We start from the raw sequence: 54545 nt of genomic DNA on the forward strand, positions 1-54545 counted from the left end.
GCCCACCGGGTAGCAGGCGATGACCAGGAGCGCGACCATCGCCGGGCCGTTGTGCCACCAGACCAGGTTAGCCGATTCGGCGGCAAGCGCCATCATGGTGACGGCGGCGAGCGCCGGCAGCGACCAGTTCTTGAGGCCGTCGTGCATGAACAGGGCGGCGACGGTGGTGCTGAGGCTGGCGGCCACGCCGACCACCGCGATGGTGGTGGCGAAGCTGCCAAACCAAAGCGCCGGGGTGTTGGCCAAAAGCACGGTGAGCAGGCCGTCAAGCCCGGTGCCCAGCGCGTTGACGCCAAGCGCCAGGCCGATGATGCCGAACAAGAAGCGGTCTCGGGTGATGAAGGTCAGGGCGCGGCCGATGCCCTGGCCCATCGACTCGGGGGCGGTTGGCGCCTGAACCTGCGCGGCCTGCGCCGCGCGGTCGGCGGCCCTGAAGACGGCGCGGTCGTGCACCAGCACCAGGGCGGCAAGGGCGAAGCTGGCCGCGTTGATCAGGCCGAACAGGAAGTAGTTGTGGTGCAGCAGGACGATCAGGCTGGCCCCGAGCGCCTGGAACACCAGGCTGATGATGTTGCCGACGCCGCTGAGCAGGCCAAAACCCTGCTGGTACTCGTCCTGGTTGGCCAGCACGTGCTTTTGGTAGTGCAGCACCAGGCTGCCGGTGAAGTCAGCCAAGAGGTCCGAGCCGAGGTTGATGGCCAACAGCACCGCGAACAGGCCGAGGCTGCCCGGCGCCTGAATGGCGAAGGCGAGGACCACGTAGGCGGCGGCCTGCACCAGGCGCAGCCCGATCATCGCCGTCAGCCGGCGGCGCGGGGCGAGGTGGTCGGCGAGGTAGCCGCTGGGCACGGCCAACAGCTGCGGCACCAGGTTGATCGCGGTGACCAGCGATAGCGCGAGCGTTTTGAACGGCAGGGTCTGGGCGTAGACGAGAAAAACAAAGTTGAACAGCACCGAGCCGATGCTGGACAGGAAGCTGGCGTTGGCCAGGGCGCGAAACGGGCGATTGTGCAGGTAGATGTTCATGATGAGACCTCCGTGGGTGGGTAACTTGATGTGATGGCCTCATGATAGTTGACGGGCGCCGACCGCTGGCGCAAAATGTCATATATGACAAATGAAGTGGGGTAAGGCCATGACAACCGGTGCACTGTACCGCCAGATGCGGCAAAGCCGCGGCATCACGCTGCAGGACATTGAACTTGAGACTGGGCTGACCGCGTCGTTCGTCTCGCGCTTCGAGCGGGGGCGAACCGATGTGTCGCAGACCAACTTTGGCAAGCTGTTGACCGCCATCAACGTGGCGCAGGCCGAGTTTGCGTTCGAAGCCGCGCGCGCCGGCATGCCACCGGCGCTGACTGGGGATGCGGCGCAGCTGTGGCTGGCCAAGCGGGAGCTGCCGTTTCTTCAACCTTTTTTGGCGCAGGGGACGTACGGCACGGCCAACCTCGCCGAGATCCGCCGGGCCAGGGATGCGGCTGAGGCGACCTTTCGCGCCGCCCCGACGCGCAACCACCACTTCGCCTACCTGTTCTACCGGGGGATGGTTGCGGCCAGCGCGGCGACCACCATCACCGCAGACCCCGATGCGGCCAGACCGGTGATCCGCTACCTGCAGCAGGTCGACAGCTGGGGCGTGTACGAGGTGCAGCTCTTTCAGCTGTTCATGGTGATGATGCCGACCGCGGACAACCTGCGCCTTTTGACCACTGGGGTGAAGCTCAGCCGCCGCCTCAAGGCCAACGCGCGCTACCGAACGCTGCCCTTTGACCTGTTGGTGGGGGACTTCACGGTGTTTCTGGCGCGGCGGGAGTTCGACGCCGCGGCCGCGGTGCTGGGGCTGCTTCGCAAGGAACCGAACTTCGGCGGCACGGCGCTGGTGCGGCGCTTCCTCGCCGGCTGGCTGGCGATCCGCCAGGGCGACGTGGCCGGCGGCACCGCCACGTGCCGCGCCGCGATCGCGCTGATGGCCGCCATCGAGCTGCCCCAAGACGCGGCGATGTGGCAGTCCCGATTGGACGAGATTCTTGGGCCCAACCAGCGCGACATGGTGCTGATCAACCTCGGCGGCAGCCAGTGAACGGCGTCGCGCCGCGCTTTTGGCCGCGGCCCTGTTAAGTTGGGCCAAGTGATGATAAAATTGAAGACAAACTATGGCGAAAGACAGGTGGACCCGATGGTAGAAAGTGTTTCAGTGCGCCAGCTGGTGACCGATACGAACCTCACCGTGTACAGCGGCGAGGCGTACCTCGACGAGCGCAAGGTCGTGGTATCCGATATTTCACGGCCGGGCTTGGAGCTGACCGGGTACTTCAATTACTACCCGCACGAACGCGTGCAGTTGTTCGGCCGCACGGAAAGCGCCTTTGCGCGCAACATGACCTCCGAGGAGCGGCTGGTGATTTACAAGCGGATGGCGGCCGAGGACACGCCGGCGTTCCTGGTGTCGCGCGGCATCGACCCGCTGGACGAGATGCTGATGGCGGCGGCCGCCGCCCACGTCCCGGTGCTCGGCTCCAAGCTGCCGACCACGCGCCTGTCCAGTCTGCTGACGGATTACCTCGAAAGCCAGCTGGCCGAGCGGCGCAGCATGCACGGCGTTTTGGTTGACCTCTACGGCCTGGGCGTGATGATCACCGGCGATTCCGGAGTCGGCAAGTCCGAAACCGCGCTTGAGCTGATTCAGCGCGGCCACCGGCTGATCGCCGACGACCGCGTCGACGTCTACCAAAAAGACGAGCAGACCATCATCGGCGAGGCGCCGGCAATCTTGGCGCACCTGCTGGAGATTCGCGGACTCGGCATCATCGATGTGATGAGCCTGTTCGGCGCCGGTGCCGTGCGCACCAACGCCTCCGTCGACCTGATCGTGCACCTGGAGAACTGGACGCCGGACAAGCAGTTCGACCGCCTGGGCTCCGGCGAGCAGAGCCAGCAGATCTTCGACGTTGCGGTGCCGAAGATCACGATTCCGGTCAAGGTCGGCCGCAACCTGGCCTCGATCATCGAGGTCGCCGCGATGAACTTCCGCGCCAAGTCCATGGGCTTTGACGCGACCAAGACCTTCGAGCGGAACCTGAACAACCTGATCAAGACGAATTCGGAGGACTAGCGATGTTAGGAGCACTGAACCCGATCGCGCTTAGGCTGGGTGGGCTCGAGGTCCACTGGTACGGCGTGATCATCGCCTGCGGGGTCCTGCTGGCCGCGTACCTGGCGATGCAGGAGGCCAAGCGGCGCAACGTCGCCGAGGACCACATCCTGAACCTGGTGCTGTGGGCGCTGCCCTTCGCGCTGATTGGCGCGCGGCTGTACTACGTCGCCTTCGAGTGGCCGTACTACGCGGCGCACCCCGGCGAGATCATCGCCATCTGGCACGGTGGGATCGCCATCTACGGGGCGCTGATCGCCAGCGTGATTGTTTTTCTCATCTACTGCCACGCCAAATGGCTGCCGGCCTGGCTGATCCTCGACATCGCCGCGCCGACCGTGATGATCGCGCAGGCGATCGGGCGCTGGGGCAACTTCATGAACCAGGAGGCGTTCGGCGCCAAGACGACGCTGTCCTTCCTGCAGGGGCTGCACCTGCCGAACTTCATCGTCCAGCAGATGCTGATCGACGGCGCGTACCGCCAGCCGACCTTCCTGTACGAATCTGCCTGGAACGTCGCGGGCTTCATCCTGATCATGAGCGTGCGGCACCATAAGGGCTGGTTCAAGCAGGGCGAGATCTTCCTGAGCTACGTGATGTGGTACAGCTTCGGGCGCTTCTTCGTGGAGGGGATGCGCACCGACAGCCTGTACATGCTGCCAGGGCTGCGCGTGTCGCAGCTTTTGTCCATCGTGCTGTTCGCCGCCGCGGCCTTCATGTGGTGGTACCGGCGCCGACAGGACCTGCCGTGGTACCTGGACGGCAACAAGTTGAACAACCTTTAGTCAATCAATAGGAGTGATCTTTTGAGTAAAAAAGTGGCCGTACTCGGCGCCGGTTCCTGGGGCACCGTCCTTGCAAACCTGTTAGTGGAAAATGGGCATGACGTCGCGCTGTGGACCAACAATCCCAAGCAAATCCCCGAAATCAACGCGCAGCACACCAACAAGCACTACCTGCCGGAGTTCCACCTGGATCCTGCCCTGCAGGCGACCACGGACCTCGCGGCGGCCGTCCAGGGCGCCGACGTGATCCTGTTCGTCGTGCCGACCAACGCGATTCGCAGCGTGGCCACGCAGGTGCGGCCGCTGCTGGAGGGCGCGGCCAAGCGCCCGATTATCGCGCACGCCGCCAAGGGTCTCGAGGTCGGCTCCAAGCTGCGCGTGTCGCAGGTCATCGAGTCCGTGCTGCCGGCCGCAAGTTACGCCGGGCTGGTGGTGATCTCCGGGCCGAGCCACGCCGAGGACGTGTCGACCAAGGACATCACCACGCTGACCGCCGCGTCCAAGGACCTGGCGGCCGCAACGGCGATCCAGACGATTTTCATGAACGATTACTTCCGCCTGTACACCAACCAGGACGTGATCGGCGTCGAGTGCGGCGCGGCCCTGAAGAACGTCATCGCCATCGGCGCCGGTGCGCTGCACGGCCTGGGCTACGGCGACAACACCAAGGCGGCCCTGATGACCCGCGGGCTGGCCGAGATCACCCGGCTGGGCGTCAAGATGGGCGCCAACCCCTTGACCTTCATCGGCCTGTCCGGCGTCGGCGACCTGATTGTCACCTGCACCAGCGTCCACAGCCGCAACTGGCGCGCCGGCAACGCGCTGGGCCAGGGCGAGAAGCTGGCGGATGTGCTCGAGAACATGGGCATGGTGGTCGAGGGCGTCTCCACCGCCAAGGTTGTGCACGAGCTGGCGGCGGAGCTTGGCGTCGAGATGCCGATCTCCGAGGCCATCTACCGGGTGCTCTACCAGGACGCGCCGATCGCCACGGTGATCACCGATCTGATGGCGCGCGACGGCAAGCCGGAGTTCGATTTCGACACGGCTTTACATCGGGACTAAAAGCGCGTATACTTACATTTCGTAAGCAAACCAACCAAAAGGAGTTTTTGCCCATGTCTAAGCTTTATGATGTGATCGTGATCGGGGCGGGCCCCGGCGGCATGACCGCCGCGCTTTACGCCTCCCGGGCGAACCTGTCCGTTCTGATGCTGGACCGCGGCATCTACGGCGGCCAGATGAACAACACGGCGGCCGTCGAGAACTACCCGGGCTTCAGCTCGATTCTCGGCCCGGAACTCGGTCAAAAGATGTACGACGGGGCGACCCAGTTTGGCGCGGAGTACGCGTACGGCAACGTGACCGACGTTCAGGATGAGGGCGGCGTCAAGACCGTCACCACCGACGAGGATACCTATAGAGCCTTGGCCGTGATCATCGCCACCGGCGCCGAGCACCGCAAGCTGGGCATCCCCGGCGAGGAGTCCTACGGCGGCCGCGGTGTGTCCTACTGCGCGGTCTGCGACGGCGCGTTCTTCAAGAACCGCGAAGTCGTGGTGATCGGCGGCGGTGACTCCGCCGTCGAGGAGGGCCTTTACCTGACGGGGCTGGCGTCCAAGGTCACGGTGATCCACCGCCGCGACCAGCTGCGCGCCCAGAAGATTATCCAGCAGCGCGCCTTTGCCAACGAGAAGATGAGCTTCATCTGGAACGCTCAGGTCGAAGAGGTCGTCGGCGATGACAACAAGGTGACCGGCGTTCGCTACCGCGACAAGGTGACCGGTGAGGAAACCACCGTCCCGGCGGCCGGGGTCTTCATCTACGTCGGCATCAAGCCGTTAACCGACAGCTTCAAGCACCTCGGCGTCCTCGACGACGCGGGCTGGATTCCGACCGACGAGCTGATGGCGACCAAGGTGCCCGGCATCTTCGCCATCGGTGACGTGCGCGCAAAGACCTTGCGCCAGATCACCACGGCGGTCGGCGAGGGCGGCCAGGCCGGCCAGAGTGCCTTCAACTACCTGCAGGGCCTGCAGGACGCGACGCTGCAGGACGGCGCCGTGCCGGCGGCTCAATAAACGTCAACATCTGTGGGAAGCACCCGAGTCTTGTGATTCGGGTGTTTTTTTGGCGCCGATCAGGGTGTCTGGGTAAGGCCTGGTACGGTGCTTAGACATGATTGGTCTACCTGGCGCTGGAGGGGGCACTCGGCCCGAAAGCGCGCGCAAGTTCGCGCTTATTAGTTGACTGGTCTTTCTCATGTGAGATAATCTAGGCGAGACGACCGGTGGCTGCACCGGCACAACAATGAATAGGAGTTGAGCTTATGGGTTACAAGGAAAACTACGCCGTCTGGGCAAAGGCGACGGACATCGACCCGACAATGCGGCAAGAGGTGCTGGCGATGGCCAACGACCCGGAGACGCAGGAGGCGGCCTTCTCCGCCCCAATGGCCTTCGGGACCGCGGGCATGCGCGGCATCATCGGCGCCGGCATCGGGCGGATCAACATCTATACGGTGCGGCAGGCGACCGAGGGGCTGGCGCGCTTCATGGACACGCTGGATGCAAAGACGCGTCAGGCCGGCGTGGCGATCAGCTACGACTCGCGCTACATGAGCACCGAGTTCGCCCAGGAGGCCGCCGGGGTGCTCGGCGCCCACGGCATTCCGAGCTTCGTCTTCGACAGCCTGCGCCCGACGCCGGAGCTGTCCTTTGCGGTGCGCTACCTCAAGACCTACGCCGGCATCATGATCACCGCCAGCCACAACCCGAAGGCGTACAACGGCTACAAGATCTACGGCCCGGACGGCGGCCAGATGCCACCGGCCGAGTCCGACCGCATCACCGCTTACGTGCGCGAGGCCGCGGACCTTTTTGCCATCAAGGCGCTTGATGTGCACGAGCTGCGCCGCCAGAACCTGCTGACGCCGATCGGTGAGGACGTCGACGAGGCGTACTACACGCAGGTCGCCACGGTCACCATCAACCACGACCTGATTGAAAAAACGGGCAAGGACATGAGCCTCGTGTACACGCCGCTGCACGGCACCGGGCGCATCCCGGCCCAGATGGTGCTGCGCAACGCCGGCTTCGCCAACTTCCAGCTGGTCGCCAAGCAGGCGGTGGCCGATCCCGAGTTCGCCACCGTGCCGTTCCCGAACCCCGAGTTCGCGCAGGCCTTCGACATGGCGATTGAGCTGGGCCAAAAGAGCCACGCGGACGTGCTGATCGCCACGGACCCGGACGCCGATCGCCTGGGCACCGCGGTGTGGGCCGGCGACCACTACCAGCTTTTGACCGGCAACCAGATCGCCAGCCTGCTGCTGCACTACATCCTCGAGGCGCGGCGCTCGGCGGGCACGCTGCCGGCCAACGGCGCGGTGGTGAAGTCCATCGTGTCCACCGAGCTGGCCACCGCGATTGCCAAGGACTACGGGGTCGAGATGATCAACGTCGAGACCGGCTTCAAGTTCATCGGCGACCAGATCAAGCAGTACGAGGAAACCGGCAGCCACGAGTTCCTGTTCGGCTTCGAGGAGAGCTACGGCTACCTGATCAAGCCGTTCGTGCGCGACAAGGACGCGATTCAGTCCACCGTGCTGCTCGCCGAGGTCGCGGCCTACTACAAGAGCCTTAACATGACCCTGTGGGACGGCATCCAGGCCCTTTACGCCAAGTACGGCTACTTCGCGGAGAAGACCGTCGGCGTCGACTTCGAGGGCGTGGACGGCACGGCGCAGATGGCCGCGTTGATGACCAAGTTCCGCGAGCACCAACCGCAGGACTTCGACGGCGTCGCCGTCGCGGAGGTCCAGGACTACAAGGCCCAGCGCATCACCCGCGCGGACGGCAGCCAGACGGCCATCGACATGCCGGTGTCAGACGTCTTGAAGTACGTGCTGGCAGACGGCACCTGGATCGCGATTCGCCCGTCCGGCACCGAGCCGAAGGTCAAGTTCTACGTCGGCACCTCGGCCGAGCACAAGGCCGCCGCGGAGCAAAAGCTTGACGACTTCGAGGCCGCTTTGACCGCGTTCCGGCAGGAGTAGCCTAGGCACGCAAAAACACCACCCCGCGGGGTGGTGTTTTTTTTAGGCGTCGAAGTGCCGGCCCAGGATGTCCAGGTCACGCCGGGTGGTGTCCATCAGGGCGACCTGCGGCAGGTGCCCCCAGGTGGCGAAGCCATTCCTGGCGAACAGGCCCTGGCTGGCCCGGTTGTGGTGAAACACGAAGGCGACGATGGTGTCGAGGTCCAGCCGCTTGAGCTGGGTGAAGACAAAATCGAGCGCCGCCTGGCCGAGGTGGCGGTGCTGAAACGCCGGATCCAGGTAGATGCTGATCTCGGCCGTGTGATCGTAGGCGGGGCGGCCGTAGAAATTCTCGAGGCTGACCCAGCCGGCCAGGGCGCCGTCGACCTGAATCAGCCAGATCGGCCGGTGGTCGGGGCTGAACTGGGCGAACCAGGCGGTCTTGGCCGCGACGGTCACCGGCTCGAGGTCGGCGGTGGCGAGGCGGCCGGGGATGGCGGCGTTGTAGATGGCGACGATGGCCGGCAGATCGGCCGCGGTGGCGAGGGTGAAAACTGGCATACGAGGACTTCCTTTGCAGTGATTACGTCGAGCTTACCCAAGGCCGCCGCGCGATGCAAGACATTTTGTCAGCAAATCTCCCTTGCAATGGCGCCCGGTTGGTGATAGCATAGTAAAAATTTACCTAGGAGGCGGACAACACATGGGGATGCACCAGTTCATTCAGGGACTTAACAACTTAGAGACGCTGCGGCGCGCGCCGGGCTTTTTCAAGTACGCGGAGCACAGCGTGGCGGCCCACAGCTTCAAGGTGGCCGAGATCGCGCAGCTGCTCGGCGACATCGAGGAGAACGCGGGCAACACCATCAACTGGCTGCGGCTGTACGAGAAGGCCCTGAACCACGACTACACCGAGCGCTTCATCGGCGACATCAAGACGCCGGTCAAGTACGCGACCCCGGCCTTGCGCGAGATGCTGGCCGACGTCGAGGAGTCGATGACGGAGAACTTCATCCAAAACGAGATTCCGGCCGAGTTCCAGGCCGCGTACCGGCGACGGCTGTCCGAGGGCAAGGACGACACGCTGGAGGGCGTCATCCTGAGCATCGCCGACAAGGTGGACCTGCTGTACGAGTCCTTCGGCGAGATCGAAAAGGGCAACCCGGAGCGCGTCTTCGTCAGCATCTACACCGAAAGCCTGGCGGTGATCATGTCCTTTGAGGAGCGGCCGTCCGTCCAGTACTTCCTCAAGGACATCCTGCCCGACATGCTCAACGAGGAGTTCGCCGACCGCGACATGCTGACCAAGCTGACCCGCGCCATCATGACCAAGAAGTAGGCGCGCCGCGGGCCGCGCGCAGGCGCCGGCGTCGAGGCAAGGCCCGGGATCGGCGGCGGTCGGCAGCCCGCCGCAAACGGCTATCGCGAAAGTATGTTCGCTATGCTATAATAAGCACCAGTCAGAAGTTGGAATTTCGGTTCCGACTTTTTTGTCGCTGTGAGGCGGCAATGGAAATCTTGGGTACGGGAGGAATCGCAATGATTGAACGCATGGCTAACCGCAAGTTCGACCTCGTCTCGCCTTACGGGCCGGCCGGGGACCAGCCCGAGGCGATCGCGAAGCTGACCGCCGGCTTTGAGGCCGGGGAGAAGGAGCAGATTCTGCTCGGGGCCACCGGCACGGGCAAAACCTTCACGATGGCGCAGGTGATTGCCAAGCTCAACCGGCCGACTTTGATCTTGTCGCACAACAAGACGCTCGCCGGCCAGCTGTACGGCGAGTTCAAGGAGTTCTTCCCGCACAACGCGGTCGAGTACTTCGTGTCCTACTACGACTACTACCAGCCCGAGGCCTACGTGCCAAGCTCGGACACCTACATCGAAAAGGATTCGGCGATCAACGACGAGATCGACAAGCTGCGCCACAGCGCGACCTCGGCTCTGCTTGAGCGCAACGACGTGATCGTAGTCGCATCGGTGTCCTCCATCTTTGGGCTGGGCAGCCCGGATGAGTACCGCGACCACGTGCTGTCTTTGCGCACCGGGATGGAGATCGACCGCAACACACTGTTGCGCCAGCTGGTGGACATCCAGTTCGACCGCAACGACATCGACTTTCAGCGCGGGCGCTTCCGCGTGCGCGGCGACGTGGTCGAGATCTTCCCGGCCAGCCGCGACGACCACGCGATTCGCGTCGAGTTCTTCGGCGACGAGATCGACCGCATCGTCGAGGTCGACGCGCTGACCGGCGAGGTGGTCGGCGAGCGCGAGCACGTGGCGATTTTCCCGGCCACGCACTTCATGACCTCCGACGACCAGCTGGAGCACGGGATCGAAAGCATCTCCAAGGAGCTGGAGGGCCGGCTCAAGGAGCTGACCGACGCCGGCAAGCTGCTGGAAGCCCAGCGGCTGGACCAGCGCACGACCTACGACATCGAGATGCTGCGGGAGATGGGCTACACCAACGGCATCGAGAACTACTCGCGCCACATGGAAGGGCGCAAGGCCGGCGAGCCGCCGTACACGCTGTTGGACTTTTTCCCCAAGGACTTCATGATCATGGTCGACGAGAGCCACGTCACCATGTCGCAGGTGCGGGGGATGTACAACGGCGACCGCGCGCGCAAGCAGACGCTGATCGACTACGGCTTCCGCCTGCCCAGCGCCCTGGACAACCGGCCGCTGAAGCTGCCGGAGTTCGAGGCGCACGTCAACCAGATTCTCTACGTCTCGGCGACCCCGGGCCCTTACGAGATGGACCGGGTGCCGAAGTCCCAGATTGCCGAGCAGATCATCCGCCCGACCGGCCTGCTGGACCCGACCATCGAGGTGCGGCCGATCATGGGCCAGATCGATGACCTGGTGTCCGAGATCAACATCCGCGTCGAAAAGCACGAGCGCGTGTTCATCACGACCTTGACCAAGAAAATGGCCGAGGACCTGACGGACTACCTCAAGGAGCTGGGCATCAAGGTCAAGTACCTGCACTCGGACATCAAGACGCTGGAGCGCACGGAGATTATCCGTGACCTGCGGCTGGGCAAGTTCGACGTGCTGATCGGCATCAACCTGCTGCGCGAGGGGATCGACGTGCCCGAGGTGTCCCTGATTGCGATCCTCGACGCCGACAAGGAAGGCTTCCTGCGCGCCGAGCGCTCGCTGATCCAGACCATCGGCCGCGCCAGCCGCAACGCGCACGGCAAGGTGATCATGTACGCCGACAAGATCACCGACTCCATGGACGCGGCGATCAAGGAGACCAGGCGGCGCCGCGAGATTCAGGAGGCCTTCAACGAGGCCCACCACATCACGCCGAAGACCATCATCAAGCCGATCCGCGACTCGATCCACAGCCTGGACACCAGCTCCAAGGATGAGACGGACAAGGACAAGAGCTTCGCGGAGGTCGACCTGCACGACATGACCAAGGCGGAGAAGAAACAGCTGGTCGCCAACCTGCGCAGCCAGATGCAGGCGGCCGCCAAGAAGCTCGACTTCGAGCAGGCGGCGACCCTGCGCGACACGATTCTAGAATTGGAAGCAGAGTGAACTCATGGCAAACGATAAAATTGTGATTCACGGCGCCCGCGCGCACAACCTGAAGAACATCGACGTGACGATTCCGCGCAACAAGCTGGTCGTGATGACCGGCCTGTCCGGCTCGGGCAAGTCCAGCCTGGCGTTCGACACGCTGTACGCGGAGGGCCAGCGCCGCTACGTGGAGAGCCTGTCCGCGTACGCCCGCCAGTTTCTGGGCCAGATGGACAAGCCGGACGTCGACTCGATCGATGGGCTGAGCCCCGCCATCTCCATCGACCAGAAGACCACCAGCAAGAACCCGCGCAGTACGGTCGGCACGGTCACCGAGATCAACGACTACCTGCGCCTGCTGTGGGCCCGCATCGGCCACCCCATCTGCCCCAACGACGGCACCCCGATCGTGTCGCAAAGCGTCGAGCAGATGGTCGACCGGGTCCAAAAGCTCCCGGACAAGACCCGCATCCAGATCCTGAGCCCGATCGTCCGCCACAAGAAGGGCGGCCACAAGAAGGTGCTGGAGAAAATCGTGCGCGAGGGCTACGTGCGCATGCGCGTCGACGGTGAGGTGATGGACGCGACCGCCGACCTCGAGCTGGACAAGAACAAGTTCCACGACATCGACATCGTGATCGACCGCATCGTGACCAAGCCGGAGGTGCGCTCGCGCCTGTTCGACTCCTTCGAGGCCGCGCTGCGCCTCGCCGAGGGGTACGCCACCGTCGACGTGATCGGGTCCGACCCGCTGGTGTTCTCCGAGCACTTCGCCTGTCCCTTGTGCGGGTTCACCATCGGGGTGCTTGAGCCGCGCCTGTTCTCCTTCAACGCGCCGTTCGGGGCCTGCCCGGAGTGCGACGGCCTGGGCCAGAAGCTGACGGTCGACGTCGACCTCGTGGTGCCGGACCGCAGCAAGACGCTGGCCGAGGGCGCGATCGCCCCGTGGTCCAGCGCGACGTCGGTGTACTACCCGTCGATGCTGGAACAGGCGGCCAAGGCCTTCAAGGTGCCGATGGACAAGCCGTTTGAGAAGCTGACCGCCCGCCAGCAGGACCTGATCCTGCGCGGCAGCAACGGGAAGGTGTTCCATTTTCACAGCCACAGCGACTTCGGCGGCGTCAAGGACCAGGACGTGCCGTTCGAGGGCGTGCTGAACAACGTCGAGCGCCGCTACCGCTCCAACAACTACGCGTTCGGCTCCGACCAGATGCGCCAGTACATGACCGCCCTGGTCTGCCCGGTCTGCCACGGCAAGCGGCTGAACCGCCAGGCCCTGGCCGTCAAGGTCGAGGGCCGCGACATCGCCGAGGCCTCCGACATGTCGATCAAGGACGCGCTACCGTTCTACCAGGGCATCACCCTGACCGAAAACGAGAAGGTGATCGCCCAGCCAATCGTCAAGGAGGTCGCCGACCGCCTGACCTTCCTCAAAAACGTCGGGCTGGACTACCTGACCCTGAGCCGCGCCGCGGGCACCCTGTCCGGCGGGGAGGCCCAGCGCATCCGCCTGGCCACCCAGATCGGATCGAACCTCTCCGGCGTGATGTACATCCTGGACGAGCCGTCGATCGGCCTGCACCAGCGCGACAACGACCGCCTGATCCGCTCGCTGAAGAAGATGCGCGACCTGGGCAACACCCTGATCGTGGTCGAGCACGACGAGGACACGATGCTTGCGGCCGACTACCTGGTCGACGTCGGCCCCGGCGCCGGCGACAACGGCGGGCGCATCATGGCCGCCGGCACCCCCAAGCAGGTGATGCGCTCGGCCAAGTCTTTGACCGGGCAGTACCTGTCCGGCAAGAAGTTCATCCCGGTGCCGACCACGCGCCGGCCGGGCAACGGCCAGTCGATCCGGCTGTTCGGTGCCGCGGCCAACAACCTCAAGCACATCGACGTGGAGTTTCCCCTCGGCAAGTTCGTGGCGGTGACCGGCGTCTCCGGCTCCGGCAAGTCCACCCTGGTCAACGCGATTCTCAAGCGGGTGCTGGCGCAAAAGCTGTACCACAACTCGGAAAAGCCCGGCGCCTATGACCGCATCGAGGGCTTTGAGAACATCGAGAAGCTCGTGGACATCGACCAAAGCCCAATCGGCCGCACCCCGCGCAGCAACCCGGCGACCTACACCGGCGTGTTCAACGACATCCGCGCGCTGTTCGCCCAGACCCAGGAGGCCAAGCTGCGCGGCTACAGCCAGGGCCGCTTCTCCTTCAACGTCAAGGGCGGCCGCTGCGAGAACTGCAAGGGCGACGGCATCATCAAGATCGAGATGAACTTCCTGCCCGACGTCTACGTGCCTTGCGAGGTCTGCCACGGCAACCGCTACAACTCCGAGACCCTAGAGGTGACCTACAAGGGCAAAAACATCGCCGAGGTCCTCAACATGACCGTCGACGAGGCGGTGAAGTTCTTCGCGCCGATCCCCAAGATCGCGCGCAAGCTTCAGACCATTGTCGACGTCGGCCTGGGCTACGTCACCATGGGCCAAAGCGCGACGACCCTGTCCGGCGGCGAGGCGCAGCGCATGAAGCTGGCCTCGGAGCTGCAGAAGCTCTCCACCGGCCGCAACTTCTACATCCTCGACGAGCCGACCACCGGCCTGCACACCGACGACATCCGCCGGCTGCTGGAGGTGCTTCAGCGGCTGGTCGACGAGGGCAACACGGTGCTCGTGATCGAGCACAACCTCGACGTGATCAAGACCGCCGACTGGCTGATCGACCTCGGCCCGGAAGGCGGGGACGGCGGCGGCACCGTGATTGCCACCGGCACGCCGGAGACCATCGCGGCCAACCCCAAGAGCTACACCGGCATCTACCTCCAGCCGATCCTGACGCGCGACAAGGCGCGCGCCGCGGCGCTGGCGGACAAGGCGTAGCCACGCACCACAAAAGGCGGTTGTCCCGCCTCCCATTCGGGGGCGGGGCAACCGCCTTTGGCGTGGGCTGCGGGGAAAAGCAAGAGGCAACGGGAAGGCGCCGTCAGCGCCGCGCCCGGCCGGCGCGCAGCGGAGGCAGGAAGCGGGGCCGCTTTTGCTTGTGCAAGTTGGCGCAAGCCCGTACAATAGGGGCAAGAAAGCGGTGAGAAAATGTTCAATCGACAAGCACATTTCGGCTTCGACTGGGGCGAGTTCATCACAGGGGTCGCCCTGATCGTCGCGGCCATCGTGATGCTGCGCAACCCGGGCGCCACGATCCTGACTTTGACCTTCATTTTCGCAATCGTTGCGATCATTCGCGGGATTGCCACCCTGGCCGGCTTCTCCAAGCTGCGCGAGTACACGGGCAAGAAGTCCTGGCTCTCGCTTCTGGCTGGGCTCCTGGACCTCGGCCTGGGGATCGTCTTCCTGTTCAACCTGGTGACGGCGGCCATGACTTTATCCTACCTGTTTGCGGCGTGGTTTTTGATCGACGCGATCGCCAACCTGTTCAACGTCGGCCACCTGCGCCGCGCCGGCATCGGCTGGGTGATCCTCGACCTGTTGCTGGACCTGTTCACCGTGGTGGTCGGGGTGCTGCTGTTGATGCAGCCGGTGGTCGCCGCGGTCGGCATGGTGTCGCTGCTGGCGATTGCCTTCGTCCTGCTGGGCCTGACCGCCATCATCACGGCGATTGCCCGGCGCCAGCTGTAGCCAAAAACGCGGAGCGCGAGCCTGCCTCGCCCCACGAAAGGCGGTTGTCGCGTGTCTTCCCGAGCTCGGGAAGGGCGTGGCGACCGCCTTTTGCGTGCGTGCGGGCGCGGCGCGCCGCGCTCGAACCGGCGGCCGCGCACTCCCGCTGGGAATGACACGCCCGGCATGTTATAATTAACTTATTAAGTCTCAGGCGAGTGCCTGACGAAAGAAGGAATAGCGATGAGCGATAGCTTGAACCTAGTGGTGATCACCGGGATGTCCGGGGCCGGCAAGACCGTGGCGATGCAGTCCTTTGAGGACCTCGGCTACTTTTGCGTCGACAACATGCCCCCGGCGCTTTTGCCCAAGTTCTGGGAGCTGGTGAAGGAAAGCGGCAAGATCGACAAGGTCGCGCTGGTCGTGGACCTGCGCTCGCACGCCTTTTACGACCAGATCCTCGACATGCTGACGGGGCTGGACAAGGCCGAAAAAGTCGCGACCAAGATCCTGTTTCTCGACGCGACGGACGCTGAGCTGGTCTCGCGCTACAAGGAGACGCGCCGCAGTCACCCGCTGGCCATGGAGGGCCGGCTGATGGACGGCATCCGAAAGGAGCGCAACCTGCTGACCGAGCTGCGCAACCGCGCCCAGGTCGTGATCGACACCACCAACCTCAGCCCGCGCCAGCTGCGCGAGAAGCTGTTTTTGACCTTCAAGAACACCGAACACCCGACCTTCCACGTTGAGGTGATGAGCTTCGGCTTCAAGTACGGGCTGCCGATCGATGCCGACATCGTGATGGACGTGCGCTTCTTGCCCAACCCGTATTACGTGCCGGAGTTCCGCAGCCAGACCGGCAAGGACCAGCCGGTGTACGACTACGTGATGAAGCAGCCCGCGGCGGAAAAATTCTACCAGGAGTTCTACGCGCTGCTTGAGGACGTGATGCCCCAGTACCAAAAGGAGGGCAAGTCCAGCGTCACCATCGCCATCGGCTGCACCGGCGGCCAGCACCGCAGCGTCGCCTTCGCCGAGCGCATCGGCAAGGCCTTCGCCAGCGCGTACCCGGTCGACATCACGCATCGAGACGTCAACAAGCGCAAAGCGACGGTGAACCGCTCATGACCACAGAAAATGATCGCACCATCCGCGTGATCCGCGGGCGCCGGCCCAAGGTCGTCGTCATCGGCGGCGGCACCGGCCTACCGGTCATCGTCAAGAGCCTGCACGAGCAAAACGCCGACGTCACCGCCATCGTGACGGTGGCCGACGACGGCGGCTCCAGCGGCATCATCCGAAACTACATCAACGTCGTGCCGCCCGGTGACATCCGCAACGTCCTGGTGGCCCTGTCCGATCTGCCGCAGCTGTACTTGGACATCTTCCAGTACCGCTTCTGCTCGGGCGACGCGTTCTTTGCCGGCCACGCGATCGGCAACCTGATCATCGCGGCCCTGTCGGAGATGCGCAGCGGCATTTTCGATGCCGTCCAGCAGCTGTCCTCGATGATGAAGGTGGACGGCCACATCTACCCGGCAGCCGACCGCCCGCTGACGCTGCACGCCGACTTCGACGACGGCACAAGCCTCGCCGGGGAGGCCGAGATCACCGCCGCGGAGAAGAACATCACCCACGTGTACGTCACCGACACCGCCACCGGGGAGGCCCCGCAGGCCGTGCCGGAGGTGATCGACGCGATCATGGCGGCCGACGTCGTGGTGCTCGGGCCCGGGAGCCTGTTCACCAGCATCCTGCCCAACCTGATGATCAAAAACCTCGGGGAGGCGGTGCTGAAGACGCAGGCCGAGGTGATCTACATCGTCAACATCATGACCCAAAAGGGCGAGACCGAGCACTTCAGCGACGCCGACCACGTCAAGGTGCTGCACCACCACCTCGGCGCGAACTTCGTCGACACGGTGCTGGTCAACATCGCCCCGGTGCCGGCGCACTACCTCAACCACCAGAAGTACGACGAGATCCTCGGTCCGGTGCGCTCGGACTACCAGGCCCTGCGCGACATGGGCTGCCGGGTGATCTCGGCGGACTTCCTGCGCCTGCGCGACGAGGGCGTGTTCCACGACGGCGACAAGGTCGCGTCGGAGATTATGAACCTCGCCTTTCAGGTGGGGACAATGAAGAAACGGAGGCGGTGAGATGGCCAGTTTTGCCAGTCTCGTCAAAAAAGAGCTGACCGGCCTCGAGGTGCACCCCGAGCACGCGCGGGCGGAGCTGTCCGCGCTGATTCGCATGAACGGCAGCCTCGGCATCCAAAACCACCAGTTCGTTCTGAACATCCAGACCGAAAACCCGGCGATCGCCCGCCGCATCTACAGCCTGATCCGCCAGGTCTACCACCACGAGGCGAACCTGATCGTGCGGCGCAAGATGAAGCTCAAGAAGAACAACCAGTACGTGGTGCGCCTGACCACCGGCGTCAACGCGCTCCTGGAGGACCTCGAGATCCTCGACAACGACACCATGGCGATTCAGACTGCCGTCTCGGCCAAGGTGCTCAACGAGGACCAGCGCGAGCGCTCCTACCTGCGCGGCGCCTTCCTGGCCGGCGGCTCGGTGAACAACCCCGAGACGTCCCGCTACCACCTGGAGATCTACTCCCTGTACCAGGACCACAACGAGGGGATCCTCAAGATGATGAACGACTTCGACCTCAACGCGCGCACCGTCGAGCGCCGCAGCGGCTACATCGTCTACCTCAAGGAGGCGGAAAAAATCGCCGACTTCCTGCAGCTGATCGGCGCGACCAACGCGATGCTGAAGTTCGAGGACGTCCGCATCGTCCGCGACATGCGCAACTCGGTCAACCGCCTGGTCAACTGCGAGAACGCGAACCTGAACAAGACCATCGACGCCGCCCAGCGCGCGATTGAAAACATTCAGTACCTGCAGGATCACGGCATCCTGGACACGCTGCCGGACAAGCTGCGCGAGATTTCGGTGCTGCGGCTTGCCCATCCGGAGGTGTCGCTCAAGGAGCTGGGGGAGATGGTCCCAAGCGGCGCGATTTCCAAGTCCGGCATCAACCACCGGCTGCGCAAGCTCAACCAGATTGCCGAGGGGACGCAGACCCCGACGCTTTAACCCGTGACGGCCACTTGTGGCCGTCTTTTTTTTGGCCTTCGTGTTGCAAATGCAATACCATGTGCTATACTGGTGGGCATGGAGGTGAGGACATGCTGGATGCGTTGCGTGCCATCGGCGTGGTTGCCCGCGCCCTGGACGGCATCTCAAACATCGAATTTCGCGAGCAGGACCTGACGCGCGGTCAGTACCTGTACCTGGTGCGGATCGCCGAGCAGCCGGGCATCATCGCCGAGCAGCTGGTCAACCAGCTGAAGGTCGACCGTGCCACCGTCGCGCGCAGCGTCGCCAAGCTCTGCGCCCAGGGGCTGGTGGTCAAACGCGCGGACCCGGCCAACGCCAAGGCCAACCGGCTGTACGTCACCGCGGCCGGGCAGCGCGCCTACGAGCCGATCCACCGCGAGAACCAGTACTCGCTGAACCAGGCGCTGGCGGGGATGAGCGAACAAGAGGTCGCCACCCTGACGCGCCTGTTGAACCAGATGTGTGACAACGTCGACCGTGACTGGCAGCTGGTCAAGGGCGGCGGCAAGCGGCACTACTGAGATAAGGACAGGGCGCGCTTTCGGGCGCCACAGGAGGACTCATGAACACAATTCAACCCGTTACCGAACAAGACATTCCGACGTTGGTCGCGATGTCTCGCACCACCTTCGCCGACACTTTTGCTGCCAACACGGCACCGGCGGACATGGCCGAGTTTCTGGCCACCGCCTACGCGCCGGCGAAGCTGCTGGCCGAGCTGCGCACCCCGGGCACCACCTTCTGGTTCGCCATGCAGGACGGCGTGCCGGCCGGCTACCTCAAGCTCAACGTCGACGCCGCGGTCACCGCGGACGTTCACACCCCGAACGCCCTGGAGCTCGAGCGCATCTACATCCTGCCCGAGCACAAGCACCAGGGCCTGGGCAGCCTGCTGTACGCCCACGCCCTCAAGCAGGCGCAGGCGCTGCACAAGTCCGCCATCGCACTTGGGGTGTGGGAGCACAACGAGACGGCCAAGGCGTTCTACACCAAGCGCGGCTTCCGCAAGGTGGGGGAGCACGCCTTCGTGGTCGGTGGCGACCCGCAGCACGACTGGCTGATGGCGGCGAAGGTGTCGGCCCCCGCCGCGGGAATTCGTGATTAGGCTTGCATTTTTGCCCCGCTTCCCTTAATATAATTAGGTACTTGCGCGGTTAGTGTAATGGATCGCACGTGAGATTCCGGTTCTCGAAATCCGGGTTCGACTCCCGGGCTGCGCAGAAATGCCGCTTTTGGGGCAAACAGGGACCAATTGAACGCCCAGAGATGGGCGTTTTTTTTGTCATCAAAGGTCCAGGAGCTGGTGCTTCTTGGCCGTGAATTCCTCTTGGGTGATGGCGCCTGAGTCCAGCAGGGCCTTGAGCTTAGCAATCTGGTCGAGGTTCGAATCGGGTGCGGCCTGCACACTGGGCCGCGGCCTGCTGTAGTCTTGAATCTTGGCCTCAATCAGCGCCTTGATGGCCAGCATCTCGGCGTAGTGGTCGCGGCCGCTGAAGAGAACGGTGTTCTCGTCCTTCGTCGCGGCCAGGACGCCGCCTGGGGACTCGCGGCCGCCCAAGATGGTGAATTGGATGTAGCCGGCGGTCATGCCGGGCTTCTTCAGCTGCACCGCGGTGATGGACGCGTAGGGAATCGTCTTGGCGCCCTTGAAGCCCTGATTCAGGGCGTTGAGCATGCCTTGTCGACGAATCGTCACCCCGCGGTCGTCGACGGTGAGGAAAGTGTGGCCGTTCGAGCGGATCTCCACGGTTTTTGGTTCCATGATGGGTCCTCCTTGGTGAGTAGGTGGTGACCAACTAGTCGTTCAGGTGGGCGATGGCGTAGTCTGCCTCCGCTTGGGTGAACTTCTCCCCGTAGCTGGAGGTCAGCTGATCGCGAATGGCGGCGGGGGACATGTTCATGTCGGTCTGATAGGCCTTGGCGGTTGCCAGCGCGTTCAGCGCGAAATTCGCCTTGACGTGCGCGATGGCGTAGTTCCCGGCAGCGACGGAAAACTGCTCGCCGTATGCGGAAGTCAGCTGATCGAAAAGGCCGGCCTTGGACATGTGCATGTCGTCCGAGTATTGCTGTGCGGTGATCAGGGCGTTCGTGTACTCCACCGGCACCGCGGCGCTTGAGGACTTGCTGGCGGCAGCGGCACTGGCGGCCGCTGCATCGGAGGAGGCGGCCGCTTTTTCGGCGCTCTCGGAAGCGGCGGCTTCACTCGATGCGGCTGCTTCGCGACTTGAGGCGGCCTCACGCGACTCCGCCTCGGCGGATTCAGACGCGGCCGCTTCCGCGTCCGAGTCGGTGGCGTCCGAGTCTGCGGGCGCGTTCAGCGCGGTGTCCGGTGCCTGGCGGGTTGACAGCTCGGGGGCAATGGCAATCAGGCCGACCAGCAGTAGGCCGGCCAGCGCCAGCCAGAACCAGGCCTTGCGGTAAATGGGTTTCTTCAACGGACTCACTCCTTTGTGGTTATCACTTGGCTCAACGATAGACATTACGCAAAGGGTGCCGGTTTACCCCCAACCAGCGGCAAAATTCTCCGCCCGGCCGGATGCGTGGCCCAGCAGAGGTGTGCTATGCTAGGGGCACGCAAAAAAGTGCGCGCAAACTATTTGACCTTTTTTGACTTTTGACGTATGCTTAGCACTGTATTCAAATGAGTGCTAATACGCACGTAACCTAGGAGGAATACCCATGCTAGTTCCTACAGTCGTTGAACAGACCAGCCGCGGCGAACGCGCCTACGACATTTACTCACGCCTACTCAAAGACCGGATCATCATGCTGTCCGGGGAAATCAATGATCAGGTGGCCAACTCGATCATTGCCCAACTGCTTTTCCTGGACGCCCAAGATCCGGATAAAGACATCTACCTCTACATCAACTCCCCGGGTGGTGTGATCACCTCCGGGCTTGCGATCCTCGACACGATGAACCTCATCCACGCCGACGTGCAGACCATCGCCATCGGGATGGCGGCCTCCATGGCCTCCGTTCTGCTGGCCGGCGGCAAGAAGGGCAAGCGCTTTGCCCTGCCGCACTCCGAGGTCCTGATTCACCAGCCGCTGGGCGGTGCACAGGGCCAGCAGACCGAAATCGAGATTGCGGCCGAGCAGATCCTGAAGGCGCGTGTCAGCCTGAACCAGATTCTCTCCGACGCGACCGGCAAGTCCGTCGACGAGATCAAGGCCGACACCGAGCGCGACCACTACCTGACCGCGCAGCAGGCCAAGGATTACGGCCTGATCGACGCCATCCTGACCACCAAGGCCGACCAGAAGTAAGCCCAACAAAATACCGCCCGCCTCGCATTGCGAGGCGGGCGGTATTTGCGTTGACGCTTAGTTAAGGGCCTGGTCTTGAATGGCGGCCAGGTGCGCGTCGACCTGGTCGACCTGCGCCTTGATCGCGTCGTAGGTGGCCTGGTCCAGCTGCATCAGCTGGGTGCAGTCGCCGACGTGCGCGAAGATGTCGTCTCTGGCATCCTCGGCCTTTTGGGTCAGGCTGACGTCGACTCGGCGCTCGTCGTCGGTCGCGCGGGTGCGGGTGATCCACCCGCCCTTTTCCAGCCGCTTCATCAAGGGGGTCAGGGTGCCGGAGTCAAGCTCGAGCGTCTTGCCCACTTCCTTGACCGACATGGTCCCGTGCTCGTAAAGAGACAGCAGGGTGATGTACTGCGGGTAGGTCAGGCCGAAGCGGGAGAGGGCCTGCGTGTAGAAGTGATTGTACTGCTTCTGCGCCCGGTAGATCGAGAAGCACAGCTGCTCGTTCAACAAAATCGGTTTTACCATATAGTTCGCCTCCAGATGTGTCGAGATTATTGTACACGATATGGTGGTGCAAGGGAAGCCGCCGGTGCAACTTCCGAGATGAAAAATCGATGAGCGGGTAGCCGAACGCTTTCACGCCGCAAGACGCCGGTGTCGCGGGTAAAACGGTTACAGTCCGAAAGACGTTCGCCGGGGAAACCACATGCTTTTCAGTTTTCCTGAATGGGGTGACAACTCCCGGGAAGGACTTGCACGGGCAAAATATCATTGTTATAATTGCGATGTTGGTTAGGGAAGATCAGGTTCACTGGGGCGCCCAAATTTTTTTTGCCCGAGCGGGTCGGCAAACGACACGGTTGGACACAAAATGACCCACCGAGAAGGAAAGCGTTCATGCACTCAGAATTTGCCTGGATCGAATCTATCGCCCCGGACATGATGGGCGTCATTACCAAGCGGTACCAGATCCTTCAATTCATCAGCTGGATGGCCCCGGTCGGGCGGCGCAACCTCGCCGAGCAGATGAAGGTTTCCGAGCGCGTCTTGCGCACCGAGACCGAATTTCTCCGCAAGCAGGGGCTGATCGAAAGCTCCAAGTCCGGCATGGTCCTGACCTCCAAGGGCATCGAGACCTTCCAGGGCCTCGAGCAGCTGATGAACCAGCTTCTCGGCGTCAAGGACGACGAGAAGCGCCTGGCCGACAAGCTCGGCATCGCGCACTGCCTGATTGTCAACGGCGACGCCGATCAGAGCAGCCGCGTGATGGACGAGATGGGCAAGCTGCTGAACCAGACCCTGCAGGTGGTGCTGCCGGCCGGCCGCTCGACGGTCGCCGTCATGGGCGGCACCACGATGGCCCGGGTGGCCACGCAGCTGAACTACAAGCTGTCCGCCGGCCGGGAGCTGACCTTCGTGCCGGCCCGCGGTGGGGTGGGCGAGGCCGTCTCGATCCAAGCCAACTCGGTGGCCGCCGCCATGGCGGAAGCCACCGACTCCAACTACCGGGTGCTGTACATTCCAGAAAACGTCAGCGCCAAGACCTACCAGCCGCTTTTGCGCGAGCCGGCGGTCCAAGAAGTGTTGCAAATGATTGACAACGCTCAGGTAGTGATTCATAGTATAGGTGATGCCTTGATCATGGCGAAACGGCGCTCCATGCCGGTTTCGACCATCCGCGAGCTGGTCAACCACCGCGCGGTTTCAGAAACTTTCGGCACGTTCTTCGATGCCGAGGGGCAAGTCATCTACAAGATACCGCGGATCGGACTTCAGATTCCGGATCTTGATCACATCCCGTATGTGTTCGCCGTCGCCGGTGGCCGAAGCAAGGCCAAGGCGATCGCCGCATACATGAAGAATGCGCCGGCCCACACGTGGCTGATCACGGACGTCGGCGCCTCAACTGCGATTTTAACTGGGGAGACCCGTTAGAATAAAACTCTTATTTCCTAAAGGAGGAAATTTTAGCATGACTGTTAAAATTGGTATCAATGGTTTTGGCCGCATTGGTCGCCTGGCTTTCCGCCGGATTTTCGAACTTGGTGCAAAGAGCAACGACATCGAAGTTGTTGCGATCAACGACCTGACCAGCCCAGCAATGTTGGCACACCTGCTGAAGTACGATTCCACTCACGGCACCTTCCCTGGTGAAGTTAGTGCAACCGACAACGGCATCGTTGTCAACGGCAAGGAATACCGCGTTTATGCTGAACCACAAGCTCAGAACATTCCGTGGGTTAAGAACGACGGCGTTCAGTACGTCCTCGAATGCACGGGCTTCTACACCTCCGCTGAAAAGGCCCAGGCTCACCTGGATGCCGGTGCAGAGCGTGTTCTGATCTCCGCTCCTGCCGGCAAGATCCGTACCATCGTTTACAACGTTAACGATGACACGCTGACCTCCGACGACAAGATCGTTTCTGCCGGCTCCTGCACGACCAACTGCCTGGCACCAATGGCTTACTTCCTGAACAAGGAATTCGGCATCGAAGTTGGTACCATGACCACGGTTCACGCTTACACCTCCACCCAGATGCTGCTTGACGGCCCTGTTCGCGGTGGTAACCTGCGCGCTGCCCGCTCTGCTGCGGTTAACACGATTCCTCACAGCACCGGTGCTGCTAAGGCTATCGGCATCGTTATCCCAGAACTGAACGGCAAGCTCCAGGGTCACGCTCAGCGTGTCTCCGTTGTTGACGGCTCCCTGACCGAACTGGTTTCCATCCTGAAGACCAAGAACGTTACGGCTGACCAGATCAACGAAGCCATCAAGAAGCACACGGAGAACAACCCATCCTTCGGCTACAACGCTGACCAGGTTGTTTCCTCCGACATCATCGGCACCACCTTCGGCTCCATCTTCGATCCTACCCAGACCGAAGTTACGACCGCCGGTGACTACCAACTTGTTAAGACGGTTGCTTGGTACGACAACGAATACGGCTTCACCTGCCAGATGATCCGTACCCTGCTGAAGTTCGCTACTCTGTAGTCTAGAGTAACTACTTTCAACCGCAAAAAAGGGCGGAGGGAGTTACTCCCTCCGCTCTTTTTCTAGGGGCGGGTGACCGCCCCGCACCGCGCTTCGCCGCGGTGTTTGGATCAGGGGCCGCCTTGATCCAAGCACCGCGACGGCGCGCACACTGCACAACCTACAATAGGAGGGTTTTATCTAATGGCTAAATTGATCGTCTCCGACTTAGACGTCAAAGATAAAAAAGTCCTGATCCGCGTTGACTTCAACGTGCCGATCAAGGACGGTGTCATTGGCGATGACAACCGCATCGTGGCCGCACTGCCAACCATCCAGTACGTCATCGACAACGGCGGCAAGGCAATCCTTTTGTCCCACTTGGGCCGCATCAAGACCGAAGAAGACAAGGCTAAGCTGTCCCTGCGTCCCGTCGCAGAGCGCCTGTCCGAGCTTCTGAAGAAGCCGGTCACCTTCGTTCCCGCAACCCGCGGCAAGGAACTGGAAGACGCCATCGCCAACCTCAAGGACGGCGACGTTCTTGTGATGGAGAACACGCGCTTCGAGGACCTCGACGGCAAGAAGGAAAGCAAGAACGATCCTGAGCTTGGCAAGTACTGGGCATCCTTGGGCGACCTGTTCGTCAACGACGCCTTCGGTACCGCGCACCGCGCCCACGCCTCCAACGTCGGCATTTCCTCCAACATGCCTCAGGCGGCTGCTGGCTTCCTGATGGAAAAGGAAATCAAGTTCTTGGGCGACGCGGTTGAAAACCCGAGGCACCCATTCGTTGCCATCCTCGGCGGCGCGAAGGTTTCCGACAAGATCGGCGTGATCTCCAACCTGATCAAGAGGGCGGACAAGATCATCGTCGGCGGCGGCATGACCTACACCTTCTACGCAGCTAAGGGCCTGACCACCGGCAAGTCCCTGGTTGAAACCGACAAGATCGACCTGGCCAAGCAGATCATGGCCGAGGCCGGCGACAAGCTGGTGCTGCCAGTCGACAACGTGGTTGCCACCGAATTCGCCAACGACGCCCCGCACAAGGTCGTTGAGGGCAACATTCCTGACGGCTACATGGCGCTTGATATCGGCCCTAAGGCGATTGCGGACTTCAAGGCCGTTTTGGCTGACGCGAAGACCGTGGTATGGAACGGCCCAATGGGTGTGTTCGAAATGCCGAACTACGCCGAAGGCACGCTTGAAATCGGCAAGGCGCTGGGCGAATTGACCGACGCCACGACGATCATCGGCGGCGGCGATTCCACCGCGGCTGCTAAGCAGCTGGGCATCGCTCCTAAGATCACCCACATCTCCACTGGTGGTGGCGCTTCGCTTGAATACCTTGAAGGCAAGGAATTGCCTGGTATCGCTGCTATTACCAACAAGTAATCGGACTTGGCGCGCGCATCCGGATGCGTGCGGCGAGCTCTAAAAAGGAGATTTATTCATGCGTACACCTATCATGGCCGGTAACTGGAAGATGAACAAGAACCCTAAGGAAACTCAGGCGTTCTTGGACGGCGTTAAGGGCAAGCTCCCTGAAGCCTCCAAGGTGGAAACCGTCATTGCCGCACCGGCAATCGACCTGACCACCCTGGTTGCAGGCGCCGAGGGCACCCCGCTGAAGACCGCGGCTGAAAACAGCTACTTCGAAAACGAAGGCGCGTTCACCGGCGAGACCAGCCCGAAGGCACTGAGTGAAATGGGCGTTGACTACGTGGTCATCGGCCACTCCGAGCGTCGCGGCTACTTCCACGAAACCGACGAAGACATCAACAAGAAGGCCAAGGCCATTCTTGCCAACGGCATGCTGCCGATCATCTGCTGTGGCGAAAGCCTCGAGCAGCGTGAGGCCGGCCAGACCAACGACTGGGTTGCCTACCAGGTAGCCGGTGCGCTGGTTGGCCTGTCCGCTGACGACGTCAAGAAGAGCGTTGTGGCTTACGAACCGATCTGGGCGATCGGCACCGGCAAGACCGCGACCGCTGATCAGGCGCAGGAAGTGGTTGCCCACATCCGCGCGACGATCAAGAAGCTTTACGACGCAGAAACCGGCGACGCCATCCGCATTCTCTACGGTGGTTCCGTCAAGCCTGCGAACGTCAAGGAACTGATGGCCAAGGAAGACATCGACGGCGGGCTCGTCGGCGGCGCCTCCATGGACCCAGAATCCTTCATCGCTCTGGCCAACTACCAGGACTAAGCACTAGGACCAGGGCCCGGTCCGGCGCTTACCATTTAGTCAAACTCACATCATAAAGGAGAAAACCCACATGTCTATTATTACAGACGTTCTGGCACGCGAAGTCCTTGACTCCCGTGGCAACCCTACTGTTGAAGTTGAGCTTTACACCGAAGACGGCGGCTTTGGCCGCGCGCTTGTTCCATCAGGCGCTTCCACCGGTGAACACGAAGCCGTTGAACTGCGTGACGGCGACAAGTCCCGCTTCGGCGGCAAGGGCGTTTTGAAGGCCGTTGCCAACGTGAACGACGCCATCGCCAAGGCCGTTATCGGCCTCGACGTGACCGAGCAGCGCCTGATCGATCAGACCATGATCGACCTTGACGGCACCCCGAACAAGGGCAAGCTCGGCGCCAACGCCATCCTCGGCGTTTCCCTGGCCGCAGCCCGCGCCGCTGCCTCCGAAGTTGGCCTGCCACTGTACCAGTACCTTGGCGGCCCGAACGCGCACGTTCTGCCAACCCCGATGATGAACGTCATCAACGGTGGCGCGCACTCTACCAACACGATTGACTTCCAGGAATTCATGATCATGCCTGTCGGCGGCAAGACCATCCGCGAAGCCATCCGCATGGGTGCCGAAACCTTCCACGCCCTGCAGGCGCTGCTGAAGGAAAAGGGCGACATCACCTCCGTCGGCGACGAAGGCGGCTTTGCGCCTAACCTGAAGGACAACGAGGAAGCGTTCGAATTCCTTGTTGAAGCGATCCAAAAGGCCGGCTACAAGCCGGGCGAAGACGTTGCCATCGCCTTCGACGTTGCTTCCTCCGAGTTCTACGATCCGGAGACCCAGAAGTACACCCTCAAGTGGTCCGATCCTGACACCAGCTACACCACCGACGAATTCATCGACCTGATCGCTGGCTTCGTTGACAAGTACCCGATCGTTTCGATCGAAGACCCAATCGACGAAAACGACTGGGAAGGTTGGCAGAAGATCACGGCCAAGCTGGGCGACAAGGTTCAGCTGGTCGGCGACGACCTGTTCGTAACCAACACCGATTACCTGAAGAAGGGGATCGACATGGGCGTTGCGAACTCCATCCTGATCAAGCTCAACCAGATCGGGACCCTGACCGAAACCTTCGAAGCCATCGAAATGGCCAAGGAAGCCGGCTACACCGCCGTTGTTTCCCACCGTTCCGGTGAAACCGAAGACACCACCATCGCTGACCTGGTTGTCGCAACCAACGCCGGCGAAATCAAGACCGGTTCCATGAGCCGTACCGACCGTATCGCGAAGTACAACCAGCTTATGCGCATCGAAGACGAACTCGGTGCTTCCGCACTGTACAAGGGCCGCAAGTCCTTCTACAACGTTAAGGCCATCGACTAGTCCTAAGCTTTACGAAGACGCCACCAGGCTTGCCTGGTGGCGTCTTTGCGTCCCAGAGCGGAGAAGCGCGGGCTTAGGCCGCCGCCTAGCGTAAGGAAAGCGGTTGGGGCGGGCTGTGTCTCGAGTTTGAAGGCCGCGGGCTCCGGGCCGATGGGCGGGTCGGCTGTGCGGCCGGTCTCCGCCCGCAGCGGGCTCCGACCTAAAAGTTTCGCCAAGCGTCGCCTGCGGCTCCCTTGCTTGTCGCAACTTTTGCCGGGAGTGGCCACGCGCAAGCCGCGCCAAGCCCGCGCGTCTTGCGGGCGGTCACTCCTTTCACTGCCGACCCGCCCATCGGCCCTCCGCCCGCTACATGGCGGTGCTGTGATACCGAGACTTGCATTTCGGCCTCGTCGATGAAATGCGGTGCGGTATCGGCGCCACTCTGATGACTGAAGCACGTGAGGCCAGTGCTTGTGGCGTGCATGGTCTTGAGTTAGGTGGGCCGTGCGATGAAATCGGAGAGAAGGGGGCTCGGGTTCATCCGACCGGCTGGCGTCGGCTGTTGAGCAGGCAGGACTAGGGCTGTTCTGCGACCTGTGTCGGGCTGGCTGGTGACGCACCAGCAATTTGTTTTGACAACCGTCCTGCACTTGGCTAACGTAGATTCCAACACTGACTGGACCGGGCCTTTTCCGGTCGGGGATTCTAGGGGGATTACACATGGCAGTCTATTTGCGGGGCATGCTGATCAGCATCGCGCTGGTCAGCTCGATTGGGATGCAGAACCTGTTCGTCTTCAACAACGTGATGACCAACCGGCTGCGGCGGGCGCTTCTGATCACGGGCTTCGTCTGGATTGCGGACACAACGCTGACCGCGATTGCATTTCTCGGCATCGGGGCGCTGATCACGCGCTATGCCTGGCTGAAGCTGTTGATCCTACTGCTGGGTGGCGGCATCGTCGTCTGGATGGGCTGGGGGATTTTCCGCGGCGCCAAGGGGGCGACGTTGGCCGGTTCGGACCAGGCGATGCCGTTGAGTTCGGCCTTCACCGGCGCCTGGGTGGTCGCCTTCGCCAACCCGCAGGCAATCATCGACACCAGTGTCTCCTTTGGCGCGATGCGCAGCACGCTAGCGGCAGGTGAGGTCGCGCCGTTCTTTGCGGGCATCCTGTCGTCGACGCTGCTTTGGTTCTTCGGGGTGACGCTGGTGATTGGCCTGCTCAAAAACCGCCTGCCGCAGCGCTTTTTGATGTGGGTCAACCTGGTCTCCGGGCTGATCGTGATGGTGTACGGGACCACGCTGCTTTGGCACGCGGTCCAGCTTTTGCTCGGCTGACCGTTTTCGCCCCAAGCCAAACCGTGTATACTGAAAGCAGACTTGACTGGAGGTGGCGGCTTGAACCCCGCAAAACGGTATTTGGATCCGACACGCCTGCGCTTCGTGCTGCAGGGGCTGTTGGTGGGCGTGGCCACGGGGGGCGTGGTCTCCCTGTTTCGCCTGAGCATTGAAAAGGGCCTCGCGCTGGTGCAGGGGCTGTACCGCCACGGCGGCCTCGGCGTCGTGGCGCTGATGCTGGTGGTCGGCGTGGCGCTGGCCGTCGTCATCGGCCTGCTGCTCAAAAGCGAGCCCAACATCTCGGGGTCCGGGATTCCGCAGGTCGAAGGCCAGCTGCAGGGGGAGCTTGAGTTCTCCTGGTGGTCGGTGCTGTGGAAGAAGTTCGTCGCCGGGGTGCTCGGGCTTGGCGCCGGGCTGTTTTTGGGGCGTGAGGGCCCGTCGATTCAGCTCGGGGCCGCGGTCGGCCAGGGCGTGGCCGCCGGGTTCCACCGCAAGGGGTCGGACCGGCGCATCATGATTGCCGCCGGTGCGGCCGGCGGGCTGGCTGCGGCGTTCAACGCGCCGATCGCCGGCACGATGTTCGTGCTCGAGGAGGTCTACCACAACTTCAGCCCGCTGGTGTGGATCACGAGCCTCGCCAGCGCAATCGGGGCCAACTTCATCTCACTGAACGTGTTCGGCGAGGTGCCGGTGCTGCACCTCGTGTACACCAAGTCGCTGCCGGTGGAACTGTACTGGCACCTGCTGCTGCTCGGCGCGGTGCTCGGTCTGATGGGCTACCTGTACCAGCGCGTGCTGCTGGCGATGCCGGCCATCTACGCCAAGACGCGCATTCCGCGCGCCTTTCAGGGCATCGTGCCGTTCGTCCTGGTGATTCCGATCGGCCTGTACGCGCCGTCTCTGCTCGGCGGCGGCAACGGGTTGATCATCGCGATGGGTGACCAGATTCCGGCGCTGGCCGCGCTGTGCGGGATGCTCGCGCTGCGCTTCGTGTTCTCGATGGTCAGCTACGGGTCGGGCCTGCCGGGCGGCATTTTCCTTCCGATCCTGTCCTTGGGGGCGGTGATCGGTGCGGTCTACGCCTTGGCCATGGCCCAGATCGGCTGGCTGCCGCGGGTGTACGTGATGAACCTGATCATCTTCTCGATGGCTGGCTACTTCGCCGGCATCGGCAAGGCGCCGTTCACCGCGATCCTCCTGATCACGGAGATGGTGGGGAACCTGACCAACCTGATGGCGATGGCCGTGCTGTCGCTGGTCGCCTACGTGGTGGTCGACGTGCTGGGCGGCGCGCCGATCTACGAGTCGCTGCTCGCGCGCATGACCAAGCCCGAGGCGCTGGCCGGGATTCACCACATGGACCGCCTCGAGGTGCCGGTGTTCGCCGGCAGCGCCCTGGAAGGGGTCTTGGTGCGCGACTTCGCCTGGCCCAAGCACACGCTGCTCATGAGCATCCGGCGGGGGTCGGACACGGTGCTGCCGCACGGCGACACGGTGATTCGCGCCGGCGACACGCTGGTGGTGCTGACCGACAGCAGCCGCCGGGCCGAGGTCGGGGCGCAGATTGCCGCCAAGGGCGCGCAGGGCGCGACGGGCTGACCAAATTCGCGCTTGAGGTAGCCAAGGGCCGGGCTTTGTGATAGGCTACTACTAGTGAGTTTTTTCAGCGAGGAGGAAATCACTTGAGCAATCTATTAACGGTGCTGCTCATCATCGACTCGGTCCTGATTGTGATCGCGACCTTGATGCAGCCCAGCAAGCAGCAAGACGCCTTGAGTGCGTTATCCGGTGGGGCAACCGACCTGTTCGGTAAGCAAAAGTCGCGAGGGTTCGAAGCCTTCATGGAGAAAGTGACCGTCGTTCTCGGCGCGCTGTTCTTCGGTCTATCGCTTGCCCTGGTGTACCTGTCATCCCACTAACGAAGGCCTCCTGTAATCCGGAGGTCTTTTTTTCGATTTAGTCAACCATTCTAGAAAACGAGGGACTTGTTCATGACCACAGTCGGCCACATGAGAAACGAATTACTGGCGCTGTTTCGGCGCAACCCGGAGATCGGCTTTTCCGTGCAGTCGCTGAACCGCGCGCTGAAGCTTGAGGACGCCGGGGACTTCAAGGTGCTGGTGCAGGCGCTTGAGGGGCTGCAAAACGACAACCTGATCCACGAAGCCTCAGCCCTGTACCACCTAGGCGGCAAGCCGCAGAGCCTGCTGGGCATTTTCCACGGCAACGAGAAGGGCTTCGGCTTCGTTGCCATCGAAGACCAGGACAACGACGTCTTCATCGCCCCGCCGAGCACCAAGTTCGCGCTGGACGGCGACACGGTCGAGGTCCGCATCACGCGCCAGCCGGCCCCGGGCGACACCCGCGGCCCGGAAGGCGAGGTCGTCGCCGTCACCGAGCGCAAGATCACGCGGCTGGTCGGCGAGTACACCCCGCTGTCCGACGGCGAGGCGGCGCGCACCGGCTTCATCGGCACGGTGACCAGCCACGAGAAGAAGCTGCACCGCTACCCAGTGCTGGTCAAAAACACCGGGGAGCTGCCGCAGCTCGGCGACATGCTCCAAGTCGAGATCACGGCCTACCCAAATGAGAGCCGCCCGGCCAGCATGCTGGGCATCATCATCTCCAACCTGGGCAACAAGAACGACCCGGGTGTGGACATCATGTCCCTCGTGATGGCCAACGACATCCACGTCGAGTACCCGGAGGATGCGATGGCCCAGGCCAACGCGATTCCGGACCACGTCACCGACGCCGACCGCATCGGCCGCCGCGACATCACGGACCAGCCGGTGGTCACCATCGACGGCGACGACTCCAAGGACTTCGACGACGCCGTGGTCGCCTGGAAGCTGCCCAACGGCAACTACCACCTGGGCGTGCACATCGCCGACGTGTCCTACTACGTCACCGAGGGCTCGCCGCTGGATCAGGAGACCTACGACCGCGGCACCTCGACGTACCTGGTCGACCGCGTGATCCCGATGCTGCCGTTCCGCCTGTCCAACGGCATCTGCTCGCTGAACCCGGACGTCGACCGCCTCGCCATGTCCTGTGACATGGAGATCGACCACGAGGGCCACGTGGTGAGCCACGAGATTTACCAAAGCGTGATCCGCTCCCACGGCCGCCTGACCTACAACAAGGTCAACGACGTTTTCAAGGGCGATGAGGCCGCCATCGCCGAGTACGGCGACTTGGTGCCGATGCTGAACCTGATGAGCGAGATGCACGACGTTCTCTACAAGATGCGCCACGACCGCGGCGCCATCGACTTCGAGGAGAACGAGGCCAAGATCATCGTCGATGAGAACGGTCACCCGACGGACATCGTGCTGCGGGACCGCGGCATCTCCGAGCGCATGATCGAAAGCTTCATGCTGCAGGCCAACGAAACCGTCGCTGAGCACTACAGCAAGCTCCACCTGCCGTTCCTTTACCGCGTCCACGAGACCCCGGATGCCGATCGCATCAAGGACTTCGTTGACTTCCTCGCCACCTTCGGCCTGCACGTCCCGATCAAAAAGGGCGTGCCGGTGACCCCGAAGATGCTGCAGGACGTCAACACCGAAGTCTCCGGCACCCCGGAGGAGATGATGGTCAACGTCAAGATGCTGCGCAGCCTCAAGCAGGCGCGCTACTCCGAGGACCCGCTCGGCCACTTCGGCATCGCGGCCCAGTACTACACCCACTTCACCAGCCCGATTCGCCGCTACCCGGACCTGATTGTCCACCGCCTGATCCGCGACTACGCGCTGCGCGGTGCCGGTGAGGACGTGCAGGCCAAGTGGACCGACAAGCTGCCGGGCATCGCCGTGCAGACCTCCGTGCGTGAGCGCCACAGCATCGACGCCGAGCGCGCCGTGGACGACCTGAAAAAGGCCGAGTTCATGGCCGACAAGGTCGGCGAGACCTTCGACGCCGTGGTCAGCGGCGTCACCAGCTTCGGCATGTTCGTGGCCCTGCCCAACACCGTCGAGGGCCTGGTCCACATCACGCGCATGGGCGACGACTACTACAACTTCGTCGAAAGCCAGATGGCGCTGGTCGGCTCGCGGATGCACCACATCTTCCGCATCGGCCAGCCGCTGCGCGTGAAGCTCGACAACGTCGACGTCGAGCAGCGCCAGGTCGACTTCTCGCTGATCCCGGACAAGGAGTCCCCGGTTGCCGACGCCGAGATTCAGGCGCTGGCGGCCCAAAACAGTCGCGGCCGCGGCAACGGCGGCCAGGGTCGCCCGGATCGTCGCGGCGGCAACGGGCCGCGCAACGGCCAGGGCGGCAACGGTCAAAACCGCAACCGGCCGGGCCAGGGCGGCAACCGCGGCCGCGGCGGCCAGGGCAACGGGCGCGGCAACGGCGGCCAAAGCCACGGCTTCGGCAACACCATCGGCGCCCAGATTCGCAACAACCAAAACCGCGGCGGCAACCGGGGCAAGCACTAGCACCCGGCGGCGGCCGGGTCGCTGCCTCCGGCTCCGGGCCAAAGTGCGGCCCAACCACCGTAGCTAGGCTACCTGATCCGCTAAGTGCGCGCTTTTCCACGCTCGAAACGCGTTCGCCCGAGCAACGCGGGAGCGGTTAGCTACGCCATGGCGTCCGGGGCAAGAACCGCCCCGTACACCATGGCTAGGCTACCCGTCCCGCTAAGTGCGCTCGGGCTCACGCTCTAAACGCGTTCCAAAGCGCAACGCGGATGCGGATAGCTACGCCACGGCGCTCGGGCCAAAGTGCGGCCCAACCACCGTAGCTAGGCTACCCGATCCGCTAAGGGCGCGCTTTTCCACGCTCTGTCAGAAAGGAGTGACGTCACCTTGGCCAAGAAAATGCAGCCAAAGCCCGACAATTTGCTGGCGCAAAACAAAAAGGCGCGCCACGACTACAACATTCTCGACACCTATGAGGCCGGCATCGCGCTGACCGGCACGGAGATCAAGTCCGTGCGGGCCGGCAAGGTCAACCTCAAGGACGGCTTCGCCCGCGTGCGCAACAACGAGGCGTGGCTGGAGAACGTCAACATCAGCCCGTTCGCGCAGGGCAACCAGTTCAACGCCGACCCGATGCGCAACCGCAAGCTGCTGCTCCACAAAAAGGAGATCAAAAAGCTCGTGGAGGCCACGGACCAGCAGGGGCTGACCATCGTCCCGCTGCGCATGTACCTCAAGCACGGCTACGCGAAGGTGCTGATCGGCGTGGCGCAGGGTAAAAAGCTCTACGACAAGCGCGAGGCGCTGAAGCAAAAGGACCAAAAGCGCGACATCGCCCGCGCGATGAAGGAGCGCTACTGATCACAAAACCGCGCCGAGCGGCCGCTTTCCCATCAGGGAAGGCGACCGCCCGGCGCGGTTTTTGTCTGCGATGCGGTTGGCGGCTAGTCGTACATGTACTCGCGGGTCAGCGGCAGGCCGTGGCCCGAGGCGCCCTTGGTCAGCAGGTACTGGATGACGTCGATGTTGCCGGACTCGAACGAGGCGGCCGCGGCCTGCAGGTAGAGGTCCCACATGCGCACGAACTGGTAGTCGAAGTGCGACTGGATCAGGTTGCGCTTGGCGTTGAAGTTGTGGTCCCAGATCTCAAGCGTGCGCTGGTAGTGGCGGCGCAGCGGCTCGAGGTCGGCCACCTCCAGCCCCGCGGCAGTGATGTGGTCGATGTTTTCGCTCAGGCCGGGCACGTAGCCGCCGGGAAAAATGTACTTGGTCAGCCAGGCGTTGGTCGCGCCACCCTGCTGGCGGGTGATGCCGTGGATCAGCGCGGTGCCGTTGGGCTTCAGCAGCTTGGCGACGTCCTGGAAGTACAGGCCGAGGTTTTCCTTTCCGACGTGCTCGAACATGCCGACGGAGGTGACGTAATCGTACGGCGCGTGGTCCAGCTCGCGGTAGTCGCACAGCAGGACAGTGGCGCGGTCCTCAAGCCCGAGCGCCTTGATGCGCTGGTTGACGTACTTGAACTGCTCTTCGCTCAGTGTGATGCCGGTGACATTAAGGTGGTACTCGGTCGCCGCGCGCAGCATCAGGGTGCCCCAGCCGCAGCCGATGTCGAGGAAGGTCCGGTCGGGCTGGGGGTTGAGCTTGCGCAGGATGTGCTCGACCTTGTTCTTTTGGGCGTGGGTCAGGTCCTCATGCCAGTCGTCGAAGTAGGCACAGGAGTAGGTCATCGTGTCGTCGAGCCACAGCTTGTAAAAGTCGTTGCCCAGGTCGTAGTGGGCGGCAATGTCCTGCTTGCTGGTTTTTTCCGAGTGCGACTGCTTGGGGATGAAGCGGCGCAGCCAGGGCGCCTTCATGAAGCTGTCTTGGCTCTGGTAGGCGGCCGTCAGCAGGCGCTGCAGCGGGCGGGTGCCGCCGGTGACGGTGAGGTCGCCGCGCATGTAGGCCTCGCCAAGTGCCAAGCTCGCGTTCTTGATCACCGCCGCCAGCGCGACGGGCTTCTTGAAGGTGACGCTCAAGGGCGCCTCATCGCCCGTTCCGTACCGCTGAGTGTCGCCGTCCCAGTAGGTGACAAGAACCGGGATGCTGAACGAGTGGGCGAATAACGTGTCGTAAAATTTCTTCTCTAACATACTGACCTCCGGCGCAACTAAGCGTAATAATTTCTACTCTACTACCTTAACGCTTTGAGCGCGCGCCGCGACAATTTGCCGCTCGTGTAAGCGATTTAGCCGCACAGGTGTCACATTTTGGCCAAAATTCTCCGGAGACTATGGAGATGCAGCGCCCGATGCGTTACGCTGGAAGGAATGGACGCGGCACTGAGGAGGGAATTCACGGCGGGCCGCGCCGAAAAGAGAAGCCGTGAGTCACAATGATTCGACCAGCTGTTCCAGAAGATGCACAACAAGTGGTGCCTTTGATCAACCTCGTGTTCGAGGAGATGGAGGTGCCCGAGCTTCAGGCGCTGCCGGACGCCGCGCTGTTCAAGGTGTTCGAGCAGGCCTTTTTGCTCAAGGATTACCGCTACGGGTACCCGCAGACCTTCGTCCACGAGGCGAACGGGCGAGTCGACGGCATCCTCGTCGGTTACGGGCACGACCTGGAGGCGCACATCGACGACGCGTTCAAGCCTTTGCTGGCCCAGGTCGGGCTCGGTCCCGACCAGGAACTGTTCCCGGATTTTGAGAGCTACCCCGGCGAGTGGTACGTCGACACGCTGGCGGTGGCGCCGGCCGCGCAGGGGCACGGCATCGGCACCAAGCTGTTGACCGACGTCGCCGCCCTGCTCAAGCGGCGCGGCGTGACCACGCTGTCGTTGAACGTCGATCAGCTCAACCCCAAGGCCGAGCACCTGTACCGCAAGGTCGGCTACACCAAGCAGGGCGAGCTGATGATCGGCTCGCACCGCTACAACCACATGACCAAGGCTTTGTAGCCGGCTCACGGAGGCAAAAATGACGCAGATTCGATTCCTGGGCGGGCTGACGACGACCGGCGGCAACTGCTGCGAGCTGGTCACCCCGACCGGCCGCGTGGTGGTCGACCTCGGCGCAGACGGGGGCGCGCAAGTGCCGGATTCGGGGCAGGCGCTGTTCGGCGGCGCAGGCGCTGAGGTCGCTACCGCCGTGATCCTCACGCGCCTGGACGCCGCCCACGCCGGCGGCCTGCAGGCGGTGCCGGCAGCGGTGCCGGTGTACGCGGCTGCGGGCGCGGCGCTCGAGGACGCGGCGAGTTCGGTGGTGGCGCACGCCCTGCGCGCGCTGCCCGATTCGCTCTCCTGCGGCGGGCTGACCGTCACGGCGCTCGGCGCCGGGGACGCCGTGGTGGTCGCGGATGCGGCGCACCGCTTCGTGTTCGTCGGCGAGACGCCGCTTGATGCCGCGACCCGCTCGGCGGTGGCCGCGCTGCGCCCGACGCTGCTTGCCCTCGAGGTGCCGCAAGGGGCCACGCCCGAGCGCGTGGCGCTGTGTCAGGCGCTGAACCCGCGCGTCGTGGTGCCGTGGCACACGGCGGCGCCGGAAGCCGCCGGGGCAGTGCTCGATGACGCGACGCGCGCCGAGGTGCTGCTGCCGGAGTGGGGGCTGTACTACAGCCTCGACGAGCCGGAAGCGGACGAAGAAGACTGGTGAGACGCAAAGACGCCGGGCCCCAAAGCATATGCTTTGGAGCCCGGCGTCTTTTGGCTCACACCCCGTAGCTGACGCGGGCGGGGTCGTGGTGGACCAGCGGGTTGGCCTCGTAGATCTGGCGCCAGCGGTCCAGGATGGCGGCCAGCAGGATGCCGGCCGGCACATCGCGCGGGTTTTTGATGTCAATCACGAAGGTGGTGCCGGTGCCGGCGCCGACCGCGGCGATGGTGGTGACGGCCTTCATGCCGTGGTAGATGTGGTAGTTGTTGGCCAGCATGTTGCCGATGATCAGCCAGTTGAGGTCGGAGACGAACACGAACTCGTGCCAGACGCCGAACATTTTCTTCACCGAGCCGACGCGCAGCTGGCTGAGGTACAGGTCGTAGCGGGGAAACATGCCCATGGTGCGCTGGCGGATGCTGCCGACGTGGGTGCCGTCGATGGTGTGCAGGTTGAAGCCGTCGTTGGCCAGGCCGTGGCGCCCGTTCAGGATGAAGGCGGGGCGGGTGTGCTCGTCCTTGACCACGGTCATGCCGCCGTCGTGCAGGGCCTGCGCGTCGATGTAGTACTTCATTGCCGGTCGCCTCCCGCGTTGATGGCGATTGCGCGGTCGATCGCCGCGGCGACGCCGTCCTCGCCGTTGGTCTTGGTGGTCGCCCAGGCCAGCTGCTTGATCGCCGGCACCGCATTGCCCATGGCGACGCCGTACCCGGCCATGCTGATCATGGAGGCGTCGTTGAGGTTGTCGCCGATCGCCATGCACTCGGCCATCGTCACGCCCTGCTGCTTGGCGTAGGCGGCCAGCGCCAGGCCCTTTTGCGCCTGCCGGGCGTTGATCTCGATGTTGGTCTCGGCGCTGGCGGTGACGATCAGGTCGCCCTGGGCCTCGAGCGCCTGCTTGGGCCCCGCCAGCACGGTCTGGCCCGCGCCGGCAAAGGCGATGATCTTGAGAATCTCGACGGCCGGGTCGGCCAGAATCGGCGCGTAGTCCGGCACGTAGGTGATGGCCATCAGCTCCAGGCGCGCGGCGGCCAGGGCGACCGCCAGCTTGTAGGGGGTGTCCGGGTTCAGGTTCACCAGCAGGTCCGCGACGTTTTGGATGCGGGAGACCTTGCTGTTGGACACCACGCCAGTTGCCGTGACCAGCTCGTAGTAGAGCTTTTCGCCGTCCAAAAGCGTGGTGATGCGCTGCACGCTGGCCGGGCTGAGCGGCACGTCGACCTTGAGCGCGCCGGCCGCGTTGAACACGCGCGCGCCGTTGAGCGTGATGAAGGCCGGGTGCAGGTCGTGGGCGGCCATCAAGGGCTTGGCCTCGCTCAAGGCGCGGCCGGTGGCGACCATGAACTCGATGCCGTGCGCCTGGGCGCGCTTAATCGCCGCGGCGTTGGCGTCACTGACCTGCATCTCGTCGTTGAGCAGGGTGCCGTCCATGTCTGAGGCAATGATCTTGATCACGTGGGTTCCTCCTTTTGATTCGCGTGGTGGGGCCGGCCGGGGATGGCCCTTAATTCAAGCTTAGCACGAATCATCTGTGGAAGGTAGCCAAGCGCCGCGCGCTTTTGTACACTAGAGGGGATTGGAGGGCGCGATGAAAACTTTAATTCACAACGATTGGCAGACGGTGCTCGCCCCGGTGTTTGCGGGGGCGACTTACGCACGCCTGCACCAGTTCCTGAAGGCGGAGTACCAAAGCCAAACCATCTACCCGGAGATGCACCACATCTTTCAGGCCTTCGAGTGGACCCCGTTTGCCGACACCAAGGTCGTGATCCTGGGCCAGGACCCGTACCACGGCCCCAACCAGGCCGTCGGGGCGAGCTTCGCGGTGGCGCCGGGCGTGGCGCTGCCGCCGTCTTTGGTCAACATCTACAAGGAGCTGCAAGACGACCTAGGCATCGCGCCGGTCAACCACGGCTACCTGAAGGCCTGGGCCCAACAGGGGGTGCTGCTGCTCAACGCGGTGCTCACCGTGCGGGCGGGGCAGGCCTACTCGCACCAGCACCAGGGCTGGGAGGAGCTGACCGACGCGGCGATTGCGGCGCTGTCCGACCGCGGCGGGGTCGTGTTCATCCTCTGGGGCAGCGCAGCTAAGGCCAAGTCCGCCCTGATCGACACCAGCAAGAACGCGATCATTTCCTCGGTTCACCCGAGTCCGCTGTCGGCCTACCGCGGCTTTTTCGGCAGCAAGCCGTTCTCCAAGACCAACGCGGCGCTTGCGCGGCTGGGCCAGGCGCCGATCGACTGGCGGTTGCCGGCCGACCCGACCGCGTGATGTGTTTCAAGTTTTGCTAAAACTGTCCTATTTGGGAAGCGCAGTCATTGCCGTTGCACTGCGGGACTGGTATGATTAACCACGAAGCGTGGATGCGCTAACATTTGCAAAGACATTTGGAGGGACCTCTCTTGGATTTATTTGACAGTTTGAAGCAAAAAATTTCCGGCAAGAACCTGACCATCGTTTTCCCTGAAGGCACCGACCCGCGGATCATCGGCGCCGCCGTTCGCCTGGCCGCCGACGGCCTGATCAAGCCAATCGTGCTGGGCAACCTCGCCGCCATTCAAGAGGTCGCCGCGGCCAAGGGCTTCGACCTTTCCCGCGTCGAGCTGCGCGACCCGGCCACCGACCCGATCCACGCCGTGATGGCGCAGGCCTTCGTCGACCGCCGCAAGGGCAAGGCAACGCCCGAGCAGGCCGACAAGATGGTCCAGGATGCCAACTACTTCGGCACGATGCTGGTCTACATGGGCAAGGCCAACGGCATGGTTTCCGGTGCGGTTCACAGCACCGCCGACACCGTGCGCCCGGCCCTGCAGATCGTGAAGACCCGTCCGGATGCCTCCCGCATCAGCGGCGCGTTCATCATGCAGCGCGGCCGCGACGAGCGCTACCTGTTCGCCGACAACGCGATCAACATCGACCCGAACGCCCAGGAGCTGGCGGAAATCGCCGTTGAATCCGCGCGGACGGCCAAGCTGTTTGACATCGACCCGAAAGTCGCGATGCTGAGCTTCTCCACCAAGGGCTCCGCCAAGGCGCCGCAGGTGGACAAGGTGGTCGAAGCGACCAAGATCGCCCACGAGCTGGCCCCGGACCTGGCGCTTGACGGCGAGCTGCAGTTCGACGCCGCCTTCGTGCCGAGCGTCGCCAAGCTCAAGGCGCCGGACTCCGACGTCGCCGGCAACGCCAACGTCTTCATTTTCCCAGACCTGCAGGCCGGCAACATCGGCTACAAGATCGCGCAGCGCTTCGGCGGCTTCGAGGCCATCGGCCCGATCCTGCAGGGCCTGAACGCGCCGGTCGCCGACCTGTCGCGCGGCTGCAACGAAGAGGACGTCTACAAGCTGGCCATCATCACCGCCGCCCAGAACGCGGCCGAATAACCACCGCGGCCGGGGCGCGACGCCCGCAGCCCGGTCTTCGACAGCCGCCGCACGCCTCCCGAGCTCGGGTTGCGTGCGGCGGCTGTTTGTTTGTTGCTCGGTCGCGACTGCAGGGCCAAAAACGGGTACAATAGACCTGACCGACGAACGGCCGGCGTGGTTGCCGGAAGCACAAGACTCAGGAGGACATCATGGCATTACTGAACGAACAGGAACTGCAGGCGAAGGCGAAGGCGCTGGCCGACCAACTCAGGGCCGGCGACGTGCTGCTGTTGGACGGCGACCTCGGCGCGGGCAAAACCAGCTTCACCAAGGGCCTGGCCGCCGGGCTTGGCATCGCGGACTACATCAAGAGTCCGACCTTCACCATCATTCGCGAGTACCAGGATGGCCGCCTGCCGCTGTACCACATGGACATCTACCGCCTGGAGGACGGCGGGGCCGGCGACCTCGGCCTCGAGGAGTACTTCGAGGGCGACGGCGTCAGCGTCGTTGAGTGGCCGGAGTTTCTGGGTTCGGCCATGCCCGAGGAATACCTGATGATCCACTTCCACAAGGACCCCCAAAACGACGACCTGCGCGTGCTGACCTACACGGCGGTCGGCGCGCGGGCAGAGGCGCTGGCCGCCGCGCTGGCCTAACACAAACTTTGACGGACCCGTACTGCGGGTCCGTCTTTGTATCTAGGCGATTCTGATTTTTGGGGCCGCGCGATCGTGACTGATTGCTGTCTCGGCCCGGTGAGGGTGCCGGCGCCTAGTTGCCGAAAGCGCGACACGGCGTGGGCGATTGCGTTATAATGAATTCACATTATATTTTATGGAGGATATTATGACAGCGACGAAGCATTTGTATGAGACGTTCCAGCCAACGCACTACGATCTATACCTCGATGTCGACCGGCAGACCAAGCTGATCGCCGGCAAGACCACGGTCAGCGGCCACGCCACAGAGGCCGAGATTCGGCTCAACCAAAAGGACCTGACCGTCAGCGGCGTGACCGCGGACGGCGCGGCCGTGCCGTTCACCACGGACAACGCGGCGCAGACGTTGACCATCACGCTGCCGGCCGCCGGCGACGTGACGCTCACGGTGGACTACACCGCACCTTTGACCGACACGATGATGGGCATCTACCCGTCCTACTACGAGATCGACGGTGTCAAGAAGCAGCTGATCGGCACCCAGTTCGAGACCACGGCGGCGCGCCAGGCCTTCCCGGGCGTCGACGAGCCGGAGGCCAAGGCGACCTTTGATCTGGCCATCAAGTTCGACGAGCAGCCGGGCGAAACCGTGATCGCCAACATGCCAGAAATCAAGGAAGAAGGCGGCGTCCACTACTTCGACACCACCCGCAAGATGTCCACGTACCTCGTGGCCTTTGCCTTCGGGGACATGCAAAAGAAGCTGACCAAGACCAACTCCGGCGTCGAGATCGGCGTTTTCACCACCAAGGCCCACAAGCCGGAGGAGCTCGACTTCGCCCTAGACATCGCCAAGCGCTCCATCGAGTTCTACGAGGACTTCTACCAGACCCCGTACCCGCTGCCGCACTCCTACCAGCTCGGCCTGCCGGACTTTTCCGCCGGCGCGATGGAGAACTGGGGCCTGGTGACCTACCGCGAGGCCTACCTCACGCTTGACCCGAGCAACTCGACGCTGCGTCAAAAGCAGCTGATCGCCACCGTCATCGCCCACGAGCTGGCCCACCAGTGGTTCGGCGACCTGGTCACCATGAAGTGGTGGGACGACCTGTGGCTGAACGAAAGCTTCGCCAACATGATGGAGTTCGTCGCCATCGACGCCCTTGAGCCCGACTGGCACATCTGGGAGACCTTCCAGACCGGCGACGCGCCGTCCGCCTTGCGCCGCGATGCGACGCCTGGCGTGCAGTCCGTGCACATGCAGGTGGAGGACCCGGCCGAAATCGACGCGCTGTTCGACGGCGCGATCGTCTACGCCAAGGGCGCCCGCATGCTGGTCATGGTCCGCGGCCTGATCGGCGATGACGCCCTGCGCACCGGCCTGAAGGCGTACTTCGACGCCCACCAGTACGGCAATGCCGCCGGCGCCGACCTCTGGGCCGCGCTGGGCAAAGCCGCGGGCATCGACCTCGGGGCCATCATGCACGGCTGGCTCGAGCAGTCCGGCTACCCGGTGGTGACCGCCAGCGTGATTGACGGCAAGCTGACCCTGAGCCAAAAGCAGTTCTTTATCGGCGACGGTGAGGACACCGGCCGCCTGTGGCAGATTCCGTTGAACGGCAGCTACGCGACGCCGCAGCTGATGACCACGGCGACGCTTGAGCTTGGCGACTACCAGGCGCTGCGCGATGAAGCCGGCAAGCCGTTCCGGCTGAACGTCGGCAACGAGTCGCACTTCATCGTCAAGTACGACGCCACGCTTTTGGCCGACCTTTTGGCCACCGCCCAGGACCTCGACCCGATCTCCCAGCTGCAGCTGCTTCAGGACCAGCGCCTGCTGGCGGAGGGCCGTCAGCTCTCCTACGCCAAGGTTGTGCCGCTTTTGACCCAGTTCGCCGGTAGCACCTCGGCCGTCGTGCTCAGCGCGGTGTTTGGCATCGCCAACATGCTCAAGAAGTTCACCGCGCCGGACTCGGCCGAGGAAAAGGCGCTCAAGGCGCTGTTCACCAAGCTGACGGCGGCGCACGTTGCCCGCCTCGGCTGGGCGCCGGTGGCCGGTGAGGCCAACAACGACCAGCTCGCGCGGCCGCAGGTGCTCAGCGCCGCGCTGTACGCCGGTGACCCGGCCACGGTCGCGGGCGCGCACGAAGCCTTCGCCAAGGTGGCCGAGCCCAAGGACCTGCCGGCCAACACGCGGCCGTACATCCTGGCCAGCGAGATTCGCTGGCACGCAAGCGTCGAGCTGTTCGACAAGCTTCTCCGCGACTACCGCACGTCCGCCGACCCGAACTACAAGGAAGCCATCGCCTACGCCCTGACGGACACGCAGGATTCCGTTTTGATCGGCCGGCTGATCGACGCCTTCGAGGACGCCGACACCATCAAGCCGCAGGACCTGCGCGGCTGGTACGCCGGCGTGCTCGCCAACCCGGTCGGCCAGCAGGCGGCCTGGGACTGGCTGCGCACCGAGTGGTCGTGGCTGGAGAAGACGGTCGGGGGCGACATGGAGTTCACGACCTACATCACCGTGTCCGCCGGGCGCTTCTACACGCCTGAGCGCCTCGCCGAGTTCAAGGCCTTCTTCGAGCCGAAGAAGAACGTGCCGGGCCTGGGCCGCGAGATCGAGATGGACACCAAGGCCATCGCCGGTCGCGTCGACCTGATCGCCGCAGAGGCTGAGGCGGTCAACGCCGCCGTCGCAGACGCCATCAAGTAACAACCTGCTAGAGCTAAAAACAGCGTCCAGAAATTTCTGGACGCTGTTTTTTTGCGTGTGTGGCGGGGCGCTAGCGGGCGAGGGTTACTCGCCGCCCTGTTCCGAGCGGTACTTGGCCATTTTCTCGTGGAAGGTCTTCTCGGTCATGCCGTACGCGGTGTAGGTGATCGCGTTGGCGCCGGCCGCGATGGTCGCGAGAATCTGCGCGTCGGTCTTGCCGCCCGAGGCGATGATTGGGAAATTCGGGTGGGTCGGCTCAAGTGTGGCGCGGGCCCAGGCGACCAGCGCCGCGGTGTCGGCGCCGCCGGCGATGTTCAGGGCGGACACGCCGGCCTTGACGTATTCCAGCAGGTCCGGCGTCTGGCTCACGACGGTGTAGAAAATGGGGATGTCGACGATGTGGCGCACGCTGCGCAGCGTCTCCAGGCTGGTCGGGGCGTTGAGCACCACGCCCTGCGCGCCGTTCTCCTCGGCAAAGCGCGCGACCGTGGCCGCGCGCAGGCCCTTGGTCAGGCCGCCGCCGACGCCGGCCAGGATCGGCACGTTGGCGACGCGGCCGATGGCGTCGAGGATGCGCGTGTTGGGCGTCCAGGGGTAGACGGCGAGGATCGCGTCGGCGTCGCAGTTGGCGATCACCGCCACGTCGGTTGAGTAGACGATGGTCTTGATCCGCTTGCCGAACAGGCGGATGCCCGACGCCTGGCGGATGACGTCGGGGGACTCGACGATGCTTTCGCGCAGCGCCGAGGTGAGGTTGGGAATGACGGGACGATCAGCCATGATGGCACCTCCTGTGGTTTGCTTTTGGCCAGACTATAACACGAATCGGTGGACGGCGTAAAGGCTTTCATCACGTCGCCGCGCGGCACCCGGGGACACAAAAGGCGAGCCGGTTGGGCTCGCCCGAGGGTTACTTGCGCGTGGCGCGGAGGCTTGGCGCCGCCACCCACAGCATGATGAGGTTGATCAGGAGCATGCACGCCGTGGAAATGAACACCACGTTGTAGTCGAACAGGCCGGCCAGCGTGCCGCCGAGCAGCGACCCGAACATGTTGCCCAGCGCCTGGAAGGACTGGTTCCAGGAAAAAATCGCGGAGGTCGCGCTTGCCGGGGAGTTTTTGGTCAACAGGGTCTGAATGGTCGGAAACAGCGCGCCGTCGGACACCCCGACCAAAAGCCGGAGGACGCCGAGCGTCCAGACGCTGGTGACGAAGCCCTGCGGGAAGTAGACCAGCACCGCGAACAGGTAGCCGGCCATCAGGATCTTGCCCGAGCCGTGCTTGTCGCCGTACGCGCCAAGCCTTGGCGCCGCCAGGATGTTGGAGATGCCGGGCAAGGCGGCGATGATGCCGGCGACGAAGGCCACGGCCCCGCCGTTGTGCATCAGCTCCTTGACGTACAGGCTGATGATCGGCGCGATCGAGGTGTTGCCCAGCTGCACGAACAGGGTGGAAAACAGCAGCAGGATGATCAGCTTGGGGTTGTCGAACTGGCCGAGCAGCCCGCCCAGCAGGCCCTTGCCTTCGGTCTTCGGCCGCTCGATGGGAACGAAGTGCTCGGTGACCAGCGTGGCCGACAGGAGCCCGGCGATGAACAACAGCCCCGCGGTGATGAAAAAGGTGTTGCGGATGGAGAACACCGACGCCAGCGCGCCGCCGAGGATCGGGCCCATCAGCATCCCCGACGTCGAGCCGGTGACCAGGGTGCCGAGCGCCTTGCCCGCGTTTTGGCGCGGGGTCTGCGCGGCGATCAGCGCCTGGGCGTTGCTGATGAAGCCGGAAAACAGCCCCTGCAGCGCCCGCAGCGCGATCAGCTGCCAGATGTTGGTCGCCAGGCCCATCAGAAACATCGCCGTGGCCATCCCGAAGCTGGCGCGGATCAGCATGATTTTGCGCCCCTTGCGATCGGCTAAGGCGCCCCAGATCGGCGACACGATGGCGGTGACCAGGAAGGTGGCCGCGTACACCAGACCGGAGTAAAAGGAGACCTCGGACTTGGTGAAGTCCCCCAGCTGGCTGACGTACAGCGACATGAACGGCATCAGCTCCGAGAAGGCGACCCCGGCGATGAAGGTGCACCCCCACAGCACGTACAGGTTGCGCCGCCAGGGATTCTGCGGATTGTCCGCGTCGTCTTTCACTTCTATCACTTCTTTCACTTAACGTAACTTCCATTGTGGCCAATAATTGTGAAGATTTTGTGAAGATGAGCGGGCCGAGAAGTTTAGGAAAGGGCTTTCTCCGCGTGCGGTTCGTGGTACACTACCGGCGGAGGCCGACGGGCAGGAGACCGCATGCGTTCACGAATCGGCGACCAGCGACCGTGCCGAACCGCGCGCCCGGCCTGCACTTTCAACGCCGTGGCCAAAACGCCGGCGCGGGTTGCGGGCCAACCGCGCGGCCGCACCAACTGAAAGGAAGTGTTGAGATGACGTCACTATTCGTGTTGAGCGACGTGCACTACGACGGCACGCCCGAGCGCACCCGGGCGCTTGCGGCGTGCCTCACCACCATCCAAGGCCTGGATGGTGAGGCGACGGTGATGATCGATGGGGATCTGACCAACCAGGGGCTGGCGGCGGAGTTCGCGGGCCTGGGGGATGTGCTGGCGGGGTTCGACGGGCTGACGTTTCTGCTAAACCTTGGCAACCACGACGTGCGCGGGCCCTTCTCAGCGGGCTGGGAGACGGCCCCGGATGCCGACCCGGCCCACTACCACCGGGTGACGGTGCCGGCCTTCACCGCGCTGCAGGCCAGGGTGCACTCCCCGATGACCGGGTGGTACGACCGGATTGTCGTCGGTCCGTGGCTGGTGGTGGTGCTGAACCTCGAGCGCGGGCTCAAGGACGCCGCGGCCCTGTCCGATGCGCAGCTGACTTGGCTGGATCAGACGCTGGGTGCGGTGCCGACCGGCCTTACCCCGCTGGTGTTTTTGCACCAGCCGTTGAACCACACCCACTGGCGCAGCGACCTGTACGGCGGTTTTGGCACCTTCGACGCGCCGCTCAAGGGACTGCTCGGTCGGCACCCGAACACGGTGCTTTTGACCGGACACATTCACAACGGGTTCGGCTATACCGAGGTGATCCCCCGGTCCTACGCGACTTTGGTCGACCTGCCGGCGATGAGCGTCAGTGAGCTCGGCTACCGTGGCCTTGGCCTCGGCTACCGGCTGGTGCAAAACGCGGCAGGCCTTGGGCTTGAGGCCTGGGACCTGGCCGCCGGCACTCGGCTGGCCCAGTACGACCAGGTCGTGGACCTGCCGACGCTGGGCGCGCTGACCGCCGGGCTGACGGAGGCGGCCAAACCCCGGCCAACCCCGGCCAAAGGGCTGCCGGAAGCGGCGAAAACTGTGCTAACCGCCGCCTACGACCAACCCGAGGGGGATGACCTCAGCGTGCCGCCGCGCGCGCTGTTCGGCCCGGACGTTCAGGCACGGGTGCACGCCTGGTGCCGGGCGGCCGCCGGGCGTTGAGGCGGTGGGGCGCGTCGCGCAGCAGCGTTTCCCGCGCGGGGTGCATGGTTTCGGCGGAGCGGGTCGCGAGGTTGTTCGGCGGGTTGAGTCTGGGCGCGTCACGTCGTATGATAAGTGAGTATTCACTTACCGGGCGCGACCCGGAGCAAAGGAAGCGAGCGCATGAGCGTGAACGATGTGACCACCCTGTTCGACCAGTCGCTGGAAGCGGGGGACCTGACGGCCAAGCAAAAGGCGGTGCTGCGCGCCAGCCTCGAGCTCTTCGCCGCCCAGGGCTTTTCGCGCACCAGCACCGGCGACATTGCCAAGGCCGCCGGGGTGTCGGAGGGCACGGTATACAAGCGCTTCAAGACCAAGGAGGACATCCTTCAGGCCATCCTGGCGCCGTTTTTCCAGCAGGTGATCCCCCGGGTGGCCGGCGAGTTCGTCGACCAGGCGCTGACCGCACTGCCGCCGGATGTCGCGACCTTCCTGACGGCGGTACTGACCGACCGGCTGACCTTTGCCGTGCGCAACTACCAGGTGGTGAAGGTCGTGGTGGCCGAGGCCCTGCAACGCCCGCAGCTGGTGGCGCAGGTCAAAGCCACGTTCGAGCAGGCGGTGGTGCAGCGCCTGCTGCCGGCCATCGCGCACTACCAGCAGGCCGGGCAGCTGGTCGATTGGCCGCCGCTGCAGATTGTGCGCTACGTCGTCGGCACCATGGCGGGGGACCTGCTGCCGCAGCTCATCACGGGCCAGCCGGTCGACGTGGCCGCCATCGTGCCGCGCGAGGTGACCTTCCTGCTGCGCGGACTGCGGCCGGACCCGCAGGCGTGAAGGACATTCAGCGATAGACTGACCAAGCCCCGCCTGGTTTGCAGTGTGCAAAACAGGCGGGGCTTGGTGTGTCGTGTGGCAATTGCGTAATCTAGATCAGGCGGCAACGCGCCGAGGCGCTGGACCGGCGATTGGATCGCCCCTAGCCGGCGGTCGACTCGGCGTTGCGGCGCAGCTTCGCCGAGTACAGCGTGATGATCTGCCGGTACAGGCGGTGGTAGTCGGCTTCGGTCGCGTCGAGGTACCACGTGATGCGCGGGCCGGCGAAGTCGGGCAGGGCGCCGGCCGCGAAGTCGTCGGCGGTTGCGATCAACAGATCCGCCTGGTTGAGGTCGGCGTCTTGGTGCAGCACGGCCGCGGCGCCGATGTTGGCCAAAAAGCGCCGGACGTTAGCCGTGGCGATGTCGGTGTTGGGCATCCACAGCGCGACGTGGACGCGATCGGTCCAAGCGTTGCGGGTGCGGTAGGGCACGAACAGGTCGCACAGCACGGTGACGAAGGCCGCCCCGTCGGTTTTGAACGGGGCCATGTCCAACGTGTCGGGCAGGGTCTTAACGAAGGCGGTCAGGAGTGCTTGAAGGTGTGGCTGCTGGTAGCTCAGCTGGCTGGTGGTGAAAAAGTCGGCGGGCTTGACGTAATCGCCGCCCATGACGGTCCACGCCAGGCACAGCCTGAGCAGGTTCATCACCAGCTGCGGGTCCTCCCACATCGGCGCGGCGATGGTGTCGTCGCAGTTGCTCAGGTAGGCCATCAGCGCGGCGGCCACCTGCCACGGCAGGGCGTCTTGTGCCTGCAGGGTGGTCATCAGCGCGCTTTCCTGCGGCGTCAGCGGCGTGAAGCGAAGGCTTTTGGCTTGGACAAACAGGAAGAATCGGCTCTCGTCGCGCAGCGCACGGGTCGGCAGGCGCGGGAAGGTCGCGTGGGTGTAGACCGTGTCGGGCGCAGTCAGTGGCAAAGGCGCGCCGTCCCAGGTCACAGTGAAGCCGTGGGCCAGCCGGGTGCGGCACACCGCCCAAAACACCTGCTCCTGGGTGCGGGTGATGGGATCCGTCGAAGCGGTCGGCAGCTGGTCGTACTGCGTCGCCACCGCGCGCGCATCGATCGCGGCGAAGGGCCACTTGGTGCCGTGAAAGCCCAGCCAGTAAAAGGCGTTGAGAAACAGGCGCACCTGCTTCTCGTCGCCGGTGAAGCGCGCCTGCGTCAGCGAGAGCTTGAGGCGAAAGCGCGCGAGAAACTTGCGCACCGGCGCCGTCTTGCGCAGCAGCGTGGAGTGGCTGATGAAGTGCGTCGCACAGAACTGGTCGATGCTCGGCAGGTTGCTTTGGGCGACGTAATCGATGAACTGAAAGGCAAGCGCCTCCTCCAGCAGGTGGGCGCGGTACCGGTCCACGGGCAGGACCACCCGCCCGCGGGTCAGGGCACGCTTGACCTCGGGGCGGCTGGCCGACGTGGTCGCGGCCAGGTCGCGCGCAAGCTCCTGGAAGATGTTGTAGCTCTGCTGGTAGGACAGGCTGAGGCGCTTGCTGAGGTCGGTGATGGTCAGGGGGTCGCCGTGCTGGCTGACCAGGGTGCGATACATTGCGAACTTTTGCAAATCGGCCCGTTCTAGAAAAATCTCCTCGAATCGCATAACCCACGCCCCTCCCTGTTTGACTCCGGTATATCAAAAAGATGAACTTTGCGGCCGTTATTTTTAATCGACTTTTCATTGAAAAATTGGGTGAGGGAATATAAATGCCGCTGTTCGGGCCGTTATGGCACCGTTTGCGCAAAACAAGTTATCAATATATGGAAAACTTAATTGAAACGCCGGCGCGGCCAAGGGTATAATTGAGCCGTTCGAACGTCGGATACTTTAGGATTTTTGGGGGAAATATTACAATGCGCGGACGCGAAGATATCTTTCTGTCGATGTCAGAGACGGAAAAAATGAGCTTGTTCCGCAAGATCGTCAACTCCCGAACCGCCCAGACGCCAGTCGCGGATCGGATCGTTGCCGAGCTTTCACACAAGCCGCTGGTCAAGGACGTGAATCTCAAGCAGATCGCGTCTTTGACCGGCCGTAACTACGGGAGTGTTTACAACACCTACAACGGGCTGGTCGCCGCCTTGACGGACATGACCGGCAGCAAGTCCATCAGCACCAAGAAGCTGTTCAACCTGTCCTCGAGCTCGGTGCGCTACTACTTCGTCAACCAAAGCCACCCGTACCTGTTCCTGCAGGCGCTTTTGACCCACCAGTACGAGAACTTCGACGAGTTCCTGGCGGCCCAGGAGACCTCCAAGGCCACGATGCTGCGGCACCTGAAGCCGCTGCGGGACTTCTCGCGCAAGTTCGGGGTGCGCTTTTCCTATGAGACCCTGCGGCTGCAGGGCGAGGAGAACCGCATCCGCGTGTTTTTGACCATGGTCTACTGGCTGGCCACGGACGGGGCGGGGTGGCCCTTCTCAGACCTGGACCGGGAGACCATCGGCTCGGTCGTCGACCAGGTGGTGAAGCTGTACGACGTGGGGACGCCGAACATCGTCACCCGCGAGATCGCGATGTACTACGTCGCCATCTCGTACTACCGCATCAAGGACGGCAACGCGATCGCCTACGACGAGGCGACCTTGACGCTGAAGTACCCGACCGCCAACGTGTTCGAGGAGCTGCAGGACGCCTTCCCGTGGCCGAGCATCAGCCTCTCCGAGCAGCTGGGTGAAAGCGCGGCGGTGTACTTCCTGTTCAACTTCCTGCCGTTTTACGTCACGACCAACCCGGCGCAGCTGGAGCTGACGGTGCAGCGCTTCAAGCGCTACAACCCGAGCATCTACACGCTTGTCACCGACTTTCTAGCGAAGCTGCCGGTGTCTTTCGTGGAGCAAAACCGGCTGCCGGCCCAGGCGATGAACATGCTCAAGGCCAACCTGCTGGCCAATACGGTGTCGACGCTCGAGTTCGGCGACGACGTGTCCCAGACCATCGCCTACGAGATCAACGCCAAGCTGGAGCAGATTCCGGCCAACGTCGCGCTGCAAAAAAAGGTGCGCCAGACGCTGGAGCACGTGATCTTCACCCGCAAGCTCGACGAGTTCAACCCGGTGCTCGACACCCTGGTCGATTCGTTCTACCACAACCTGCTGCACCTGGCGACGCAGTTCATCCCACCGGTGAAGGTCAAGGTGGCGCTGGTGATCGAGCAGACGGTGCTCGGGTACATCGACCTGCTGGCGTTTTTGATCAGCCAGCCGATCGTCGAGATCCTCGAGCCCGAGCAGATCGCAGAGGCCGACCTCGTGATCGAAAGCTCTACCGTGCCGGATGCGGCGGCCAAGCGCGGGGATGTGCTGACCTACAAGTGGGCCGCCAATTCGTCCAACGACTGGTTCGGCGAGCTGTACGCCGAGATCCGCCAGATCTGGGACAACAAGCTCAGCCTGGGTGGCGCCGTTGACTACTGAGCACGCGCCGCACCTGTGCGTGGCCACCGTGCCGATCTTCAAGCACCTGCCTGAGGCGATGCTGACGCGGATCGGTGGGGTGGTGCAGCACACGCACTTTGAGAAGGGCGCCTCGCTTTATTTGACCGGCAGCCCCGCGGATGCGCTGTACATCATCCACGAGGGCCAAGTCAAGGTCTCGCGCGGTCTGGCCGACGGGCGCGAGCAGATCGTGCGGCTGCTTGAGCCGGGCGATTTTGACGGCGACCACGGGCTGTTTGTCGCCGAGCAGCACACCGCAAGCGCCACGGCCACCGCGCCGGTGTCCGCCTGCGTGCTCTACAAGCGCGAGTTCCAGCACCTGTTGGCCGACGCGCCCGACGTGTCCTTTGCCGTCATGCAGGAGCTGACGCGGCGCATCGACACGCTGGAGGCCAAGACCACCGCGGCGATGGCACCGGTGGAGGCGCGGCTGGCCGACTACCTGCTGGAACAGAAGCAGCCGGAGTTTCGCCTGCCGATGAAGAAAAAGGACCTGGCGCAGTACCTCGGCACCACGCCCGAGACCCTGAGCCGGCGCCTGAAGACCTTCACCAAGGCCGGCCTGATTGAGGAGGTGCGCCCGGGCGTGATTCGGGTGCTCGATGCCTCCGGGCTGGCGGCGCAATCGGCCTTGCAAGAACCCCTGGCGTGACGTATGATAGGGGCACATAGCAAACACGTGAGTAGGCGCTTAAGGGCAGTGCAGAGAGGTGACGGTTGGTGCAAGTCACTCAGGCCCGCATTCCAGCGCGACAGTGGGCGGCGATGAGCTGCACGGCAGCGACCGTTATCGTTTGAGGGTGGCCTGGTGGCCAAACTTGGGTGGTACCGCGGAAAGAAGCCTTTCGTCCCAATTAGGACGAGGGGCTTTTTTGCTTTTTTCACGGATGAATAGGAGGAATTGCGATGTTAGACATCAAGGTACTGCGCAACGACCCGGACTGGGCCAAGACAAAGCTCGGCGCGCGCGGCGTCAAGCCGGAGAAGATCGATGAGGTGCTCGCGCTCGATGAAAAGCGCCGCGGCATCATCGTCAAGACCGAGGAGCTGAAGGCCCGCCGCAACCAGGTCTCCGACCAGATTGCGGCCAAGAAGCGCAACAAGGAAAAGGCCGATGACGAAATCGCCGCGATGCGCGAGGTCGGCAAGGAAATCGGCGCGCTGGACAAGGAGCTGGCCGCGGTTCAAACCGAGCAGGACGACATCCTGGTGCGCCTGCCGAACTTCCCGGCCGATGACGTGCCGATGTCCATGGACGAAAACGACGCGCGCGAGGAGTACAAGTGGGGCACGCCGCGCCAGTTCGACTTCACCCCGAAGGCCCACTACGAGCTCGGCGAGGCCCTCGGCATCCTCGACTTCGAGCGCGCCGCCAAGGTGTCCGGCGCCCGCTTCGTCTACTACAAGGGTGCGGGCGCGCGCCTCGAGCGCGCCGTCTACAACTTTTTCCTGGACGAGCACTACAAGGAAGGCTACACCGAGATGATCACGCCGTACTTGGTGAACGACGACTCGATGTTTGGCACCGGCCAGTTCCCGAAGTTCACCGAGGACGTGTACTCGATCACCAACGACGGCGAGCCGCTGACGCTGATCCCGACCGCCGAGGTGCCGCTGGTCAACTACTACCGCGGTGACATCATCGACGCCGAAAAGCTGCCGATCAGCTTCACCGCGCTGTCTCCGGCCTTTCGCTCCGAGGCGGGCAGCGCCGGGCGCGACACCCGCGGGCTGATCCGGATGCACCAGTTCAACAAGGTCGAGATGGTCAAGTTCTGCAAGCCGGAGGACTCCTGGAACGAGCTGAAGAACCTGATTCACGACGCCGAGGACCTGCTGCAAAAGCTGGGCCTGCCGTACCACGTGATCACCCTGGCCTCCGGCGACGCCAGCTTCACCAGCGCCAAGACCAACGACCTTGAAGTCTGGCTGCCGGCCCAGGATCGCTACCGCGAGATCTCCAGCTGCTCCAACTGCACGGACTTCCAGGCCCGCCGCGCCCAGATCCGCTACCGCGACGACAACGGCAAGCCACAGTTCGTCCACACCCTGAACGGCTCCGGTCTGGCGGTGGGTCGCGCCGTGGCCGCCATCCTCGAGAACTACCAGAACGAAGACGGCAGCGTCACGATCCCGGACGTGCTGGTGCCGTACATGGCCGGCCAGACCGTCATCACAGCAGAATAAGTCAGAAGGGCAGCCCGCGTGGCTGCCTTTTTTGTAACCAGGGCGGCGCAAGGCGCACTTAGGCCACCGGCCAGCGTAAGGAGCGGCCGCTGGCTTGCAGAGCCCGACGATGACCGTTCCTTCTCGAAAAGTTTCCCGGATCCCGAACTTTTTTGGCTTTCGGGGTTGACCCGCCTTGGTTCACTTGGTATGATATTCCTCGTTGTCAAACGACGCGGCCGTGAAAGCCTATTACACAGGTCTTCGCAGGCCAAATGATTTAAAAAATAATGTTTGACAGCACAACGTCCACCTGATATACTCATAAAGTTGTCTTTTGGACAAGGTAGTCCTTTGAAAACTGAACAAAGTTTCGTAAATGTGATAGGGCTTTTCTTAATTGAAAAGAATTAAACATTGCGAAGTCAATTCGCTAGTAACAACAAATCGAGCTATTCAAA

General features: G+C 63.4%; 48 protein-coding genes and 1 tRNA gene (1 of these 49 cut by a window edge). 38 read left to right on the top strand and 11 right to left on the bottom strand.

The window, feature by feature from the left end; genetic code table 11:
* A protein-coding gene (locus LE416_RS11785) for an MFS transporter (RefSeq protein ID WP_225049118.1) crosses the window boundary here: on the bottom strand, positions 1 to 1026 show its 5' portion. The gene continues 252 nt to the left of window position 1, outside the view; only the first 1026 of its 1278 coding nucleotides appear in the window; its start codon is at positions 1024 to 1026; its stop codon lies beyond the left edge, outside the window.
* Between the two features lie 109 nt (positions 1027 to 1135).
* On the opposite strand from LE416_RS11785, the gene LE416_RS11790 reads away from it, so the two are divergent.
* From LE416_RS11790 to LE416_RS11815, 6 genes are all read left to right on the top strand, one after another.
* On the top strand, positions 1136 to 2080 hold the full coding sequence (locus LE416_RS11790; RefSeq protein ID WP_225049120.1) for an Rgg/GadR/MutR family transcriptional regulator: 945 nt from the start codon (positions 1136 to 1138) through the stop codon (positions 2078 to 2080).
* Positions 2081 to 2176: 96 nt separating this feature from the next.
* Entirely contained in the window at positions 2177 to 3112 is a 936-nt protein-coding gene (gene hprK, locus LE416_RS11795) for an HPr(Ser) kinase/phosphatase (RefSeq protein ID WP_225049122.1), read from the top strand.
* 2 nt (positions 3113 to 3114) lie between these two features.
* A complete protein-coding gene (gene lgt, locus LE416_RS11800; RefSeq protein WP_225049123.1) occupies positions 3115 to 3936 on the top strand; it encodes a prolipoprotein diacylglyceryl transferase in 822 nt (273 codons plus the stop codon).
* 21 nt (positions 3937 to 3957) lie between these two features.
* The gene (locus LE416_RS11805) at positions 3958 to 4998 is read left to right on the top strand and encodes an NAD(P)H-dependent glycerol-3-phosphate dehydrogenase (protein ID WP_225049124.1); all 1041 of its coding nucleotides are present in this window, start codon (positions 3958 to 3960) and stop codon (positions 4996 to 4998) included.
* A gap of 53 nt (positions 4999 to 5051) precedes the next feature.
* Positions 5052 to 6014 carry a thioredoxin-disulfide reductase gene (gene trxB / locus LE416_RS11810; protein ID WP_225049126.1) on the top strand — a complete coding sequence of 321 codons (963 nt, stop codon included), beginning with the start codon at positions 5052 to 5054 and terminating at the stop codon, positions 6012 to 6014.
* Positions 6015 to 6319: 305 nt separating this feature from the next.
* Positions 6320 to 7987: a phospho-sugar mutase gene (locus LE416_RS11815; protein ID WP_420844390.1), complete on the top strand. Its 1668-nt coding sequence runs from the start codon at positions 6320 to 6322 to the stop codon at positions 7985 to 7987.
* 42 nt (positions 7988 to 8029) lie between these two features.
* On the opposite strand, the gene LE416_RS11820 is transcribed toward LE416_RS11815, so the two are convergent.
* A complete protein-coding gene (locus tag LE416_RS11820) occupies positions 8030 to 8527 on the bottom strand; it encodes a GNAT family N-acetyltransferase (RefSeq protein WP_225049131.1) in 498 nt (165 codons plus the stop codon).
* Positions 8528 to 8669: 142 nt separating this feature from the next.
* Between LE416_RS11820 and LE416_RS11825 the strand changes: the two genes are divergently transcribed.
* The 10 genes from LE416_RS11825 to LE416_RS11870 all read left to right on the top strand — a co-directional run bounded on the left by LE416_RS11825 (position 8670) and on the right by LE416_RS11870 (position 19459).
* Positions 8670 to 9305 (top strand): YfbR-like 5'-deoxynucleotidase, encoded by a 636-nt coding sequence (locus tag LE416_RS11825; RefSeq protein WP_225049132.1) that lies wholly within the window; start codon positions 8670 to 8672, stop codon positions 9303 to 9305.
* Positions 9306 to 9505: 200 nt separating this feature from the next.
* Positions 9506 to 11515 carry an excinuclease ABC subunit UvrB gene (gene uvrB / locus LE416_RS11830; protein WP_225049133.1) on the top strand — a complete coding sequence of 670 codons (2010 nt, stop codon included), beginning with the start codon at positions 9506 to 9508 and terminating at the stop codon, positions 11513 to 11515.
* Positions 11516 to 11519: 4 nt separating this feature from the next.
* The gene (gene uvrA / locus LE416_RS11835) at positions 11520 to 14378 is read left to right on the top strand and encodes an excinuclease ABC subunit UvrA (RefSeq protein ID WP_225049134.1); all 2859 of its coding nucleotides are present in this window, start codon (positions 11520 to 11522) and stop codon (positions 14376 to 14378) included.
* A 210-nt stretch (positions 14379 to 14588) separates the two neighbouring features.
* The gene (locus LE416_RS11840) at positions 14589 to 15131 is read left to right on the top strand and encodes an HdeD family acid-resistance protein (protein WP_225049135.1); all 543 of its coding nucleotides are present in this window, start codon (positions 14589 to 14591) and stop codon (positions 15129 to 15131) included.
* Positions 15132 to 15353: 222 nt separating this feature from the next.
* Positions 15354 to 16238 (top strand): RNase adapter RapZ, encoded by an 885-nt coding sequence (rapZ, locus tag LE416_RS11845; RefSeq protein ID WP_225049136.1) that lies wholly within the window; start codon positions 15354 to 15356, stop codon positions 16236 to 16238.
* Positions 16235 to 17269, top strand: a complete 1035-nt coding sequence (locus LE416_RS11850) for a gluconeogenesis factor YvcK family protein (protein WP_225049139.1) — start codon at positions 16235 to 16237, stop codon at positions 17267 to 17269. The genes rapZ and LE416_RS11850 overlap by 4 nt, the downstream gene beginning before the upstream one ends.
* 1 nt (position 17270) lies before the next feature.
* Complete coding sequence (gene whiA, locus LE416_RS11855) at positions 17271 to 18215, top strand: DNA-binding protein WhiA (protein ID WP_225049140.1); 945 nt, start codon at positions 17271 to 17273, stop codon at positions 18213 to 18215.
* 92 nt (positions 18216 to 18307) lie between these two features.
* Positions 18308 to 18760 (top strand): MarR family winged helix-turn-helix transcriptional regulator, encoded by a 453-nt coding sequence (locus LE416_RS11860; RefSeq protein ID WP_225049141.1) that lies wholly within the window; start codon positions 18308 to 18310, stop codon positions 18758 to 18760.
* A 41-nt stretch (positions 18761 to 18801) separates the two neighbouring features.
* Positions 18802 to 19344: a GNAT family N-acetyltransferase gene (locus tag LE416_RS11865; RefSeq protein WP_225049142.1), complete on the top strand. Its 543-nt coding sequence runs from the start codon at positions 18802 to 18804 to the stop codon at positions 19342 to 19344.
* A gap of 43 nt (positions 19345 to 19387) precedes the next feature.
* Positions 19388 to 19459 (top strand) — tRNA-Arg (locus LE416_RS11870).
* A 65-nt stretch (positions 19460 to 19524) separates the two neighbouring features.
* Here the strand turns inward: LE416_RS11870 and LE416_RS11875 are convergent.
* Together LE416_RS11875 and LE416_RS11880 are read right to left on the bottom strand one after the other, a co-directional pair.
* The gene (locus tag LE416_RS11875; RefSeq protein ID WP_225049143.1) at positions 19525 to 20001 is read right to left on the bottom strand and encodes a DUF4429 domain-containing protein; all 477 of its coding nucleotides are present in this window, start codon (positions 19999 to 20001) and stop codon (positions 19525 to 19527) included.
* Between the two features lie 34 nt (positions 20002 to 20035).
* Entirely contained in the window at positions 20036 to 20674 is a 639-nt protein-coding gene (locus LE416_RS11880; RefSeq protein WP_225049144.1) for an Ltp family lipoprotein, read from the bottom strand.
* Between the two features lie 244 nt (positions 20675 to 20918).
* Between LE416_RS11880 and LE416_RS11885 the strand changes: the two genes are divergently transcribed.
* Positions 20919 to 21509 carry an ATP-dependent Clp protease proteolytic subunit gene (locus LE416_RS11885; RefSeq protein WP_225049145.1) on the top strand — a complete coding sequence of 197 codons (591 nt, stop codon included), beginning with the start codon at positions 20919 to 20921 and terminating at the stop codon, positions 21507 to 21509.
* Positions 21510 to 21566: 57 nt separating this feature from the next.
* Here LE416_RS11885 and LE416_RS11890 read toward each other — a convergent pair whose 3' ends face one another.
* The gene (locus LE416_RS11890) at positions 21567 to 22016 is read right to left on the bottom strand and encodes a MarR family winged helix-turn-helix transcriptional regulator (RefSeq protein ID WP_225049146.1); all 450 of its coding nucleotides are present in this window, start codon (positions 22014 to 22016) and stop codon (positions 21567 to 21569) included.
* A 372-nt stretch (positions 22017 to 22388) separates the two neighbouring features.
* Here LE416_RS11890 and LE416_RS11895 point away from each other — a divergent pair, with 372 nt between their 5' ends.
* From LE416_RS11895 to smpB, 10 genes are all read left to right on the top strand, one after another.
* The gene (locus LE416_RS11895; RefSeq protein ID WP_225049148.1) at positions 22389 to 23426 is read left to right on the top strand and encodes a sugar-binding transcriptional regulator; all 1038 of its coding nucleotides are present in this window, start codon (positions 22389 to 22391) and stop codon (positions 23424 to 23426) included.
* A 37-nt stretch (positions 23427 to 23463) separates the two neighbouring features.
* Positions 23464 to 24486 carry a type I glyceraldehyde-3-phosphate dehydrogenase gene (gene gap / locus LE416_RS11900; RefSeq protein ID WP_225049149.1) on the top strand — a complete coding sequence of 341 codons (1023 nt, stop codon included), beginning with the start codon at positions 23464 to 23466 and terminating at the stop codon, positions 24484 to 24486.
* A gap of 183 nt (positions 24487 to 24669) precedes the next feature.
* Entirely contained in the window at positions 24670 to 25860 is a 1191-nt protein-coding gene (locus LE416_RS11905; protein ID WP_225049150.1) for a phosphoglycerate kinase, read from the top strand.
* Between the two features lie 58 nt (positions 25861 to 25918).
* Positions 25919 to 26674 carry a triose-phosphate isomerase gene (gene tpiA, locus LE416_RS11910; protein ID WP_225049151.1) on the top strand — a complete coding sequence of 252 codons (756 nt, stop codon included), beginning with the start codon at positions 25919 to 25921 and terminating at the stop codon, positions 26672 to 26674.
* A 70-nt stretch (positions 26675 to 26744) separates the two neighbouring features.
* On the top strand, positions 26745 to 28049 hold the full coding sequence (gene eno / locus LE416_RS11915) for a phosphopyruvate hydratase (protein WP_225049152.1): 1305 nt from the start codon (positions 26745 to 26747) through the stop codon (positions 28047 to 28049).
* Positions 28050 to 28748: 699 nt separating this feature from the next.
* The gene (locus LE416_RS11920; RefSeq protein WP_225049153.1) at positions 28749 to 29366 is read left to right on the top strand and encodes a LysE/ArgO family amino acid transporter; all 618 of its coding nucleotides are present in this window, start codon (positions 28749 to 28751) and stop codon (positions 29364 to 29366) included.
* A gap of 60 nt (positions 29367 to 29426) precedes the next feature.
* The gene (locus LE416_RS11925) at positions 29427 to 30965 is read left to right on the top strand and encodes a ClC family H(+)/Cl(-) exchange transporter (RefSeq protein WP_225049155.1); all 1539 of its coding nucleotides are present in this window, start codon (positions 29427 to 29429) and stop codon (positions 30963 to 30965) included.
* Positions 30966 to 31048: 83 nt separating this feature from the next.
* A complete protein-coding gene (gene secG / locus LE416_RS11930; RefSeq protein WP_225049158.1) occupies positions 31049 to 31285 on the top strand; it encodes a preprotein translocase subunit SecG in 237 nt (78 codons plus the stop codon).
* A gap of 72 nt (positions 31286 to 31357) precedes the next feature.
* The gene (gene rnr / locus LE416_RS11935) at positions 31358 to 33811 is read left to right on the top strand and encodes a ribonuclease R (protein WP_225049160.1); all 2454 of its coding nucleotides are present in this window, start codon (positions 31358 to 31360) and stop codon (positions 33809 to 33811) included.
* Between the two features lie 369 nt (positions 33812 to 34180).
* Positions 34181 to 34654 carry an SsrA-binding protein SmpB gene (gene smpB, locus LE416_RS11940; protein ID WP_225049162.1) on the top strand — a complete coding sequence of 158 codons (474 nt, stop codon included), beginning with the start codon at positions 34181 to 34183 and terminating at the stop codon, positions 34652 to 34654.
* Positions 34655 to 34737: 83 nt separating this feature from the next.
* Here smpB and LE416_RS11945 read toward each other — a convergent pair whose 3' ends face one another.
* Positions 34738 to 35922 carry an SAM-dependent methyltransferase gene (locus LE416_RS11945; RefSeq protein ID WP_225049164.1) on the bottom strand — a complete coding sequence of 395 codons (1185 nt, stop codon included), beginning with the start codon at positions 35920 to 35922 and terminating at the stop codon, positions 34738 to 34740.
* 242 nt (positions 35923 to 36164) lie between these two features.
* Here LE416_RS11945 and LE416_RS11950 point away from each other — a divergent pair, with 242 nt between their 5' ends.
* Complete coding sequence (locus LE416_RS11950; RefSeq protein ID WP_225049165.1) at positions 36165 to 36728, top strand: GNAT family N-acetyltransferase; 564 nt, start codon at positions 36165 to 36167, stop codon at positions 36726 to 36728.
* A 19-nt stretch (positions 36729 to 36747) separates the two neighbouring features.
* Entirely contained in the window at positions 36748 to 37422 is a 675-nt protein-coding gene (locus LE416_RS11955) for a hypothetical protein (RefSeq protein WP_225049166.1), read from the top strand.
* A 55-nt stretch (positions 37423 to 37477) separates the two neighbouring features.
* On the opposite strand, the gene LE416_RS11960 is transcribed toward LE416_RS11955, so the two are convergent.
* Together LE416_RS11960 and LE416_RS11965 are read right to left on the bottom strand one after the other, a co-directional pair.
* The gene (locus LE416_RS11960) at positions 37478 to 37996 is read right to left on the bottom strand and encodes an LURP-one-related/scramblase family protein (RefSeq protein WP_225049167.1); all 519 of its coding nucleotides are present in this window, start codon (positions 37994 to 37996) and stop codon (positions 37478 to 37480) included.
* A complete protein-coding gene (locus LE416_RS11965; RefSeq protein ID WP_225049168.1) occupies positions 37993 to 38877 on the bottom strand; it encodes a Cof-type HAD-IIB family hydrolase in 885 nt (294 codons plus the stop codon). The genes LE416_RS11960 and LE416_RS11965 overlap by 4 nt, the downstream gene beginning before the upstream one ends.
* Before the next feature lie 133 nt (positions 38878 to 39010).
* Between LE416_RS11965 and LE416_RS11970 the strand changes: the two genes are divergently transcribed.
* The 4 genes from LE416_RS11970 to LE416_RS11985 all read left to right on the top strand — a co-directional run bounded on the left by LE416_RS11970 (position 39011) and on the right by LE416_RS11985 (position 44163).
* Complete coding sequence (locus LE416_RS11970) at positions 39011 to 39694, top strand: uracil-DNA glycosylase (protein ID WP_225049169.1); 684 nt, start codon at positions 39011 to 39013, stop codon at positions 39692 to 39694.
* Positions 39695 to 39825: 131 nt separating this feature from the next.
* On the top strand, positions 39826 to 40803 hold the full coding sequence (pta, locus tag LE416_RS11975) for a phosphate acetyltransferase (protein ID WP_225049170.1): 978 nt from the start codon (positions 39826 to 39828) through the stop codon (positions 40801 to 40803).
* 191 nt (positions 40804 to 40994) lie between these two features.
* Complete coding sequence (gene tsaE, locus LE416_RS11980; protein ID WP_225049179.1) at positions 40995 to 41444, top strand: tRNA (adenosine(37)-N6)-threonylcarbamoyltransferase complex ATPase subunit type 1 TsaE; 450 nt, start codon at positions 40995 to 40997, stop codon at positions 41442 to 41444.
* A gap of 190 nt (positions 41445 to 41634) precedes the next feature.
* On the top strand, positions 41635 to 44163 hold the full coding sequence (locus LE416_RS11985; RefSeq protein WP_225049182.1) for a M1 family metallopeptidase: 2529 nt from the start codon (positions 41635 to 41637) through the stop codon (positions 44161 to 44163).
* A gap of 84 nt (positions 44164 to 44247) precedes the next feature.
* Here the strand turns inward: LE416_RS11985 and LE416_RS11990 are convergent, their stop codons facing one another.
* Together LE416_RS11990 and LE416_RS11995 are read right to left on the bottom strand one after the other, a co-directional pair.
* Positions 44248 to 44943, bottom strand: coding sequence for a beta/alpha barrel domain-containing protein (locus LE416_RS11990; protein WP_225049184.1), 696 nt, complete (start codon positions 44941 to 44943; stop codon positions 44248 to 44250).
* 130 nt (positions 44944 to 45073) lie between these two features.
* On the bottom strand, positions 45074 to 46321 hold the full coding sequence (locus tag LE416_RS11995; protein WP_225049187.1) for an MFS transporter: 1248 nt from the start codon (positions 46319 to 46321) through the stop codon (positions 45074 to 45076).
* 269 nt (positions 46322 to 46590) lie between these two features.
* On the opposite strand from LE416_RS11995, the gene LE416_RS12000 reads away from it, so the two are divergent.
* The gene (locus LE416_RS12000; protein WP_225049188.1) at positions 46591 to 47637 is read left to right on the top strand and encodes a metallophosphoesterase family protein; all 1047 of its coding nucleotides are present in this window, start codon (positions 46591 to 46593) and stop codon (positions 47635 to 47637) included.
* Positions 47638 to 47799: 162 nt separating this feature from the next.
* The gene (locus tag LE416_RS12005; RefSeq protein ID WP_225049190.1) at positions 47800 to 48453 is read left to right on the top strand and encodes a TetR/AcrR family transcriptional regulator; all 654 of its coding nucleotides are present in this window, start codon (positions 47800 to 47802) and stop codon (positions 48451 to 48453) included.
* Positions 48454 to 48595: 142 nt separating this feature from the next.
* Here the strand turns inward: LE416_RS12005 and LE416_RS12010 are convergent, their stop codons facing one another.
* Entirely contained in the window at positions 48596 to 50047 is a 1452-nt protein-coding gene (locus tag LE416_RS12010; RefSeq protein WP_225049191.1) for a helix-turn-helix domain-containing protein, read from the bottom strand.
* 287 nt (positions 50048 to 50334) lie between these two features.
* On the opposite strand from LE416_RS12010, the gene LE416_RS12015 reads away from it, so the two are divergent.
* The 3 genes from LE416_RS12015 (at position 50335) to serS (ending at position 54105) form a co-directional block, all read left to right on the top strand.
* Entirely contained in the window at positions 50335 to 51897 is a 1563-nt protein-coding gene (locus LE416_RS12015; RefSeq protein WP_225049192.1) for a helix-turn-helix domain-containing protein, read from the top strand.
* Positions 51887 to 52570, top strand: a complete 684-nt coding sequence (locus LE416_RS12020) for a Crp/Fnr family transcriptional regulator (protein ID WP_225049194.1) — start codon at positions 51887 to 51889, stop codon at positions 52568 to 52570. The genes LE416_RS12015 and LE416_RS12020 overlap by 11 nt, the downstream gene beginning before the upstream one ends.
* A gap of 254 nt (positions 52571 to 52824) precedes the next feature.
* Complete coding sequence (gene serS / locus LE416_RS12025) at positions 52825 to 54105, top strand: serine--tRNA ligase (protein ID WP_225049195.1); 1281 nt, start codon at positions 52825 to 52827, stop codon at positions 54103 to 54105.
* Positions 54106 to 54545 lie beyond the last annotated feature (440 nt).

The organism is Lacticaseibacillus kribbianus (genome assembly GCF_020180945.1).
GTDB classification, from domain to species: Bacteria; Bacillota; Bacilli; order Lactobacillales; family Lactobacillaceae; genus Lacticaseibacillus; species Lacticaseibacillus kribbianus.

Excerpts from the sequence above, each read along its gene's own strand:
- LE416_RS11790 (WP_225049120.1), top strand. The coding sequence starts at position 1,136 with ATGACAACCGGTGCACTGTACCGCCAGATGCGGCAAAGCCGCGGCATC.
- hprK (WP_225049122.1), top strand. The coding sequence starts at position 2,177 with ATGGTAGAAAGTGTTTCAGTGCGCCAGCTGGTGACCGATACGAACCTC.
- lgt (WP_225049123.1), top strand. The coding sequence starts at position 3,115 with ATGTTAGGAGCACTGAACCCGATCGCGCTTAGGCTGGGTGGGCTCGAG.
- trxB (WP_225049126.1), top strand. The coding sequence starts at position 5,052 with ATGTCTAAGCTTTATGATGTGATCGTGATCGGGGCGGGCCCCGGCGGC.
- LE416_RS11815 (WP_420844390.1), top strand. The coding sequence starts at position 6,320 with ATGCGGCAAGAGGTGCTGGCGATGGCCAACGACCCGGAGACGCAGGAG.
- LE416_RS11820 (WP_225049131.1), bottom strand. The coding sequence starts at position 8,527 with ATGCCAGTTTTCACCCTCGCCACCGCGGCCGATCTGCCGGCCATCGTC.
- LE416_RS11825 (WP_225049132.1), top strand. The coding sequence starts at position 8,670 with ATGGGGATGCACCAGTTCATTCAGGGACTTAACAACTTAGAGACGCTG.
- uvrB (WP_225049133.1), top strand. The coding sequence starts at position 9,506 with ATGATTGAACGCATGGCTAACCGCAAGTTCGACCTCGTCTCGCCTTAC.
- uvrA (WP_225049134.1), top strand. The coding sequence starts at position 11,520 with ATGGCAAACGATAAAATTGTGATTCACGGCGCCCGCGCGCACAACCTG.
- LE416_RS11840 (WP_225049135.1), top strand. The coding sequence starts at position 14,589 with ATGTTCAATCGACAAGCACATTTCGGCTTCGACTGGGGCGAGTTCATC.
- rapZ (WP_225049136.1), top strand. The coding sequence starts at position 15,354 with ATGAGCGATAGCTTGAACCTAGTGGTGATCACCGGGATGTCCGGGGCC.
- LE416_RS11850 (WP_225049139.1), top strand. The coding sequence starts at position 16,235 with ATGACCACAGAAAATGATCGCACCATCCGCGTGATCCGCGGGCGCCGG.
- whiA (WP_225049140.1), top strand. The coding sequence starts at position 17,271 with ATGGCCAGTTTTGCCAGTCTCGTCAAAAAAGAGCTGACCGGCCTCGAG.
- LE416_RS11860 (WP_225049141.1), top strand. The coding sequence starts at position 18,308 with ATGCTGGATGCGTTGCGTGCCATCGGCGTGGTTGCCCGCGCCCTGGAC.
- LE416_RS11865 (WP_225049142.1), top strand. The coding sequence starts at position 18,802 with ATGAACACAATTCAACCCGTTACCGAACAAGACATTCCGACGTTGGTC.
- LE416_RS11875 (WP_225049143.1), bottom strand. The coding sequence starts at position 20,001 with ATGGAACCAAAAACCGTGGAGATCCGCTCGAACGGCCACACTTTCCTC.
- LE416_RS11885 (WP_225049145.1), top strand. The coding sequence starts at position 20,919 with ATGCTAGTTCCTACAGTCGTTGAACAGACCAGCCGCGGCGAACGCGCC.
- LE416_RS11890 (WP_225049146.1), bottom strand. The coding sequence starts at position 22,016 with ATGGTAAAACCGATTTTGTTGAACGAGCAGCTGTGCTTCTCGATCTAC.
- LE416_RS11895 (WP_225049148.1), top strand. The coding sequence starts at position 22,389 with ATGCACTCAGAATTTGCCTGGATCGAATCTATCGCCCCGGACATGATG.
- gap (WP_225049149.1), top strand. The coding sequence starts at position 23,464 with ATGACTGTTAAAATTGGTATCAATGGTTTTGGCCGCATTGGTCGCCTG.
- LE416_RS11905 (WP_225049150.1), top strand. The coding sequence starts at position 24,670 with ATGGCTAAATTGATCGTCTCCGACTTAGACGTCAAAGATAAAAAAGTC.
- tpiA (WP_225049151.1), top strand. The coding sequence starts at position 25,919 with ATGCGTACACCTATCATGGCCGGTAACTGGAAGATGAACAAGAACCCT.
- eno (WP_225049152.1), top strand. The coding sequence starts at position 26,745 with ATGTCTATTATTACAGACGTTCTGGCACGCGAAGTCCTTGACTCCCGT.
- LE416_RS11920 (WP_225049153.1), top strand. The coding sequence starts at position 28,749 with ATGGCAGTCTATTTGCGGGGCATGCTGATCAGCATCGCGCTGGTCAGC.
- rnr (WP_225049160.1), top strand. The coding sequence starts at position 31,358 with ATGACCACAGTCGGCCACATGAGAAACGAATTACTGGCGCTGTTTCGG.
- LE416_RS11945 (WP_225049164.1), bottom strand. The coding sequence starts at position 35,922 with ATGTTAGAGAAGAAATTTTACGACACGTTATTCGCCCACTCGTTCAGC.
- LE416_RS11950 (WP_225049165.1), top strand. The coding sequence starts at position 36,165 with ATGATTCGACCAGCTGTTCCAGAAGATGCACAACAAGTGGTGCCTTTG.
- LE416_RS11955 (WP_225049166.1), top strand. The coding sequence starts at position 36,748 with ATGACGCAGATTCGATTCCTGGGCGGGCTGACGACGACCGGCGGCAAC.
- LE416_RS11960 (WP_225049167.1), bottom strand. The coding sequence starts at position 37,996 with ATGAAGTACTACATCGACGCGCAGGCCCTGCACGACGGCGGCATGACC.
- LE416_RS11970 (WP_225049169.1), top strand. The coding sequence starts at position 39,011 with ATGAAAACTTTAATTCACAACGATTGGCAGACGGTGCTCGCCCCGGTG.
- tsaE (WP_225049179.1), top strand. The coding sequence starts at position 40,995 with ATGGCATTACTGAACGAACAGGAACTGCAGGCGAAGGCGAAGGCGCTG.
- LE416_RS11985 (WP_225049182.1), top strand. The coding sequence starts at position 41,635 with ATGACAGCGACGAAGCATTTGTATGAGACGTTCCAGCCAACGCACTAC.
- LE416_RS11990 (WP_225049184.1), bottom strand. The coding sequence starts at position 44,943 with ATGGCTGATCGTCCCGTCATTCCCAACCTCACCTCGGCGCTGCGCGAA.
- LE416_RS12000 (WP_225049188.1), top strand. The coding sequence starts at position 46,591 with ATGACGTCACTATTCGTGTTGAGCGACGTGCACTACGACGGCACGCCC.
- LE416_RS12005 (WP_225049190.1), top strand. The coding sequence starts at position 47,800 with ATGAGCGTGAACGATGTGACCACCCTGTTCGACCAGTCGCTGGAAGCG.
- LE416_RS12015 (WP_225049192.1), top strand. The coding sequence starts at position 50,335 with ATGCGCGGACGCGAAGATATCTTTCTGTCGATGTCAGAGACGGAAAAA.
- serS (WP_225049195.1), top strand. The coding sequence starts at position 52,825 with ATGTTAGACATCAAGGTACTGCGCAACGACCCGGACTGGGCCAAGACA.